At 66.6% G+C, this 56320-nt stretch carries 51 protein-coding genes and 5 pseudogenes (2 of these 56 running past the window's edge); 23 read left to right on the top strand and 33 right to left on the bottom strand.

Going from position 1 to position 56320, the window contains the following annotated elements; all coding sequences use genetic code 11:
- Window positions 1-678 carry the 3' portion of a YeiH family protein gene (locus tag RM25_RS07755; RefSeq protein WP_013161518.1) on the top strand. The gene continues 405 nt to the left of window position 1, outside the view, so the window shows 678 of its 1083 coding nt (coding positions 406-1083); its start codon lies beyond the left edge, outside the window; the stop codon is at window positions 676-678.
- A 67-nt stretch (window positions 679-745) separates the two neighbouring features.
- On the opposite strand, the gene moeB is transcribed toward RM25_RS07755, so the two are convergent.
- From moeB to RM25_RS07775, 4 genes are read right to left on the bottom strand one after another with little or no spacing between them, the layout of a single operon-like run.
- Window positions 746-1969, bottom strand: coding sequence for a molybdopterin-synthase adenylyltransferase MoeB (gene moeB, locus RM25_RS07760; RefSeq protein ID WP_036942818.1), 1224 nt, complete (start codon window positions 1967-1969; stop codon window positions 746-748).
- Window positions 1966-2796: a thiazole synthase gene (locus RM25_RS07765; RefSeq protein ID WP_044636273.1), complete on the bottom strand. Its 831-nt coding sequence runs from the start codon at window positions 2794-2796 to the stop codon at window positions 1966-1968. The genes moeB and RM25_RS07765 overlap by 4 nt, the downstream gene beginning before the upstream one ends.
- Before the next feature lie 2 nt (window positions 2797-2798).
- Window positions 2799-3032, bottom strand: a complete 234-nt coding sequence (gene thiS, locus RM25_RS07770; protein WP_013161521.1) for a sulfur carrier protein ThiS — start codon at window positions 3030-3032, stop codon at window positions 2799-2801.
- Complete coding sequence (locus RM25_RS07775) at window positions 3029-4282, bottom strand: FAD-dependent oxidoreductase (protein WP_044636274.1); 1254 nt, start codon at window positions 4280-4282, stop codon at window positions 3029-3031. The genes thiS and RM25_RS07775 overlap by 4 nt, the downstream gene beginning before the upstream one ends.
- A gap of 175 nt (window positions 4283-4457) precedes the next feature.
- Between RM25_RS07775 and thiE the strand changes: the two genes are divergently transcribed.
- The 3 genes from thiE to RM25_RS07785 all read left to right on the top strand — a co-directional run bounded on the left by thiE (window position 4458) and on the right by RM25_RS07785 (window position 6951).
- Window positions 4458-5105: a thiamine phosphate synthase gene (gene thiE / locus RM25_RS07780; RefSeq protein WP_013161523.1), complete on the top strand. Its 648-nt coding sequence runs from the start codon at window positions 4458-4460 to the stop codon at window positions 5103-5105.
- Window positions 5106-5617: 512 nt separating this feature from the next.
- A complete protein-coding gene (locus RM25_RS12765; protein WP_013161524.1) occupies window positions 5618-5791 on the top strand; it encodes a hypothetical protein in 174 nt (57 codons plus the stop codon).
- On the top strand, window positions 5788-6951 hold the full coding sequence (locus tag RM25_RS07785; protein ID WP_052809154.1) for a YeiH family protein: 1164 nt from the start codon (window positions 5788-5790) through the stop codon (window positions 6949-6951). The genes RM25_RS12765 and RM25_RS07785 overlap by 4 nt, the downstream gene beginning before the upstream one ends.
- Window positions 6952-7016: 65 nt before the next feature.
- Here the strand turns inward: RM25_RS07785 and RM25_RS07790 are convergent, their stop codons facing one another.
- Entirely contained in the window at window positions 7017-7742 is a 726-nt protein-coding gene (locus RM25_RS07790; protein WP_080774515.1) for a hypothetical protein, read from the bottom strand.
- A gap of 139 nt (window positions 7743-7881) precedes the next feature.
- On the opposite strand from RM25_RS07790, the gene RM25_RS07795 reads away from it, so the two are divergent.
- The 3 genes from RM25_RS07795 (at window position 7882) to RM25_RS07805 (ending at window position 11844) form a co-directional block, all read left to right on the top strand.
- Window positions 7882-9567: a glycerol-3-phosphate dehydrogenase/oxidase gene (locus RM25_RS07795; protein ID WP_036942833.1), complete on the top strand. Its 1686-nt coding sequence runs from the start codon at window positions 7882-7884 to the stop codon at window positions 9565-9567.
- Window positions 9564-11096, top strand: coding sequence for an FAD-binding oxidoreductase (locus RM25_RS07800; protein WP_013161528.1), 1533 nt, complete (start codon window positions 9564-9566; stop codon window positions 11094-11096). Before RM25_RS07795 ends, RM25_RS07800 begins: the two co-directional genes overlap by 4 nt.
- A gap of 88 nt (window positions 11097-11184) precedes the next feature.
- Window positions 11185-11844, top strand: a complete 660-nt coding sequence (locus RM25_RS07805; protein ID WP_013161529.1) for a glycerol-3-phosphate responsive antiterminator — start codon at window positions 11185-11187, stop codon at window positions 11842-11844.
- Here RM25_RS07805 and RM25_RS07810 read toward each other — a convergent pair.
- The 5 genes from RM25_RS07810 to RM25_RS07820 form a co-directional block, all read right to left on the bottom strand.
- On the bottom strand, window positions 11823-12089 hold the full coding sequence (locus tag RM25_RS07810) for a helix-turn-helix domain-containing protein (protein ID WP_044636275.1): 267 nt from the start codon (window positions 12087-12089) through the stop codon (window positions 11823-11825). The genes RM25_RS07805 and RM25_RS07810 overlap by 22 nt on opposite strands.
- Window positions 12090-12167: 78 nt before the next feature.
- Entirely contained in the window at window positions 12168-12806 is a 639-nt protein-coding gene (locus tag RM25_RS12315) for a pentapeptide repeat-containing protein (protein WP_196482648.1), read from the bottom strand.
- 806 nt (window positions 12807-13612) lie between these two features.
- A complete protein-coding gene (locus RM25_RS07815; protein ID WP_013161544.1) occupies window positions 13613-14308 on the bottom strand; it encodes a DsbA family oxidoreductase in 696 nt (231 codons plus the stop codon).
- Complete coding sequence (locus RM25_RS12610) at window positions 14308-14511, bottom strand: hypothetical protein (RefSeq protein ID WP_013161545.1); 204 nt, start codon at window positions 14509-14511, stop codon at window positions 14308-14310. The genes RM25_RS07815 and RM25_RS12610 overlap by 1 nt, the downstream gene beginning before the upstream one ends.
- Window positions 14512-14714: 203 nt before the next feature.
- Window positions 14715-15953, bottom strand: a complete 1239-nt coding sequence (locus RM25_RS07820) for an MFS transporter (protein ID WP_044636276.1) — start codon at window positions 15951-15953, stop codon at window positions 14715-14717.
- A 70-nt stretch (window positions 15954-16023) separates the two neighbouring features.
- Between RM25_RS07820 and RM25_RS07825 the strand changes: the two genes are divergently transcribed.
- Window positions 16024-16989, top strand: coding sequence for a LysR family transcriptional regulator (locus tag RM25_RS07825; RefSeq protein WP_044636277.1), 966 nt, complete (start codon window positions 16024-16026; stop codon window positions 16987-16989).
- Here the strand turns inward: RM25_RS07825 and RM25_RS07830 are convergent.
- From RM25_RS07830 to RM25_RS07845, 5 genes and pseudogenes are all read right to left on the bottom strand, one after another.
- The gene (locus RM25_RS07830) at window positions 16953-17723 is read right to left on the bottom strand and encodes a hypothetical protein (protein WP_013161548.1); all 771 of its coding nucleotides are present in this window, start codon (window positions 17721-17723) and stop codon (window positions 16953-16955) included. The two genes, RM25_RS07825 and RM25_RS07830, sit on opposite strands and share 37 nt — an antisense overlap.
- Before the next feature lie 93 nt (window positions 17724-17816).
- Window positions 17817-18926: a hypothetical protein gene (locus tag RM25_RS07835; protein WP_013161551.1), complete on the bottom strand. Its 1110-nt coding sequence runs from the start codon at window positions 18924-18926 to the stop codon at window positions 17817-17819.
- Window positions 18926-19150, bottom strand: a complete 225-nt coding sequence (locus RM25_RS07840; RefSeq protein ID WP_013161552.1) for a hypothetical protein — start codon at window positions 19148-19150, stop codon at window positions 18926-18928. Before RM25_RS07840 ends, RM25_RS07835 begins: the two co-directional genes overlap by 1 nt.
- A gap of 30 nt (window positions 19151-19180) precedes the next feature.
- A pseudogene (locus RM25_RS13540) lies at window positions 19181-19252 on the bottom strand (zinc-ribbon domain-containing protein); the annotation flags it as partial.
- Window positions 19253-20818: 1566 nt separating this feature from the next.
- Window positions 20819-22765 carry a hypothetical protein gene (locus tag RM25_RS07845; protein ID WP_230954665.1) on the bottom strand — a complete coding sequence of 649 codons (1947 nt, stop codon included), beginning with the start codon at window positions 22763-22765 and terminating at the stop codon, window positions 20819-20821.
- 431 nt (window positions 22766-23196) lie between these two features.
- Here RM25_RS07845 and RM25_RS07855 point away from each other — a divergent pair.
- The 4 genes and pseudogenes from RM25_RS07855 to RM25_RS07870 form a co-directional block, all read left to right on the top strand.
- Window positions 23197-24120 (top strand): annotated as a pseudogene (locus tag RM25_RS07855) (IS3-like element ISPfr11 family transposase); the annotation flags it as partial.
- A 140-nt stretch (window positions 24121-24260) separates the two neighbouring features.
- Window positions 24261-25610: an IS30 family transposase gene (locus tag RM25_RS07860; protein ID WP_421957925.1), complete on the top strand. Its 1350-nt coding sequence runs from the start codon at window positions 24261-24263 to the stop codon at window positions 25608-25610.
- 4 nt (window positions 25611-25614) lie between these two features.
- Window positions 25615-25908 (top strand): annotated as a pseudogene (locus RM25_RS07865) (transposase); the annotation flags it as partial.
- A 37-nt stretch (window positions 25909-25945) separates the two neighbouring features.
- A pseudogene (locus RM25_RS07870) lies at window positions 25946-26497 on the top strand (ISL3 family transposase); the annotation flags it as partial.
- Between the two features lie 97 nt (window positions 26498-26594).
- On the opposite strand, the gene RM25_RS07875 reads toward RM25_RS07870, so the two are convergent.
- The 8 genes and pseudogenes from RM25_RS07875 to RM25_RS07910 all read right to left on the bottom strand — a co-directional run bounded on the left by RM25_RS07875 (window position 26595) and on the right by RM25_RS07910 (window position 37407).
- Window positions 26595-29570 carry a type III restriction-modification system endonuclease gene (locus RM25_RS07875; RefSeq protein WP_044636280.1) on the bottom strand — a complete coding sequence of 992 codons (2976 nt, stop codon included), beginning with the start codon at window positions 29568-29570 and terminating at the stop codon, window positions 26595-26597.
- Between the two features lie 3 nt (window positions 29571-29573).
- Window positions 29574-30506, bottom strand: a complete 933-nt coding sequence (locus tag RM25_RS07880) for a DNA methyltransferase (protein ID WP_052809157.1) — start codon at window positions 30504-30506, stop codon at window positions 29574-29576.
- Between the two features lie 9 nt (window positions 30507-30515).
- Window positions 30516-31824 (bottom strand): annotated as a pseudogene (locus RM25_RS07885) (ISL3-like element ISPfr8 family transposase).
- 57 nt (window positions 31825-31881) lie between these two features.
- The gene (locus RM25_RS12980; RefSeq protein WP_257009016.1) at window positions 31882-32973 is read right to left on the bottom strand and encodes a site-specific DNA-methyltransferase; all 1092 of its coding nucleotides are present in this window, start codon (window positions 32971-32973) and stop codon (window positions 31882-31884) included.
- A gap of 52 nt (window positions 32974-33025) precedes the next feature.
- The gene (locus RM25_RS07895) at window positions 33026-33964 is read right to left on the bottom strand and encodes a hypothetical protein (protein WP_044636281.1); all 939 of its coding nucleotides are present in this window, start codon (window positions 33962-33964) and stop codon (window positions 33026-33028) included.
- A 42-nt stretch (window positions 33965-34006) separates the two neighbouring features.
- A complete protein-coding gene (locus tag RM25_RS07900) occupies window positions 34007-34708 on the bottom strand; it encodes a hypothetical protein (RefSeq protein ID WP_044636282.1) in 702 nt (233 codons plus the stop codon).
- Between the two features lie 173 nt (window positions 34709-34881).
- Window positions 34882-35973 (bottom strand): redox-regulated ATPase YchF, encoded by a 1092-nt coding sequence (gene ychF, locus RM25_RS07905; protein WP_044636283.1) that lies wholly within the window; start codon window positions 35971-35973, stop codon window positions 34882-34884.
- A gap of 162 nt (window positions 35974-36135) precedes the next feature.
- A complete protein-coding gene (locus RM25_RS07910; RefSeq protein WP_044636284.1) occupies window positions 36136-37407 on the bottom strand; it encodes a M18 family aminopeptidase in 1272 nt (423 codons plus the stop codon).
- Between the two features lie 149 nt (window positions 37408-37556).
- Here RM25_RS07910 and RM25_RS07915 point away from each other — a divergent pair, with 149 nt between their 5' ends.
- Window positions 37557-38906 (top strand): DNA recombination protein RmuC, encoded by a 1350-nt coding sequence (locus tag RM25_RS07915; protein WP_013161563.1) that lies wholly within the window; start codon window positions 37557-37559, stop codon window positions 38904-38906.
- Here RM25_RS07915 and RM25_RS07920 read toward each other — a convergent pair.
- Window positions 38838-39827: a 4-hydroxy-3-methylbut-2-enyl diphosphate reductase gene (locus RM25_RS07920; protein ID WP_013161565.1), complete on the bottom strand. Its 990-nt coding sequence runs from the start codon at window positions 39825-39827 to the stop codon at window positions 38838-38840. The genes RM25_RS07915 and RM25_RS07920 overlap by 69 nt on opposite strands.
- A gap of 43 nt (window positions 39828-39870) precedes the next feature.
- On the opposite strand from RM25_RS07920, the gene xseA reads away from it, so the two are divergent.
- Window positions 39871-41244, top strand: coding sequence for an exodeoxyribonuclease VII large subunit (gene xseA, locus RM25_RS07925; RefSeq protein ID WP_013161566.1), 1374 nt, complete (start codon window positions 39871-39873; stop codon window positions 41242-41244).
- A gap of 47 nt (window positions 41245-41291) precedes the next feature.
- A complete protein-coding gene (locus RM25_RS07930; protein WP_013161567.1) occupies window positions 41292-41534 on the top strand; it encodes an exodeoxyribonuclease VII small subunit in 243 nt (80 codons plus the stop codon).
- Window positions 41535-41578: 44 nt separating this feature from the next.
- On the opposite strand, the gene trhA is transcribed toward RM25_RS07930, so the two are convergent.
- A complete protein-coding gene (gene trhA / locus RM25_RS07935; RefSeq protein ID WP_044636809.1) occupies window positions 41579-42190 on the bottom strand; it encodes a PAQR family membrane homeostasis protein TrhA in 612 nt (203 codons plus the stop codon).
- 324 nt (window positions 42191-42514) lie between these two features.
- On the opposite strand from trhA, the gene uppS reads away from it, so the two are divergent.
- Window positions 42515-43324 (top strand): polyprenyl diphosphate synthase, encoded by an 810-nt coding sequence (gene uppS / locus RM25_RS07940; RefSeq protein ID WP_044636285.1) that lies wholly within the window; start codon window positions 42515-42517, stop codon window positions 43322-43324.
- 12 nt (window positions 43325-43336) lie between these two features.
- Here the strand turns inward: uppS and RM25_RS07945 are convergent, their stop codons facing one another.
- From RM25_RS07945 to mca, 3 genes are all read right to left on the bottom strand, one after another.
- A complete protein-coding gene (locus RM25_RS07945) occupies window positions 43337-43855 on the bottom strand; it encodes an ASCH domain-containing protein (RefSeq protein ID WP_013161570.1) in 519 nt (172 codons plus the stop codon).
- Window positions 43856-43892: 37 nt separating this feature from the next.
- A complete protein-coding gene (locus RM25_RS07950; protein WP_080774519.1) occupies window positions 43893-46577 on the bottom strand; it encodes a DUF255 domain-containing protein in 2685 nt (894 codons plus the stop codon).
- 108 nt (window positions 46578-46685) lie between these two features.
- On the bottom strand, window positions 46686-47612 hold the full coding sequence (gene mca / locus RM25_RS07955) for a mycothiol conjugate amidase Mca (RefSeq protein WP_013161572.1): 927 nt from the start codon (window positions 47610-47612) through the stop codon (window positions 46686-46688).
- A gap of 94 nt (window positions 47613-47706) precedes the next feature.
- Between mca and greA the strand changes: the two genes are divergently transcribed.
- Both greA and RM25_RS07965 read left to right on the top strand, forming a co-directional pair.
- On the top strand, window positions 47707-48210 hold the full coding sequence (greA, locus tag RM25_RS07960; RefSeq protein ID WP_013161573.1) for a transcription elongation factor GreA: 504 nt from the start codon (window positions 47707-47709) through the stop codon (window positions 48208-48210).
- Window positions 48211-48296: 86 nt separating this feature from the next.
- Complete coding sequence (locus RM25_RS07965) at window positions 48297-48731, top strand: DoxX family protein (RefSeq protein ID WP_044636286.1); 435 nt, start codon at window positions 48297-48299, stop codon at window positions 48729-48731.
- 115 nt (window positions 48732-48846) lie between these two features.
- Here RM25_RS07965 and RM25_RS07970 read toward each other — a convergent pair whose 3' ends face one another.
- Window positions 48847-49809: a hypothetical protein gene (locus RM25_RS07970; protein ID WP_052809158.1), complete on the bottom strand. Its 963-nt coding sequence runs from the start codon at window positions 49807-49809 to the stop codon at window positions 48847-48849.
- Between the two features lie 85 nt (window positions 49810-49894).
- On the bottom strand, window positions 49895-51325 hold the full coding sequence (locus tag RM25_RS07975) for an AI-2E family transporter (protein ID WP_052809159.1): 1431 nt from the start codon (window positions 51323-51325) through the stop codon (window positions 49895-49897).
- Window positions 51326-51505: 180 nt separating this feature from the next.
- Between RM25_RS07975 and RM25_RS07980 the strand changes: the two genes are divergently transcribed.
- From RM25_RS07980 to RM25_RS07990, 3 genes are all read left to right on the top strand, one after another.
- The gene (locus RM25_RS07980; RefSeq protein WP_080774520.1) at window positions 51506-52195 is read left to right on the top strand and encodes a uracil-DNA glycosylase; all 690 of its coding nucleotides are present in this window, start codon (window positions 51506-51508) and stop codon (window positions 52193-52195) included.
- Window positions 52196-52381: 186 nt separating this feature from the next.
- Window positions 52382-52942, top strand: coding sequence for a peptide-methionine (S)-S-oxide reductase MsrA (gene msrA / locus RM25_RS07985; protein WP_216847334.1), 561 nt, complete (start codon window positions 52382-52384; stop codon window positions 52940-52942).
- 126 nt (window positions 52943-53068) lie between these two features.
- The gene (locus tag RM25_RS07990) at window positions 53069-53599 is read left to right on the top strand and encodes a hypothetical protein (protein ID WP_144406056.1); all 531 of its coding nucleotides are present in this window, start codon (window positions 53069-53071) and stop codon (window positions 53597-53599) included.
- 89 nt (window positions 53600-53688) lie between these two features.
- Here RM25_RS07990 and RM25_RS07995 read toward each other — a convergent pair whose 3' ends face one another.
- Window positions 53689-54336 carry a pyridoxamine 5'-phosphate oxidase family protein gene (locus RM25_RS07995; RefSeq protein ID WP_044636288.1) on the bottom strand — a complete coding sequence of 216 codons (648 nt, stop codon included), beginning with the start codon at window positions 54334-54336 and terminating at the stop codon, window positions 53689-53691.
- Between the two features lie 177 nt (window positions 54337-54513).
- Between RM25_RS07995 and RM25_RS08000 the strand changes: the two genes are divergently transcribed.
- Together RM25_RS08000 and RM25_RS08005 are read left to right on the top strand one after the other, a co-directional pair.
- The gene (locus tag RM25_RS08000) at window positions 54514-55128 is read left to right on the top strand and encodes an HAD-IA family hydrolase (protein WP_013161581.1); all 615 of its coding nucleotides are present in this window, start codon (window positions 54514-54516) and stop codon (window positions 55126-55128) included.
- Window positions 55125-55631: a mycothiol transferase gene (locus tag RM25_RS08005; RefSeq protein ID WP_013161582.1), complete on the top strand. Its 507-nt coding sequence runs from the start codon at window positions 55125-55127 to the stop codon at window positions 55629-55631. The genes RM25_RS08000 and RM25_RS08005 overlap by 4 nt, the downstream gene beginning before the upstream one ends.
- A 25-nt stretch (window positions 55632-55656) precedes the next feature.
- On the opposite strand, the gene RM25_RS08010 is transcribed toward RM25_RS08005, so the two are convergent.
- Together RM25_RS08010 and RM25_RS08015 are read right to left on the bottom strand one after the other, a co-directional pair.
- Window positions 55657-56112, bottom strand: a complete 456-nt coding sequence (locus RM25_RS08010) for a hypothetical protein (RefSeq protein ID WP_044636289.1) — start codon at window positions 56110-56112, stop codon at window positions 55657-55659.
- A 133-nt stretch (window positions 56113-56245) separates the two neighbouring features.
- On the bottom strand, window positions 56246-56320 hold the 3' portion of the coding sequence (locus tag RM25_RS08015) for an SRPBCC family protein (protein ID WP_044636290.1). 330 nt of this gene lie beyond the right edge of the window; the window shows 75 of its 405 coding nt (coding positions 331-405); its start codon lies off the right edge, out of view; it ends in the stop codon at window positions 56246-56248.

The raw sequence follows: 56320 nt of genomic DNA on the forward strand, positions 1-56320 counted from the left end.
GGCAGGCTGCTCAGGATGGACCGCGACATGTACACCCTGATTGCCGCCGGCTTCTCCATCTGCGGAGCCGCTGCCGTGGCCGGGATGCAGGGCACGATCCGGGCCAGCGAAGAGAAGGTGGCCGCTGCCGTGGCCCTGGTGGTGCTCTACGGCACGCTCATGATCCCGGCCACCGCGGGGCTGGCCGCGCTGCTGGGCTTCGGGCCGGGGGACGCCGGCACGCTGATCGGCGCATCCACCCACGAAGTGGCCCAGGTGGTCGCGGCTGCCGGGATCGCCGGCGGCGGGCCCTTGTTGGCCGTGGCCGTCACGGTGAAGCTTGCCAGGGTGTCCCTGATGGCGCCGGTGGTGGCCGGAGTGTCACTGTTGCGCAACCACTGTGCCACGCGCGTGCCGGGTCAGAAGCGTCCGGCCCTCATGCCGCTGTTCGTGGTCGGATTCATCGTCATGATCCTGGTGGCCTCCATCGGCATCGTGCCGGCGCCGGTGCTGGGCGGCGTCAAGCTCGTACAGCAGTTCCTGTTGGCCACGGCGATGTTCGCCCTCGGCCTGGGCGTGCATGTTAAGTCGCTGATGAAGCTGGGTGCACGTCCGGTGCTGCTCGGCCTGTTCGCCACGGTGGTGATCATGGCGGTGGTCTTCGCGGGCATCTTCCTGGGGCTGGGGGCAAACATCTGACGACCCACCCCCCGATACCGGGTGTGAGCTGCACCATGCCGGTGCGGCTCACACCCCCATGCTGGGGTCACACCCCCATGCTGGGGTCCACCTCGCGCTGCCAGGCGATCACGCCCCCGTCCAGCTGCTTGACGCGGCCATAGCCGGCGGCCACCAGCCGGTCGAGCAGCCTGCCGCTGCGGGCCCCCGAGCGGCAGGTGATGACGATGTCGCGATCCCGGGGCAGGGCGACCTGATCCGGGACGCCCGGGTCCGTGGGCGCGGGGTCCGGGGGCGCAGGGTCCACCGAGATCGTGCCCATGGGCACGAGGCGCGAGCCCTCGATGTGGCCCACCGAGTATTCCTCGGGTTGGCGGATGTCGACCAGGTCGAAGTCCAGGTCCCCGCGGGCGCGGGCCTGCAACATCTCCTGCAGCTGCGGGGCGCTGACGGCCAATGCGGGATCGTCATGGGCTGCTCCGGCAACGGCGATCGGCATCAGGCACGACACCGCCTCGAGGCTGAGCCCGCTCACCGGCACCCGATCGGGATCGGGCGCGATGCGCAGCTCCCGCCATGAGCCCCGGGCGGCGTCCAGGATCGCGAGCCGACCCAGCAAGGGTTCGCCCACGCCGGTGATCAGCTTGATCGCCTCATTGGCCATGGCCATGCCGATCTGCCCGGGCAGCACTCCCAGCACCCCGCCCTCGGCGCACGACGGCACCGATCCGGCCTCGGGTGGTTCAGGGAACAGATCGCGCAGGGCGGGCCCGTGACCCGACCAGAACACCGCCACCTGTCCCTCGTAGCGCAGCACTGAGCCCCACACCTCGGGCAGGCCCAGGATTTCGCAGGCATCGGCGATGAGATAGCGGGTCTCGAAGTTGTCGACCCCGTCGATCACCAGGTCGTGCCCGTCAAGCAGTTCGAGCACATTGTCGATGTCCAGCCGTTCCGCCCGCGCTTCCACCCGCACATGCGGATTGAGGCGGGCGATCGCCTCGGCAGCCGACTCGACCTTGGGCCGGCCCACCGATGCGGTGGAGTGGATCACCTGTCGGTGGAGGTTCGACACGTCGACGGTGTCGTTGTCGATCAGCGTCAACTCCCCCACCCCGGCGGCGGCCAAGTAGATCAGTAGGGGTGAACCCAGGCCACCTGCGCCCACCACTGCCACCCGGGCGTTCGCCAACCGACGCTGCGCCGTCATGCCGAATCCGGGCAGGATCATCTGCCGCGAATACCGGTCGAGTTCCTCGCGGGTGAGTTCCCGTTCGGTCGGTTCGACCGGCAGTGTCACCGCGCTGCTCACAGGTCGGGCCGCCCCTCCATGGGTGAGGAGGCCAGGGCTTCCTCACGGCGCGGGATGCGTCCGCCCAGATGGGCCAGCCGACCCGCCTCGACGGCCAGCCGGAAGGAACGCGCCATGACGGCGGGATGGTCGGCGCGGGTCACCGCGCTGGCCAGCAGCACGCCGTCGCAGCCGAGTTCCATCGCCAGGGCGGCGTCCGAGGCAGTGCCGATGCCGGCGTCCAGCATCACCGGCACCGACAGGCTCTCGCAGATGGTGCGGATGTTGTAGGGGTTGAGGATGCCCATGCCGGTGCCGATCGGCGAACCCAGCGGCATCACGGCCGAGGCCCCCGCGTCCTCGAGTCGGCGGGCCGCCACCGGATCGTCGCTGGTGTAGACAAGCACCGTGAAGCCGTCTGCCACGAGTTGCTCGGTGGCGTGCAGGCACTCGGTGGCATCGGGCAGCAGCGTCTGGTCGTCGGCGATGATCTCCAGCTTCACCAGGGTGGTGTCCAGTGCCTCGCGGGCCAGTTGGGCCACCATGACGGCCTCGCGCACGGTCTGGCACCCTGCGGTGTTGGGCAGCACGGCAATGCCGTGGCCGGTGATGGTGTCGAAGATGTTGGGTCCGGCGGTTGGCTTGTGACGGCGCATGGCGACGGTGGTCAGTTCCGTGCCGGAGGCCACCAGGGCCTCGTCGAGCGACTCAAGGCTGCGCATGCCACCGGTGCCCATGATCAGCCGTGAACCGAATTCACGCCCGGCGATCACCAGGGGCCGGTCGGCCTGTTCGGTGGATTGCGTGGTTGATGATTGCGTGGTTGATGACAGTGTGCTGGCACTCATTCCTAGCCCCCCTGGGTTGCGGTGACGATCTCGATGGTGGCGCCCTCGGTCAGCGCCGTGGCCTGCCAGTTGCGGCGGGGAACCACCTCGTCGTTCACGGCGACGGCCAGCCCCAGGCGTCCGCCGTCGGCGGGCGTGCCGTCCGGGGAAAGTGCGCGACCGGTGCGCTGGGTCACCAGTGCGGCGACGGTATCGGCGTCGACCTGCGTGGCCTCGCCATTGATGGTCACCCTCATGCCCGGGCCTCCTGCTTCGACCAGCGCCATGGATCAAAGGCGGCCCATTCGTCCTGGCCGGCCGTGCCGTCGACGAAGTCAGCGACCACCACGGCGGTCTGCGCGCTGAGCAGGATGCCGTGGCGATAGGTGCCGGTATCGGCGATGAGCCCGGGGGCGATCGGCCCCAGGATCGGCGCGTTGTCGGGGGTGCCGGGGCGGGGACGTGCCGTGGCCTCCACGAGTTCGAGCTCCGCGACCGCGGGCACCAGGTCCTGGGCGTCGCGCAGCAGTTGCAGCACTCCGCCCCCCAGCACGGCGTCGCGGCCGTCCTCACGTTCGGTGGCACCGATCACGATCGTGCCGTCCTCACGCGGCACGATGTACACGCTGCGCCCATGCACCAGTCCCCGCACGGTGCGGGTGAGCAGCGGACGCAGATGCTCGGGGGTACGCAGCCTGATCACGTCCCCGTAGACCGGCCTGATGGGCCATTCCAGTCCTTCGGGCAGGCCGGCGAGGGTGGGGCTCAGCAGGCCATTGGCAACCACCACGAGATCGGCAGCGATATCGATGCTGTCACCGGCCGGGAGGTCCTCCGACGACCACGACGGCGCGTCGCCGGTCATCTCGTCGGTGTCGACAGCCCGCTCATCGAAGCGGTGGGTGAACACCTCGGCACCGGGCACCGCGGCCGCGCGGACCCCCACGACGGCGCCGTCGCGCCACAGCAGCTCGGTAGCGGCCAGCGGGCGCACGTCGCAGCCCTCGTCGGCCTCCAGGTCGGACAGGTAGGCGCCGGCGAGCACCCGCGGGTTCACCTGGCGGTCATCCTCGGCCAGGAAGGCGCCGGAGATGCGCGGCGAGAAGAACGACTCCATCTCGCGGGCCTTCGACGGGGTGAGCGCGGTGACGGTCAGGCCAATGCTGCGCTGCTGGTCACCAAGGTGCTCCAGGCGCTCACGATCGGCCGAATCGGCGGTGGCGACGATCGTGGGAATGTCACGGAAGCCCGTGGGGCCGCCGGTGCGTCGGGCCAGCTCGGCGATGATCTGCGGGTAAAGGCGCGAAGCGGGCAGCGACAGCGCCAGCAGCGATTCCTCCTCGAAGTAGTACTCGCTGACGGCAGCCAGCATGCCGGCCGCGGCATGGCTTGCGCCGGAGGCCGGGGAGGGGTCGAGCAGGGTGACGCGATGGCCGCGACGCCTCAGCCTCCAGGCGCAGGCGAGACCCACCACGCCGGCTCCGATGACAATCACGTGCTTGGCCATATTCCTGACCGCCCCATTTCGATGTGGATGAACAGTGCTCGTCGGGGCCCAACCACCATGGTTGCGCGGGCGCGACGAGGAGCTGCTGGCTTGCAACGGCAAAACCGTACCCCGGTTCGGGCCGCGTGGGGACGCTGCTCGCGGTAACGGAAGGCCGGTTCGTACACTCGTCACCATGACTTCACGCAACCGTCAATGGCGGCTCGGGCGCCTGGGGCGTTCACGGCTGTACCTGTGCACCGATTCCAGGGGGTCCCTGGACGATTTCGCCGCCTTCGTCGAAGCCGCCTACGCCGGTGGGGTCGACATCATCCAGCTGCGTGACAAGCACATCGACGCCCTGTCGGAGCTGCGCTTCCTGAGCGTGCTGCGCGACGCGGCGCTGCGCCACGATGCCCTGTTCGCCGTGAACGACCGGGCCGACATTGCCGCCGTCAGCGATGCCGACATCGTGCATGTGGGCCAGGACGACCTTCCGGTGGCTGAAACCCGGCAGGTGGTGGGGCGCGAGGTGCTCATCGGACGCTCGACCCATTCTGTGGACCAGGCACGTGAGGCACGGCTTGCCGACACCGACTACTACTGCATCGGACCCGTATGGGCCACCCCCACCAAGCAGGGACGCCCCGGAGTCGGCGTGGATGCAGTACGCGCGGTGGCCCAACAGGCCGACGACAAGCCCTGGTTCGGCATCGGTGGGGTCAATGCCCAGAACCTGGCGCAGGTGACCGACGCCGGAGCGACCCGGATCGTGGTGGTGCGTGCACTCACCGGCGCCGATGACCCGGCGGCCGCAGCACGCGAACTCTTGGCACGTCTCTAGCTGCTGGCGCGTCTCTAGCTGCTGGCGTTCCGGCGGCACTGCCTTCCGCACGACGGTCGACCAATATGATCACGAATTCGGCGCCTGAATCGTGGACATTTGACGCGCCCCGCTATTTCCTGCTTATATTTCATTCATGAACTCGCCTGCCCGCCGCGGTCTCGCCGTCTGCGCGACGCCGCTTGAGCGCTGTTGTTGCGCCCCGAGCACCGTTTCCTGCTGTTGATCTGCTGAACCGCTGATCCGGCGGAAGACCTGCTCGTCGTGCGCCTGCGGGCACGCATATCCCCGCGTGAACCACCTTCGGCGACGCCTTCACGGGAACCACGCCCGGGGGCCCGGCTCCGGGCGTGGCACTGCGACGCATCGACCATCACGCTGGTGAGGGCCAGCACGTCGGTGAAATCCGGAATTCCTTCGCGAGGGTAATCAGGAAGTTCCCTCGGAATTGACCGCGCCCGCGCACGCACTCCGCTCATGATTCAATCCACCCCACATTCATGGAGATTCCCATGTCATTTTCACCCACCCCCGCACAACCTGCGGAAACCACCCACCGCTCACCCGACGATCCCGACGGCGCCGGCAAGTTCTCGGTCAGCGAGGACTGGTTGGCCGTGGTCGTCGGCCTCGTGTTGCTCGCCCTCGCCCTCACCGGCGTGATCCCGGCGGGACTCATCCCATGAGCCGCGTCGAACCGGACGTCGGGGCAATCGAGCTGCCGGCCCGCGACGCCGCCCTGCTCGGGCCATCGGATGATGAATCCGTCGTGGGCCGACTCGGCTGGGCCATTGGCGGCTTCGCCATCGTCATCGCGCTCGGCGTGCTGGTCGGCGTCCTGAGCGAAGGGGTGCCCACCTGGACGAAGGGCACCGGCTTCGGGAAGGTCGCCGGATCCATCGAGTTCCCTGTGTACGCAATCATCGTCGGGCTCGCCGGCAACGGCCTGCTCAGCGCCCTGCATGTGCGCGAGCGCCCCTCGGGAGGCTTCCGCACGGAGTTCCTCATCAAGACCGGACTGGTGTTGCTGGGCGCCTCGATCAACTTCTCGGTGATCGTGCGGGCCGCTGGTCCCGCCGTGGCCCAGGCCGTGCTGTTGATCAGCTCGGTCTTCTTCGCCACCTGGTGGATCGGTGGCAAGTTCGGCCTGGATGACCGACTCCGGGCGCTCCTGTCGACCGCCGCCTCCATTTGCGGTGTCTCGGCAGCCATCGCGGCCGCCGGCGCGGTGAAGGCCAAGAAGGAACACCTGGCCTATACGGCCAGCCTGGTGATCCTGTTCGCCCTGCCCTCGATCTTCCTGCTGCCCTGGCTGGCCGGGGTGCTGGGGCTCAGCCCGGCCGTGACCGGTGCATGGATCGGCGGGAACATCGACACGACGGCGGCGGTGACCGCGGCCGGCACCCTGGCCGGCGAGGGTCCGCTGCAGATCGCGGCGATCGTCAAGTCAACGCAGAATGCGTTGTTGGGCGTGGCAGCCATCGCACTCACCGTGTATTCCACCTTCAAGGTGGAGCGCACCGAGGACAGCCCCCGGCCGACGGCGAGGGTGTTCTGGAATCGCTTCCCCAAGTTCATCCTGGGGTTCCTGGCCGCCTCGGTGGCTGCGACGATCTATGCCGGTGCGGTTCCCGCTGAGGTCTCGAAGGCCGCCATCGGGGTGGCCAACAACCTGCGCACCTGGTTCCTGATCTTCGCCTTCGTCAGCATCGGACTGGAGTTCAACATCTCCTCGATCAAGCAGGCCGGTTGGCGGCCGGTGGCCGTGTTCGGCTCGGCCTTCACGGTGAACCTGGTGGTCGGCCTGGTGCTGGCCCTGCTGCTATGGAGCGGCTTCACGATCTGAGCGTCCCCGCCATCAGACCAGCCCCACCGATTGGTTCATCCAGCTTGGTTCACCCAGCGATCGGTTCACCCACCGATTGCCCGCACGTCCTGGCCCGGAGCACCCCGCCCCGGGCCAGGACGTTGCCGGATGAGCCGCGGGATCACGCGGACGAAGGTGACCATGCCGAGCAGTTCTACCAGCGTCTGGGTGACCACCACCGACGCGGCCAGGGCCATCTCCGGCGGCAGTGCGAGCGCCAGGGGCAGGACGACCAGCGAGTTGCGGGTCGACCCGGTGAATGCCAACGTGCGACGGATCACCACGGGCTGGCCGCCGAGGCGTCCGATCAGGTTGGCAAGCACGGGCATCACCACCAGGAAACCCACGAACAGCGGAACCACCCGCACCAGCAGCCCGAACTGGGCGGCCACATGGCCGAACTGGGAGGCCACGACCACCATCAGGGTGCCCATCATCAGGGGCACCATGGCTGACTCCATCGCCCGCATCACCACCCGGGCAGCCCCCTGACGCCGGGCCAGTTGCTGGGTGAGCACCGACAACACCAGCGGCACCACGATGAGCAAGAGGAAGGCCCGCGCGAAGGGCGCCCAATGGATCGCAGCCACCACCGCCCCGCCCGCGAACAACCACAGGAACAACGGCAACAGCAGCATCTGCACGGGCGAGGCTGCCACCGGGCGACTCAGGGCGAACACGACGAGCGGCACGACCACGAAGTTGGGCACCACCGCACACGCCATGAACCTGACATCGGCAAAGGCCGCCCGGGCCGATAGCGCCGCCATCCTGCGAACCCTTGACAGCGCGCACCGCGGCCTGCACAGTGGAGGAAGACAAGCACAACTCAGACCTCTTGTCGAGGTCCTGACTTGTGCTTTTTCGCTTCCCAGGGCCCCGGCAGAGACCTCAACCCCGGGGGGCACCATGATCAGGGTCGCGAGCAGCGACGTGAAGGCGGCACTCAGGCAGCAGGCCGGCGCAGGGCCCCTGCGGCTGGAGCGCAGCGAGGCGTTGGCCCGGCTCGGGTCAGAACGCTTCGACATCCTCATCATCGGAGGGGGCATCACCGGCGCCTACGCGGCCTTCGACGCCGCCCTGCGCGGGCACAAGGTGGCGCTGGTCGAGAAGGGCGACTTCGCGTCGGGCACCTCGTCCAAGTCGTCGAAGATGATCCACGGCGGCCTGCGCTACCTGCAGCAGGCCAATGTGCGCCTTGTGGCCCATTCCCTGCTGGAACGCCAGCGTCTGCGCAACAACGCGAGCTTCCTGGTGCAGCGCCTTCCGTTCATCTTCCCGGTGATGATGCGCCACGGGGTCTTCGACCGCCGGCTGTCCCTGGGGTTCTCCGCCGCCCTGAGCGCCTACGACGTGCTGGGCGGCTACCGCGAGGGCGTGCTGCACCGCAAGCTCAGCCGCGACGAGCTGTTGGTGCACGCGCCCACCCTGAAGCCCGAGCAGTTGATCAACGGCTTCCTGTTCTACGACGCACGCGCCGACGACGCCCGGCTGTCCCTGGCGGTCGCCCGCTCGGCTGCCGCCCTGGGCGCGGCGATCGCGAACTACACCCGCGCCACGCGCATCACCCGCGACACCGGACGGGTGAGCGGGGCGGTCGTCGAGGCGGACGGCCAGGAGATCGTCGTGCGCGCCTCGGTGGTGGTGATGGCCACCGGCTCGTGGCTGCGCGACTGGGACGGCACCGCACCGGGCACCGACGCCCCCACGATCCGCCCGGCCAAGGGCGTCCATATCGCCCTGCCCTGGCTGAAGATCCGCAACACCTCGTCGCTGACCTTCCAGGTGCCCGGGCAGAAGACACCGGCCACCATCACCCGGTGGGGTGACTCGGTGCTGGTGGGCACCACCGACACCGAGTACACCGGCGACCTCGACCACGTCGGCTGCACCGCCGACGACGCCGACGTGCTGCTGCATGCGGTCACCTCATCGTTCGACACCGACGTGAGTGCCGCCGACATCCAGGGCTCGATCGCGGGCACCCGGCCGCTGGTGGCCAGGAGCAACGCCAAGAACACCGCCGAGATCCCCCGCAGCTCGGAGGTGCGCACCGATCCCGATGGGCTGGTGTCGATCCTGGGTGGCAAGCTCACGATCGGACGCCACATGGGCATGCAGGGCATCGACGCGGCCGAGAAGGTGCTGGGCGTGCAACGCCGCTGCCGCACCGCCGATACCCCGATTCTGGGGGCTGCCGGCTATGACGAGGCATCCTTCACCGCCAGCGGTGGGTGGGAGGACCACCTCGCCGAGCGCTACGGCACCGAGTCGCGCTTCGTGTCGCAGATCATGGCCGACGATCCGGCGATGCGCGAGCCGATCGTGGCCGGCCAGCCCTATCTGGCCGCCGAAGTCGTCTACGCCGCGCGCCACGAGATGGCCCACACCGTGGATGACGTGCTCGCCCGCCGCACCCGACTGCGCCTGTTCGCCCGCGACGCCTCGGATGGGGCGGCCCGGCGCGTCGCCGGGCTGATGGCCCCGGAACTGGGCTGGACCCCACAGCAGGTGGATCACCAGGTGGCGGCCTACCACGAGGCCATCCAGACCGAACGTCAACTGCTCACCACGAACACGGAGGCACAGGCATGATCAGCAAGCAGTTCCAGGTCACCGGCTACAGCGAGGGCTACTACAAGGTGGGCGAATTCACCCCGCCGCGCTGGGTGGACGACGGACTGGCCAAGCCCATCACCGGCGCCACGCCACGCTACGGCGATGGGCGGGTGGTGGCCGTGCCCGAGGGGATCGTCGAGCAGCTGCGCGGGATCGGCGATGCCGTGTACACCGGCACCGACGAGACGGCCGAACGCACCCGCGACTGGTGGCCGGGCACCATGCTGGCCCACACCGACGGCGACCCCGCCACGCCCGATGCCGTGATCGTGGAGGCCTCGGGCGTCAAGCAGGTGCAGGCAGTGCTGCGACTCGCGGCAGCCAACGGCATCCCGGTGACCGTCGCCGCCGGCCGCTCCAATGTCACCGGGTCGACGCTGCCGCTGGAGGGCGGCATCGTGCTCGACATCCACACGATGAACTCGATCCTCGGCTTCAACCCCACCGACCTGACCGCGGAGTGCGAGCCGGGGGTGTTCGGCGATGTGCTCGAGGAACGCCTCCAGACCGCATGGGGCGTCACCACCGGGCACTGGCCACAATCGTTGGGACTGTCCACCGTCGGGGGCTGGGTTGCCTGCCGCGGCGCGGGGCAGTTGTCTACGCGCTACGGCAAGGTCGAGGACATGGTCACCGAGCTGGACGTGGTGCTGCCCTCCGGTGAGCTGGTGACCCTGGGCGGACGCCAGCGCGCTGCGGTGGGCCCCGACCTGAAGCAGCTGTTCATCGGCTCGGAGGGAATGCTCGGCGTGATCACGCGCGTCGTCCTGCGCACCCACGCGCTGCCCGACTACGCCAGATATGCCGCCTACGAATATGACACCTTCGAGGCCGGGCTCGATGCCTGCCGGCGGATCATGCAGAGGGGCGTCACGCCCGCGGCACTGCGGCTGTGGGACAACATGGAGGGCGACTACTACTTCGGCAACGGTGGCAACACCCTGCTGCTGATCCTCGACGAGGGCGATCCGCGGCTGGTCGACGTCACGGTGGACATTGCCTCCGACGAGGCGGCAACGACCGGCACCGCCGTGGATGCGGAGCCGATCTTCCAGAAGTGGTTGGCGACGCGCTTCGAGGTGCCGGCGCAGAACGCCTTCGAGGACGACGGCGCGTGGATGGCCGACACCCTGGAGATGACCGCCGGCTGGAGCCAGCTGCCGCGCATCTACCAGCGGGTGCAGAGCGAGGTCGGCGCACTGGAGGGCACCTTCGTGGTCTCGGCGCACCAGTCGCATGCCTATACCGACGCGGCCTGCGTCTACTTCACGATCCAGGGCACCCTACCGATCAAGGACCGCGCCGCCTGGTACCGCGCGGTGTGGGACGTCGCCGACAAGGTGATCATCGAGGAACACGGCCAGCTGTCGCACCATCACGGTGTCGGCGTGGTGCGCACTCCCTATGTCGCCGAATCGCTGGGCGGGGGCATGGAGGTGTTGCGTGCGGTGAAGCAGGCGCTCGACCCGGGCAGGATGCTCAATCCGGGCAAGTACGGACTCTAGGAGCCGCCTGGCCCCGATCGTTCCCGAAGCCCCTGCGTTGGTAGCATCACGGCCAGGACGGGGAAATCCACGAGCGATCGGGGCGACCATGAGCGACCGGGAAGCACCCCATGACGAGCGTTCGGCAACGTTGCCGAACGCGCTGATCCACCGGCTCATGGCAGTGCCCGCAGGCCGGTCCCTCATGACGCGACTCGCCCACTCACCGGTGATCCCCGCCGTGAGTGGCGTCGACGCGCTCGAGGGCTTCCTCGACTCCCCCACGGAGAGTTGTCTGCTCGGCGGGTTGTCGGTGATCGCATTGCAGCGTGCCCTCACACAGTTGATCGCCGCTGACATCCATCCGTTGGTCAACCTCGATTCCCTGTCGGGCCTCAGCCGCGACCGGGCCGGCCTCGACTGGCTGCAGGCGATGGGGGTGACGGGACTCGTCACCACGCGTCTCTCCCTGCTGCAAAGTGCACCCCACTACGGGTTCCTTGCGATCCAGACGCTCGTGCTGGGCGGCGCGAGCCTGGTCGACTCGGCGCTGTCGGCACTGGAATCGGCCCACGCCGGCCTGGCCCTGGTGGCCCCGGCCCCGGTGCTCGGACGCCTCGACCCGGCCGCCCTGCCGAAGCTCCAGCCATTCCTGGCGTCGGGATTCGTCAGGAACGTCGACGATGTGGACGATGCCCTGGCCCACGGCGCGATCGGGGTCACCAGCTCGGCGCGCGGGCTGTGGGGCTACGAGCGAGAACGCAGCTGAACGCGACGCGCCTGAATGCGGCGCGCCGCCGCGGGACCCACCAGCAACTGCAGCGGGTCGATATCGAGCTGCTCGGCCAGGGCCTCGATGCTGTCGAGGGTGAGATTGCGCTCGCCGCGCTCCAACCCGCCCAGGTATCGCGGCGTGACGCCCAGGAACTCCGCGAGGCTCTCCTGTGTGAGCCGCCGACGCTGACGCTCGGCACGAAGGTTCGCACCGAACCGCTCTTTTAGGGAATCGCTCATGACTGCATGGTCTCACGCGAGGTACATCTGCCCCACTGTTGTGAACTACCCGCCAACTCTCGTTGGCAGGACTGCCGCCTACTCGACCCGAATCATCCCCACACTCTCTGGATCAAACCCTTCAGGGAAGCGCGTCTCTGGGAGCGTCCGGCCCGACCTACTCCGCTTCCCCGAGTAGGTCACACCGGTCAAGTCAGCTCCCGTGAGTGTGGCATTTGACAGGTCAGACTCCTCCAATTTCGCCCCTGCGAGCTTCACGCCGCTCAAATTAATATCACCGAGAAACTGTCCACGCAGATCAATGCAAGAAAAATCCAAGTATGGAAGTAGGCTCCGAGCCCCTCGATGACTCCACCCCGCCTTAACAGGAGTTGCCTGAAATCTCTTCACCACCAACTGAAGCCGCTCAGCTCGAACGTGCCGGACAAGTTCAGATCCGCCATCACCAGGCGAGACTCGAATAATGACATTGTCCCGATGCTGCCATGTCGTATCGATATCAAAGAATGCCAATCTGGTCAGCTCTCTAATTCGATCCCACTCAGGATAATCCACGATATCCCGCTGCCCTTGCTTTCCTTCCACTGTCTTCCAAGATGCCTCCCTGGCAAGAGACCAATCAATGATCAGCTGAGAGAGCTCAATCACCGCCACAGCTTGAGATCGCTCATCGGAATTCGCAAGGAGAGCTACGGCAGCCATTTCTCGTTGAGCCAAGCTATCATGGTGCTGCCGAGCGGATCCCCTTTTCGTGTTCAGCCAAGCAGACACAGCTCCGATAGCAGCCATAACCACCGCCATGAATGTAGCCCACCCCCATAGCTGAGAGAAGGTTGACATAATTGCCAAAACAACGATTATAGAGGCTACGATCATAACCAGGGTCAATATTACCGGTAGAATTCCCTTTACGGCGTGCCACAACCGATTCAGCCTAGATATCCCGCTCATGTCAACATCTCCTCGAGAATAAAACATCGCGCAGCGATAAGAGGGCACCGCCCGAGAAGACCTGTCGCTTGCCTCCATACCAAGCCGTCTCCCTTCGAATTGTAGTCGCTTCCGAGTGCCCCTGATGCCATTGACTGCTGCTTCCTTCTGCTCAGTTAGCAGCTCGCACTAGTTCCAGGGGAAGGCCGATGCTTGTCGACCAACACTTGGCGGTCGAATTGAGCAAAGCCTGCGCGAAGCGCCCGGCCTCACGCTCCTTCCCCACCAGGGTGGTCACCGATCATTTCGACCAATCGGATCTTGCGGAGGTTCGTGGGGACGTACTCACTGCGGAACATGCCTTTCTCCCCACCAGCCGGCACCTCACTGGCACGATAAACTGCTACCCGAGGCGCCCCAACTGGGTAACCCATCCATATCCCGTGGTTGCTGCAACTTGAGCCAGTTGCCGACCACTGCGAAGAAGAAGCCCCGAGAATGATCCTCTCGGGGCTTCTTCCTATGTCGGGACTGTTCTGTTTCCGGACCATCCCTGCGTCACGGCGTTGCCGCACGCCTTCGGTGACCGGACATCATTCACCTGCCGGTGCTGCTTCGGTCGATTCCTTCCAGACCGTATTGAGCACCTGACTGAAGGCCTCCGCCGGCTGGGCCCCCGACACCGCATACTTGCCGTTGAACACGAAGAACGGCACCCCGGAGATGCCCAGCTGCTGGGCCTGCGCGATATCGGTCTCCACGTCGTCGGCATAGGTTCCCGCCTGCAACGCAGCCACGGCCGCATCCCGGTCGAGGCCGACGTCACCGGCCAGATCGGCGAGCACGTCCACGTCGCCCAGGTCCAGCCCCTCGGTGAAATAGGCCCGGAACAAGCGCTGCACCATGGCGTGCTGCTTTCCCGCGTCCTTGGCGAAGTGGGACAGCTCGTGGGCCCGCCGCATGTTCGTGGCCAGGGCGTCGTCGAAGTGATAATCCAGGCCGATTCCGGCGCCCTGCTCGGTGATACGGGCGTTCATCGCCTCGGTCTGCTCACGGGGATATCCGCGCTCGTTCTCCAGCACATCGGAAAGGTCCCTCGTGACGCCCTCGGGAAGGTCGGGCATCAGCAGGAAGCTGTGATAGCGAATGTCCACCTGATCGGCCTGCGGGAAATCCTCCAGCGCCTTGCCCAGCAGGCCATCACCCAGATAGCAGAACGGGCACATGACGTCGCTCCAGACGTCCACGGCAATGCGGTCGTCGGCATGGTCAAACAATTGCGTGGTCATCAGTGGCAGGTCCCGTCGATATCGCAGACGCCACCGGCGTCCTGGCTTGGAAGCATGGTGAAGGCCGCCAGCCCCGTGGGCGCCGCCAGTGTCGTGGGGAGCGCTCGGGTCGCATCGCCGTCGACTGCCGTATCCGGGACCTTCGGGTCCTCCGCTGCCCGGCTGCCCACGTCGGGCGTCGAACGCGTGGTTCTTGACTCCATGTGGTGAGCGTAGGAGCGGCTGACGGCACGAACAAGGAGCCGCGGCGCCCACTTGTTCCGCCCACAGCGTTGCCCACCGCGACGCGATCCACGCTCGCGGCACTGGCCATGGATCCGGTCCAGCCCCGGTGATGTGACGCTGTGAAATAGGGCGGCAACATGACGCATCGTGGTCCGACCCGATGCCCTCTGGGCCCAGCGGATCAGCCGACGGTCTCGGCTCCGCGCAGGGTGGACACTGCCAGGCCTGCGGCCGCGGCGGCGAGCACGGCGACGAGTCCGACCAGGCCCACCCATCCCATGCCGACGAACACGATGCCCCCGAACCAGCCCATCACGCTGGAACCGGCGTAGTAGGCCACGTTGTACAGCGCGGGCGCCTGTGCCCCGCCGGCTGGCGCACGCACCCCGGCCCACCCCGAGGCGATGGCATGGGCCGCGAAGAACCCGGCGGTCAGCACCACCAGTCCCACGACGATCACCGGCAGCGCGGGAACCAGCGTGAGGCCGACTCCGAGGATGAAGACCGCGATCGCACCCAGCAGCACGCCCAGGCGGCCACGGCGTCCGGCCAGTCGCCCGGCCCGCTGGGACGACACCGTGCCGGCCAGATATGCCAGGAACAGCAGCGAGGTCACCGTGGTCGGCAGGCCGAAGGGTGCGGCGCGCAGCCTGAAGGCCAGGTAGTTGTAGACGGCCACGAAGCCGCCCATGAGCAGGAAGCCGACTGCATAGAGCGCAAGGAGTCCCGGCTCGAGCAGGGCGCGCAGCGCGGCCCGTCGGGTGCCGTGCCCCTTCCCTTCGGGCCTCCCGGGGGTGCGGACTGCAGGGACGATCACCATGAACACGGCGGTGGCCACGGCGGCGAACCCCAACACCGAGGCCATGCCGATCCGCCAGCCGAACCACTCCGCGATCGGGGCGGCCACCAGGCGTCCGGCAAGTCCACCGATCGAGGTGCCCGAGACATAGACGGCCGCGGCCCGGGCGGTGAACGCCGGACTCACCTGATCACCCAGGTACGCGATGGCCAGCACCGGAACCCCACCCAGCGCGAATCCCTCGGCCACGCGCAGCACCAGCACCGCGCCGAAGCCCGGCATGAGCAACCCGAGTGCCCCGCACAGGGTGGCGGCGGCCATGGCCGACTTCATCGCGGTCAGCCTGCCGATCCGGTCACCCAGCCAGGCCCAGGGCAGGGCGCCGGCGGCCAGTCCGATGGTTGCCGCCGAGATCAGCAGCGCGGAGTGGGCGGCGGTCACGTGCAGTCGCGCGCTGATCAGCGGCAGGATCCCCTGGGGCGAGTAGAGCTGGGCGAAGGTGGCCAGCCCGGCGCAGGTCAGTGCCACCACCACACGTCGGTATTCGCGCGATCCCGGCGCGTAGCCGGCCTGCGCCGAATCGGCTGTTGCTGCCTGTCGTGTCCTGGTCCTCACGCTCACAGGACGACGCTACGGCGCAGATCCACATAGCACCAATGCATAGCGTGGAGCCCTCCCATATCATTTCCGTATGGATGAGCCCCTGGACACCACAACCCTGCGCGAGGTGCTGGCCGACCTGCCCTTTCTGGTGGCGGTGGCAGATGAGGGCGGCATCACCGCCGCTGCGGAGGTGATGGGAGTGCCGCAGCCCAGCGTGAGCCGCGCCATGGCCAGGCTGTCCGACCGCATCGGTGCCCCGTTGCTGCGTCGCGACCGACGGGGCGTGGCCCTCACCGATGCCGGCACGACACTGCTCGACTACGCACGCAGCACCCGGACGGCGGCGCTGGCCGGGGTCACTGCCGTGCATCGCGAGCTCGAGCGCGCCGGGGCGAGCGTCACGATCGCCTTCCAGCACACCTTCGGACGCCGCGTGGTGCCGGCGCTGCTGCGGGCCCTGCTTGCCGACCGGCCGGACGCCCACGTTGACCTGCGCCAGGGCGCCCGGGAGAGCTGCATTGACCTGTTCGAGAAAGGTGTTGCCGACGCCATCCTCGTCTCACCGCCGCTGCCGCCCACCAAGCATGCCCATACCCTGCGCCTGTATGCCGAACCGTTGGTGCTGACGGTGGCTCCCGAGCACCGTCTCGCCGGGCGCGATCGCGTCCAGCTCTCGGAGCTGGCGGACGAGAGGTTGTTGGCCATGACTCCGGGCTATGGACTGCGCACGATCGTCGACGAGCTCCTGCGCGACGCCGGGATCAGCCGCACCTTCGCCTTCGAGGGTGAGGACATCCAGACGTTGCGCGGCCTGGCCTCGGCGGGCCTGGGCGTGGCCATCCTGCCGCCCGCCATCCAGCCCTCGGACGATGTGGTGGAGGTTCCGATCGACCATCCTGCGGCGCGTCGGGAGATCGGCGTTTCCTGGCATGGCGACGCCGCCCCCGCGGGGTCAGCAGCGGCGGCCCTGCAGGACTTGTTGGCGCGCGACCATCGCTGGGTCGACACACCGGGAGGTCACGGGAAGATCCCCAGTCCACGCACGAAGGCCTGAAGGTCGGCCGGGATGCCCGCGGCCGTCATCCTGGCCACCGAGAAGTTGTCGCTTGCGTCGCTGCCATACATGAGAACTGGGCGGGGCACGCAGTCGACCGTGTGGAAAATGTGCCACGACCCACTCCCGTAATACCTGTCTGGAAGCTTCAGCATCGTCCAACCGCCCTTGTCATACATGATTTCCTGATGCGCCGGCCCGCGTTCCGCGATCGGCTGTCGCCCGACGATCTGCCCCAGCTCAGCTCCGCTGTAGACCCGGCAGGCGGGTGTTGGCGTTGATACCGGGGCTGACGGGGCGGCTTCCGGGTGGCTCGTGACCTCCTGGGGCGTGGTCGTCAGGGTGGGTCGTGCCAGGGGGTTCAGCGACTGCTCGAGGGTGAAGGTGGGTCGATCGGGGGCAATCAGTTTGTATCCCCTGCCCACCGACCGCACCACCTCGGCCCGCCATGACTGCTGGGTGACCTGATTAACGATGTCGGCCGACGACGATCCTTCCCGGGTGTGGATCACCGCCTCATAGGTGAGCGATGAACCTGCCGGCGGGCCAGCGACGCTGTCGGCCGCCGGCGTCGCTGTGGCCGCGGCAACCGATTGGTCGGCTGCGGGCACCACGAGGGAGAACCGATAGCTGGCACCGTCAGCCAGCATCGTGTGCTGCCGCAGGAGGTTGCCGCCGGCAAAGCCGGCCACCGCGATGAGCACGATCAGCAGTCCGGCAAGTAACTTCTTCATGGTTCTCCCGTTTTGTCATGCGCGTCGAACGCTGTCGCCGGCCCTGTGAGCCGCGCCGCCTGCCTCACCGGGGTCCCCCTCGGTTTGGCCCGGTCAAGCCCCGCTGGTGACCCACGCCTTGGTGACGGCCTCGCTGCGCTTCACTGCGGGCGCTTCGGAGGTGACAGTGCCGACCAGCACGCGCCAGGTCCCCTGACTCGTGTCGATGTGTGGCGACGCGTCCGTTGGGCTCCAGAGCACGTTGTCACCACTTTGCCGGCACGGCCCGGCCGCGCAGAGAAATATAGGGGAGTAGTTATCAGAACTGATATCAAGCGCGCCGTCCGCCTTCGCCCGGTACTGAGATCCGTCATCGGTTTCAATCCAGATGGGCTCTGAACCCGAAGCCGATCCACCGGTCGCGACTGCAACATTCTTGTACCGGATAAAGGTCCGGGGTTGCGCGTCGACACACAGGATGTTCACGCTGCCGGCGCCCGTGGAGGGCTCGAGCCAGCAGGCCTCCGCGCCCGTGACAAGGGCGGGCGAGCAGTCGAACGACTCAAGGATTGAGCCACTGGTCGTGCACTCGAGGGCGCTGGCCGCTGACGGGTCACCGCTGCGAACAGTGACTCCCGGATCGAGCTGCCCGTTTGCAAGGAGTGGGGAAGCCGAGAGGATCTGGGTGCGCGCCACGGACGATGGAGACGGCGCGGCGGTGGGGCCCTGACTCGGCGAAGCGGGGGCGCTCGGGGCCGATGTCGCCGGATGTTGCGCCTGCAGGCTCTTGTCCTTGGCGGCGATCTCGTCGGCCGATGTGCTGAGGGACGCCGAACCGAAGGGGTTGGCGCTCTGCTTGATCGTGAAGCTTGGCATGTCGGGGGCGGTGAGCGTATAGCCGCTACCGGAGCTGCGCGCGATGTGCGCTTGCCAGCCCTGTCCGGTGGTCTGGTTGGTGACCTGGGCCACGGTCGACTTGTCCACGTGGGCGATCACGGCCTCGTAGCTGACATCAATGGTCGCTGAGTTGCCGGCGCCGGTCGACGCACTGGGCGACGAGCCGCCTGCAGGCGTGGCCGAGGCTGAGGCCGCCGGGTTCACGGTTGTGCTGAACCTGTACGACGCACCCTCTGCGAGCATGCGTGCATTGCGAAAGGCGTTGCCGGCTAGGCCTCCGGCGATGATCAGGAGCAGCGCCAACACGACGATGAGGACTCGTTTCATCACACCCACCCCCACAGGTATCCCGCGAAGAAGCTGACGGAGAAGAGGAGCACTGCACCCACCACCAGCAGGACGACTGCCCACGGCGTGACGGCCGCGGAACCGGCGGTTGCTTGCGGCGCACTGCCGGGAGCGGTGACCACGGCGGGCGCCTCCGCCCCATAGCCCTGGGCGGGCTGCCACAGGGGTTGGTTCCCCGGGGGCGTCGGCGAGGTGGGAGGCATGGTCGCCTCCGATGTCAGCGGGGCCACCGGCGTCCCACATTGCTGGCAGACGGTGGCGCCGGTGGGAAGAGGAGCACCGCAATTTCCGCAATAGAGCTGCATGACATGTTCCCTATCTGGTGCGCCGAGCAGGCAGAAACAGATGCTGGGCAGCAAGGGCAGGAACTCGCCTTGAATCGCTCATCTGCATTCGTCGCGCGGTCAGCGGTCCGCGCGTTCCTCTCGGGTGGGGGTGAGGAAGATCGAGAGAATAATATCGGAACTCATGGGTTCCTGTGGTCGGGGTCGGGACTCGTCCTTCCCCGTCGGCCCCACCGAGCCGACGGTACGTCTCCGCGCCATGTGAACGACTCGAGCCAATGGCATGCCCGTCTGCGGCGAACGCGGGGCCCGCAGAGTCTTCTGTCCCGTCTAGGCGACCAAGTGACGTTTGATTCCGACAACCTCGTCACGCAACGTCTGTAGCTCTGGTCGGTCACCGGTCACTCGAAGGATCTGCCGTCACAGGCCTTGGACGGACAGCCACACCCAAGCCCCGAGGTCACGCCAACCCGACAGCAACGAGTTCCCTCAGCCGCCAAATGACCCTCCCAGTTGACTCGCATTCCGCTAGGGCGGCTCAGCCGTGACGGATATCAGGGCACCAACTCCATCGGATGAGCAGTCGGCGGGACCACACAAGCATCCCGCCCGGACAGGGACGGACTGTCGTCGGCAGGTGACGTCTTATAGGACTGATGGCAGGCCAGCCCGTCGATTCGACCACGAATTGCCCTCACGCTTCGTCTCATGCTCCGGAGAGCCTTGCGTTCACGTCATCTCCCGACCATCCCATGGGGGGACTAGGAACATGCCAAAATGGCTTGGAATACATGTGCTTTCCATTGGTCAACTCCACGTCAGCACGAAACATGTAGCCCACCATGGTGGAGTAGTCGAACGGTGGGACGCTCAGTGAAACCGCCCACGCTTCGCTAGTTCCCGACGCAAGGTTCACGGGATCCCCGAAGCCGGTTGGTGGCAAACCAGCTCTAGACAGTGTCGGAATGTCATTCACCGAACCCATGGCGGGTTCTTGAGTTGATTCGGAGGACTCCCCCACGAGCTCAAAGCCGAGCCGGGCGATCGCGATGGGAGCACCCTCGGTGGTTACGGTGACTGTCACGTAGGACCGAGTCGAAACGCTCTTCCCATCCCCCGCCGGAATCCCAACTGACTGTGACTGACAAGTGACATATTTCCGACGGCGATTCGTCCACCACTCCGCCAACCTCACCACAGCAAGAACGATCGAAATGATTAAGACCGCGAGCCCTATCCAGTTCACGGCGAGCGACGCACCCACTAGCTTTCCCCCTCACCCCAGGTTCCCGAACCAGATGTTGTTCCAGCCACCGGGGCCCGCGTCCCAGTAGCCATAGCTCAGACGTTGAACCGGAACTCCACCGCGTTCCGGCACATAGGTACATCTGAACACGGGGTTCACGTGCGCCCTCTCCCCACGGTCAGTGCTCGCTACTGATCAGGGGACACAGGCTCACCCTCGACGTGGGTCAGCCTGCTGGACGCCACGAAGGCGGTAGCGCGCCATCACGGCGGCAGGGAACCCGGCTGAGACGCCACATACTAGGGATCTGAAGAGGGCTCGACCATGCCAGCGGTCGGCCCCTATTCCTTCGCGAGCACGGCGTTATCCGTCAGGCAGAAGTCATCGTTGATCTTGATGACCAGCGCAACGAGTAGGCGGAGCGCTGTTAGATACGTGTGGCGGTGAACGCGGTCGTCGTCACCGTCTGCCTGTGATCCATGGAGGTAGCGGTTGCGCAGGCTAGGTCCGTTGCTGAACTCCTTATCGTTAAGGAAGTAGTTGAAGTAGCTGACCTCCGCGGCGCTGAGCAGCGTTGATCGATGCGCCAGCCATCCGGCGCTCACCATCTCGTCAATGGCTTTCTGGCCGGCCGCCGAGTGATGGAGACAGCTCGTCACCTCGCACTCCCAGAGTTCCTTGAGCACATGCAATTGTGGCGCGCTTGCAAACGCAATTCGGTCACGATCTCCGGTCAGGATGCCCTTCTCGACCAGGAAGTCGATGTTGCGCTGTTGGTACTCGTGGAACTGGTCGTAGGCGATGTCATTGGCGATGACCAAGTGGAGGAAGCTCTCTGCCTCCAGATCGCTGCTGATGTGCACCAATCCGGATTGGTCCGAGAAGAGCAGGTGCTGAATTCCTTGGATGTCTGCGTTGTTGGCAACGTAGGCGTACTTATCCACAACCTGACTCGGGATGTCGCCGTAGGAAAGCTGCCCCGATGTGATTGTCAGCAGCTCCGGGTCAACCTCGCCGTAGTCGACATGCAGCGTGAACTGCTTGAGGACGCTCTCCATCTCTGAGAACAGATGGCGGCTCTTCTCAAGGTAGGTAGCGGTCGGGCTGGAGGCGCGGTACTTCAGCCCCTTGGCACCGAACTCCTGCTCAAGGTAGTCCGTGAAGAACCAAGCGATGACCAACTCGAGCTCTATACCTTCGGAGCTGAGGAAGCGCTCGTACATCAAGGTCTGGAGCAAGGACGCCTGGTCCTGGAGCCTGAACGCCGCCCCCGTCCGGTAGTCGCCCTTGCCCGGCGTACCCATGAACCGCTCGAAGACGCCAAGTTGCGCTCCGTAGGAAGGGAGTTCCAGGAGCATGTGGTCGTTGGCGAACTGGAACAGGTGAACGAAGTTATTCAGGATAGTCGGGTAGTCGAGGTTCTCCGTGAGCCAGGTTCGACTGTAGGAGTACTTGCCAACCATGCCGTCCAAAGACTTGACGACCTCTTCGACCTGATCGGCCGAGATGCCCACTTCGCAGCCGGTCTTGATCCCCTCCGTGGACTCGAACATCTTCTTCGTGAGCGCATCTGCCTTGCGACGAGCCTTTAGCTTCAGTCGTGCATCGACGCCGGTGTTCTTGTCAGCTCGTGCGGATGCGATCAGCTTGACGAAGTTGAGGTTGGGCTCTTCCTCATCGAGGTAGCGGTCAAACAGGCCACGCTGATCCGCGGGAGTGAAGCTCTTCGGAAGATGGATTGGATCCCGCCCCTCGGACTGGAGGAACTTCCGCGCAAGCAGCTCAGCATTGCGCGGCCCAGCGAGTAGCAGGGCCCGAATCTCCTGGTCGTAGGCACGCACGAGTGCCTGGCATGAGAGCAGATCGTGCGGGTGGAAACTCTGCTCTTGAAGTGCAGCAAGCACGATCGAGTCAGTGCAGCGCTCGAAGACCTTGTTCTTTCCGAGGAGGTCGAGGACGTCTGTGCGGTACTGAAAGTCAACGTCCTGAACGAGCGTTGAGAAGGTGGCGTCAGTCACTTTGCCGAAAAACCTGCCGATGACTTTCCGGATCTCGGGGCCGTGCGCCAGAGGCGCGTCTCGCTCTGCTTCGGCCAGGTCCTTCGGGAGAACTTTGTGTTCTAGGAACAACGCGAGATGATGCAACTCAACGATGTCGTTTATGCCTTGATCGCCACGAGTAGCATCGAATTCACGGACGAGCTCTAGGAGGCGGTCGGCCTGCCAGAAGGTTCCGTAGTCGCTGAGGCCGAAGAACTTCAGTCTCTTCTCTGGTCCGCTTTCCGACACTCGAATCTCCCTCCCGGTAGGCGTCACTCTATACAGTTCGGGGGCGCCTAGTGGCACGAATTTGAAGTTGTTGCCTGATCGTGCAGCAGTCCCCTTGGGCGGAGCCGTCGTCCACGTCGATCGTTGCGCCGGCTCCTCGTTCTGTCGTGGAAGCGAGCCGAACTAGCGGCGCATCACCCCGAGGCGGACACGACCTACGTCTCCATGGGCATAATCCCGCGCCCCATCGGGCTCCTCCCCACCGCGGAGCGGCGCACGACGGACGATGCACAACTACGCGGGTAGGTCCCTTGCAAAAGCGCCGGGCACTAGTCCTGACTCAACACTCGACAAGAATCATCAACGAATCTCACTAGTTATTGATGGGCCTACCCTGGTTTTTCGGACACTTGATGTGGCGGGGCCTGGTGGCCCTGGGGGAAGGTGTTGTCATGAGCACGGGGAACGAGAAGACGCGGAGGCAGCGTCGCAAGTTCACGGCACAGTACCGCCATGAGGCGGCGAGGATGGTGATCGACTCGGGTCGCACGATCGCCGAGGTCGCCCAGGAACTGGGGCTGGGTCCCCAACTGTTGGGCAGGTGGGTGAAGGCAGAGAAGGAGACCATGACGCCGAGCACGTTGAGTCCGGATGAACGCGAGGAGTTGAAGCGGCTCCGCAAGGAGAACGCGGACCTGCGGATGGACAACGAGTTCTTGGGAAAAGCAGCGGCCTTCTTCGCTGCGAAGCATCAGTGAGTGAGAAGTACACGCTGATGCAGGCGGAGAAGGCTCGGTACCCGATTGCCCGGATGGCCCGCCTGTTGAAAGTGTCCACTTCCGGGTACTACGCGTGGGTTGCGGCCCAGCAGCGGGATGGGGATCATCTTCTCCCCAGCCTCCGGGCGCGTCGGCGCCTGGATGAGGCGGTGCGCCGCATATGGGTGGACTCCCGAAGCACGTACGGGTACCTGCGTGTGTGCGCCCAGCTTCGCCGTGAGGGGGTGGTGGTGGATCGTAAGACGGTGGCGGCCTTGATGCGCCGTCAGGGCCTTGCGGGCATCAGCCCGCGCCGGTTCCGTCCGGTGACGACGATACCGGGGACGCGCACGCATTCGATCCCTGACCGGGTCAAGCGACACTGGGACACGGGGCAGGTGGATCGCGTGTGGGTCACCGGCATCACCTACCTGAGGACGCGGGCCGGGTGGGTGTACCTGTGCGCCATCAAGGACGCTTGCTCCCGGAAGGTCATCGCAACCGCCATGTCGACGACCATGACGACGGACCTCGTGGAGGAGGCGTTGCGTTCGGGCTCGCATTCTTCGCCCGAACGCGCCCAGGAAAGTGATCATCCATTCCGACCGTGGCACGCAAGGTGAATTCAACTGGTCGTCGCAACACCTTGACCGTGGAGGTGTTCAGCTGTGGCGACGAGGGACTGGGCCGCGAAGACGAGCGATGTGCCCGAGGGTGCGCGTCGGCAATGGCGTGCGGATCGGGCGTTGCGTCCGCCGATGCGTTCGCCCGGGCGGCCTGAGCCCTCGCGGGCGGTGCAGCGGCAGTTCTGGCGTCTGATCGCGACGGGCATCACCTCAGCCGAAGCGGCTCTGAAGGTGGGCGTGTCTGTGCCGGTCGGGTCCCGTTGGTTTCGCCACGCTGGCGGCATGCCACCGATCTCACTTGCCGAGCCCAGCGGCCGTTACCTGTCCTTCGAGGAGCGTGAGGAGATCGCGCTCCTGCGCGCCAAGCAGGTCGGCGTGCGTGAGATCGCGCGCAGGATCGGCCGCGACCCGGGAACGATCTCCCGCGAACTGCGCCGCAACGCGGCCACGCGCAGCGGGAAGCAGGAGTACCGGGCGTTGGTAGCGCAATGGAAGGCTCAGCAGACAGCGAAGCGCCCGAAGACGGCGAAGCTCGCGACCAACGACCGGTTGCGTGAGTACGTTCAGGAGCGCCTCGCCGGAAACGTCTGTCGGCCTGACGGCAGCATCGTCGTGGGGCCGGAACCGCCGGCATGGAAGGGGCTGAACAAACCTCACCGGCAGGACCGGCGGTGGGCGACCGCGTGGAGCCCGGAGCAGATCTCGCACCGGCTGAAGGTCGACTTCCCGGATGATGAATCCATGCGCATCAGCCACGAGGCGATCTACCAGTCGCTGTTCATTGAGGGCCGTGGTGCGCTCAAACGCGAGCTCGTCACGTGCCTGCGCACCGGCCGCGCCCTCCGGCAGCCGCGGGCTCGAGCACAGAACCGCCCGCAAGGTCACGTCACCGCCGATGTCGTGTTCTCCGAACGGCCCGCAGCAGCCGCGGACCGCGCCGTGCCCGGGCATTGGGAGGGCGACTTGATCATCGGCACGGGCCGGTCCGCGATCGGCACTCTCGTCGAACGCAAGAGCCGGTCGACCCTGCTGGTGCACCTGCCGAGGCTGGACGGGTGGGGCGAGGCGCCGCCGATCAAGAACGGGCCCGCGTTGGGCGGCTACGGCGCAGTCGCGATGAACGCCGCGCTCATCGCGTCGATGATGAAGCTCCCCGAACAGCTCCGCAAGACGCTCACCTGGGACCGCGGCAAAGAACTCTCCGCGCACGCCCAGTTCGCGCTCGAGACGGGCACGAAGGTGTTCTTCGCCGACCCCCACTCGCCCTGGCAGAGGCCGACGAACGAGAACACCAACGGGTTGCTGCGGCAATACTTCCCGAAGGGCACCGACCTCTCACGATGGTCCGCTGAAGACCTCGAAGCAGTCGCCCTCGCACTGAACAACCGACCCCGCAAGAGCCTCGACTGGAAGACCCCCGCCGAAGTATTCCAGGAGCAGTTACACTCGCTCCAACAACCCGGTGTTGCAACGACCGGTTGAACCCAGGCAATTCACCTCCGAGCAGATGTATGAGTGCTGCCGGGAACTCCACCTCGACCAGTCAATGGGACGCACCGGGGTGTGCTGGGACAATGCGATGATCGAATCCCAGTGGTCCGTGTTGAAGGCTGAGTTCTACGACCGCTACGAGTGGGACACCCCCCAGCAGGCCATTCAGGGCGTGGAGGAGTGGATCTACGACTTCTACAACACGAAGCGCCTCAACTCAGCGATCGGCTACCAGACCCCAGTCGAGTTCGAAGCCCAACACGCGGCAGCCCTGACACGGGCCGCCTGAACCAATCCAACCGTCCGAAACTTGCGGGTAACCCCAGGACCCGTTCCATGTGGTGGCGTTGGCCGGGGACAAGATGAACCAGACCCGGCAACGAGTGCAGCGGGAACTCACCGGCGGCCGGGGCCGCCGCGACGACCCGCTCTACAAGGCCCGCCGCCTCCTCCACACCGGTATCGGTCTGCTCACCGAAAGGCAGAACACTCATCTGGATGCGCTGTTCGCCACCGATGACCACGCCGAGGTCGAGATCACCTGGAGCGTCTACCAGAACATCATCGCCGCCTACCGCAACCCCGACCGGACCGCAGGGAGGACGGCGTTGTCGAGGCTGATCGACGCGATCAAGACCGGCGTCCCGAAAGGGCTGGAGGAACTGGCCCAGCTGGGGCGGACCCTCCACAAGCGCCGCTCAGACATCCTGGCGTTCTTCGACCATCCGGGCACCTCGAACGGTCCAACGGAAGCGATCAACGGCCGTCTCGAGCACCTCCGCGGCATCGCGCTCGGGTTCCGGAACCTGGCCAACTACCGACTCAGGTCACTCCTCGAAGCCGGCGGCTTCAGACCCCTGCTCCACTCATTTCTGTGAAGAGCCCGATTCAATATCGCGATTGCGAGAGCCAGCGACCCGGCGGCGGCCCCGACGCGCAGCTTCCTTACCCGCGGGACCACGCCAGCCAAACCAATCAGTTAGACAGGACCTGTTTGATCAGCGAAGCGATATCATCGCGGTGCACCTGATCGCGGAACGTCACATCGATATCTTCCGAGCTCATCGCCTCGAAGAACCGTTGCGCCGCCGTCATCCTGAGCTTCTCGCTCTCGCGGAGGTCGGAGCGCTTCTTGACGTCCTTCGTCTCGATGATGAAGTTTAGGGACAGACCGCCGTCCTCGCGTTTGAGCACGTACATGAAGTCCGGGCTCGTGGTTCCGCCGAAGTACATGGGGACCTTGATCGATCGGCGCGGGATCTTCCCGAAGACGATGACCGCGTCGAGCTTGGAGTCGCGGATCGTGTCATGCTCCTTCGGTGAGTCATACACAAACGCGTCGTACAGGAACTTGTCCGGAACGATAGCCTTTTCGTCGCGGAAGACGCCGATGTTGCCCTGCGTGATGCTCTCGAGCGGGGCACCATCTGCATCGGTGAGTTCCGTGCCGAGTACGAGCCCCTCGATCTTCGAGTACGTGAACCGCTCGAGGTAGTTACGCTCCATCCACTCCGTGAACCCAGCAACAAACTCATGCAGGGTCGCCTTGTTGAAGAAGTCGGCGGGGAGGCTCTTCTTCGCGTCGAGGCGGACGAGCCCCGCGTGGACACGATCGATCGGCAGTCCCGTCTGAGCACGGACACGCTTCAGCCAGTCGCCGTACGGCATCGTCTCGGTTGCGTTGAAGACCTTCTTCGTCTCCGTCCGAACCTCCAGGGACGAGCCCTCGTCAGCCTGCACGACGACATCTTGCGCGAATCGACCGAACTCCTGCCGGTAGATATCAGCGCCCAGCACCTCGTCGATGCACTCATCGATCTCGCCGGCCGCGAGCTCGTCGAGGCGGAGGTAGTACTTGGCGTTCAGCGTCTCCCAGAGGTCCTTGAGCGCGGAGTACCGCTCGGAGCGAATGCCGACCTTAACCTTCTGATTTCCCTTCACCACCTTGTCAGGCTTCAGGCCCGTCTTGTTGAACGCGGGGTAGGCAGCGAACAGGTCATCTTCGCGCCCCGGTACGACGTTCTTGTCGGGATCGACGAGCCCCTGCTGCAGGAGCTCGATGAAGAGTTCCGTCTCCGTCTTGCCGAGCTCGTCGGCGACCTTGGGCAGTAGCTCCTTCACCTTGGCTGGGCCCACGGCGACGTCGGAGTTGATCTCGTCGACGAGAGACTCGGCGAACTTTTGCTCCGTGTAGTCGATGAGGTAGGTGAGGTAGAACTGCTCGCCCGCGAGACGAGTGCCCTTCGCGTCCACGGGCAACCGGAGGCCACGGCCCACCTCCTGGAGCTTCGAGATCTCCGACCCGGACGACCGGAGCTTGACGATCTGGAACACGTTCGGGTTGTCCCAGCCCTCACGGAGCGTCCACTTCGAGAACAGGAATCGACGAGTGTTCGGCGCACCGTTCGCCGTCTCGAAGGACAGCATCGCCTCCTTGTTGCGGAGGATGTCGTCGACCTCTCGCTGGATGGCCTCGTCGGTTGTGGAGTTGTCCGCGGAGAAGTATCCACCGTTCGCCGCCTCGACGTCAGCGAGCGACGCCCGCAGGTAGGCGACATACTCCTTCGCGACGGGCGAGGAGTCGCCCTCGCGCTTCTCGATCTCCGCGGTGAGCCGTGCAGCGAGGAGCTCCTCGAAGCGCTGCCTGAGGTGCCCTTTCGAACCGTCGCTGCCGCGATAGGACTCGATCGAGTCGATGAAGAACAGGGTGAGCGTCTTGACCCTGGACGAGCGGCGGAAGTTCTCCCACTCGGTCTCGAAGTGGTTGTCGAGTGCCTGCCGCATCATCAGGCTCTGATAGGTGTCGGAGTAGACCCGGGCCGAGAGGATGTCCCCTGTCCCCAGCGCCTGACCGTTGGACAGCGTGACGCCGGACTTGATCGTCGGGTTGTCGGTCCTACCGATCCCCTCGATTGTGATGCCCGCGAATGCGCGGTCCGCAATGCCGAGGGACTCCCCCATATCGAAGGTGAGGGACTTCCCCGTGCCGATGTTCTGGAACGTCGCCTGCTTCGGCTTGCGCGCAGAGACGCTCGTGAGTTTCAGGCGCGTCGTATCGCTGCTGCTGTCCTGTGGGTACTGGACCTGGACGCCCTTGACCAACTGCTCGTTAAACGACTCGACGGCACCGAGGTTGAACACGAGGTTGTTGTAGTCGGTCTTCCCCGTCTTGCCGAGCTCCGGGAACGTCGCGCCGAAGCGGAAGACCGCCAAGGGCCGGATCTCGTCGATGAGCGTCTGATACGCCTTGTTGTCGCGTCGGAAGCGATGCGGCTCATCCATAATGACGATGGGGCGAGTCCCACGAAGCGCCTCGTAGGGGACACTGGTCGTGCCGAGCACCGTCTGGTCGTAGTCGAACGCCATCGTCTTCTTCGACTGCAGCATGCCGTCGGTCATGAGGAGAGCGGAGATCCGACCAGGCGAGAGCCGCGAGCCGTGCACGAAGTTGACAACCGAGTTCGGCATCATCTTCCGCCCCTTCGATCGCTTCTGCGGATCGAGGACATCGAGGCGCAGCTCCATCTGCGGGCCGTACGCATCAGCGAAGTACTGGCGTGCGTAGTCCGACCGGATGAACGCCTTCGCGCCTTCCTTGATCGGTGTCGAGGGCACGAGAAGGATAAACTTCGTGAAGCCGTAGAGGCGGTTCAGTTCGTACATGAGCTGCGTGTAGACCAGCGTTTTGCCGGTGCCGGTCTCCATCTTGGCGTCGACCCCGAGAACACCGTCATCTACGTGTCCCCGCCATGGACGAGGGATCGCAGCAATCCCGTCCACAACACCCGACTGGATCGCGTTGATGTTCTCGCGAAGCTGAGGATCCGCCGGGTCAAAGGCGATGTTCGCCGCGGGCGGGGTACTGGTGTCGAACTCCACGTCCCTGAAGACGCGGGTCAGCGCATTCAGCGCACGCTGCTGATGTTCCAGAGTCTGAAGTCGGATCTGCATGGGTCAGTACCGCTCGATCACCGAGACGGTCTGCCCCGACCGAAGCGACGTGAGATTCTGCTTCAGCTCGTGCATGACCGAGAACGGCACCGAGTACCCGAAGACGACGAGACGCTTCAGATCGAGCTCACCGGCCTCGAGCTTGGCCACGAGCGCCATCACGTCGTCGCTGTCGAGTCCCGACTCGATGACGTAAGCGGAGTCCTCGCAAACCTTCAGCTTGTAGTCATCGAGCCCCACGTCGTTCACCTCAGGCGTCAGGCCGAAACCGTCCTGAACGAGCCAAGTAGAAAGCGCGACCTGGTCTCCCGGCGTCCCGTGGGACGCAAACTTCGACACGAAATCGCCAGCAAACATCACGCCGTCCTCATTAGGATCGAAGGCCTGAAGCTGATCGAGCGTCTTCTCACTCGGCTTCTCGAGACGGAATAGACGGAAGCCGTAGTCGATCGTAGCGTTCGACTGATTCTGAATCTGTTCCGCTGAAGCCTGGATCCGCATCCGGCCAAGCTGGTCGATGGTATCGAATCCTGCCGTCGCCGCTTTCGTGCCGGGCGCTACCTTCTCCGGCCACTGGACTGCAATGTGGCGACGTGTCCCCGCGTCCTCAGCATTCAACTGCATCACCGCATGAGCGGTCGTTGCCGACCCTGAGAAAAAGTCGAGAACCAGCGCGTCGTCGGGCGCGAACGAAACCAAGTACTTAATCAACGGGACAGGCTTCGGATATGGGAAGGGGCAACCCATCTCGGCAAGCGCGTTTCCCGCTGTCTCGACCGTCCCCAGATTCATGAGCACGGTCAGAATGTGCTGTTGGTCCGCACGCCGGATCTTGACGTTGTCGATGGCTCCCGTGTTCGTGAGTTCGAAGACCGTGTCCTGCCCCTTGGAATCAACAACCGGGGCATACTCGCCAGCAATGAAGCTCCGCAGCAAAGCGGCTCTTCACGATTGAGGGTGTAGTTGGGGTCTGAATCCTCCGGCCTCGAGGAGACTGCGGGCAATGTAGTTCGTCAGGTTTCGGAAGCCCAAGGCTGAGCCGCGCAGGTGTTCCAGTCGGCCATTGAGGGCTTCTGTCGGGCCGTTGGAGGTGTGGGGGCGCTCGAAGTAGGCCAGGACGTCTGTGGCGCGCCGCTTGAGGGTGCGCCCCAGGGTGATGATCTCAGCGAGGGCGGCGGGAACGCCGCGGCTGATGACCTCGATGACGTGGGCCAGCTGGGCTCGCCCGGCCTTGGGGTCGGGATCGCGGTAGGCGGCCACGATCTTCTGGTAGATGCCCCAGGTGGCTTCCACCCCGACGTGAGCGTCCTGGGCGAAGACGCCCTCCAGGCGGGTGCGTTGCTTGTCTGTGAGGAGATCCATCCCGGTGTGCAGGGTCTTGCGCACCCCGTACAGGGGATCCCCGGACCGGCCTCGATGTCCGGTGGTGTCTTGCTGGACGCGCTGGCGGCAGTGGTCCAGGGCATCGCCGGCGAGCTGGACGACGTGGAAGGGATCCATGACCTCCACCGCGTCGGGGAGTTCTTCCTTCGCTGCGGTCTTGAACCCGGTGAAGCCGTCCATGGCGACCACCTCAATCCGGTCGCGCCACGCAGGGTCTTGCTGGCTGAGCCACTCCTTGAAGGCCTTCTTGGAGCGGCCCTCCACCATGTCCAACAACCTGGCAGGACCCCTTCCCTCGCGCAGCGGGGTGAGGTCGATGATCACGGTGACGAACTTGTCGCCCCTGCGCGTGTGCCGCCACACGTGCTCGTCCACCCCGATCGTGGTCACACCCTCGAAGCGATGCTCATCGTTGATGAGGACCCTGCGTCCCTCCTCCAGGACGGAGGTGTTGGCGCAGTCCCAGGACACGCCCAGACCCTCAGCGACCCGGGCGACGGTGAGGTGTTGGACGACGATGCCCGCCACGGGCCCAACGCAGTCCGCCCCGGGACAGTTTCGAGCGCGGCTGGGCCGCCCCAGTGGTGTCCTGCCTCCACACACGCCCACACCCCGAACAGCGGTAGCGACGCACTCGCACCACCAGTGTCACCGGTCTCCAGCCCGAGGGCTCGTGGGCGAGGCGACGGACCACGGTGTCGCGGGGGATCCCTTCGCACCCACACTCGCGACACCACCGGTCATCGTCCACCACCCGGCAGGCCACCTCGCAGCGATCCGGGAGGACTCTCTGGCCCACCACCACGAGGCCGAGGTCATCCAGGCGGGCGAACGTGGTCAGATCGGGGGCAGCAAAGGTAGCGTGGGACACGTCGGGGTCTTTCAGATGGGCAGCGTAGGAACTCCCATCATCGGAAGACCCCGACCCTCACACCCACCCCGACACGCCAGCCAGACTCAACCCCCCGCTACACCCCGGATCGCGAAGAGCCAGCAAAGCACCGTTGGCCCAGCCGGTCCGTGCCGTCACTCGGTTGATGAGCTTTCCTCCCGCGATAACCAAGTCCACGTCGTAGTTGGGAAACTTGTCGGTTCTCGCGGGGATAATCCCTTCGTCGAAGCCAGCTGGAAACCCGGGTTCCAGGACGATCTCGGAGACAGGGTTCTTGGGACCATTCTTGACGACCGAGTTGCGGATCTCGTCGTTGAACAGCTTGCTCTCGTCGGACAGGTTCGGGTCCTTGACTCCGGCGATGAACATGTCTGGCACACGCTTCGCATACATGTGCACGTACTCGTGATTGATCTTGACTGTCGCCTGGTTGTCAAGATTCCCATCGGTCCGCCACGCGAAACTCGCGACGAAATTCTGTTCGCCGAACACCTCATCGCACAGCGCCTTGAGATTCGCCTGCTCGTTGTCATCGATGCTGATGAAGATGATGCCGTCGTCAGCGAGCAATTCTTTCGCAAGCTCGAGTCGGGGATACATGAAGGTAAGCCACGCCGAATGCGACGACTTGCCTTGGAGCGCCATCACCCGCTCGGCCTCGTCCTCGTCAAGACCCACCTTTTCGACCAGGTCCTTCGCCGTGAAGCCGAAGTCGTCGACGTAGACGAACCCATCGGAACCCGTGTTGTACGGCGGATCGATGTAGATGCACTTGACCTGGCCCGCGTACGACCCCAGTAGGTGCTTGAGCGCATCCAAGTTGTCACCGACGATGTACAGATTTTCCGACTCAGCGTTCGCCGCCTCAGCGTTGTGCTCGAGGTCAGGGACCATGACCGTCTCGGTCCGCGTCGAGGTCAGGTACTTGGCGTAGGACTTCCCGAGGAACTTGAGCTCGTAGCCTTCCCTCGTCATCGAAACGTCCGCGGAACTCAGCGCCTCCTGAAGGCGGTCGAGCCTGAAGCCGCCATCCTTGTCGAAGTACTCCGGCAAGACCGAGCGGAGGCGTGCCAGCTCAAAGTCGTTCGGCTTCGTGGTCTCGTTCGCTTCGTGCGCGTCCCTGATCACTTCTTACCCCCAGACGTAATTCCCGTACGGAACTCCACCACGATTCGATCGCTCATAGTCCGAAATACTCCTTAAATCTCTGCCACAAGCTGCGATCTTCAGCACCTTCGCCGTGAGGCGCTGCCTGAACGAACTGCACGAAATAGGGCGTGCCGAGTATCACTCGACTCACGAAAGCTTCGCGGTTGGTCGACGCCGGCCCCCAGTTGAGGTAACTAACTTCAGCACCATCACCGGAGGTCGGGCAGTCGTGTACATCCAGACACATGAACGCAATTTCAACGTTCTGCTCACGAGAGTCGCTTAGAAGGTTTCTCGCCGCCAGGGCATAGTAGGGATCTCGCAACCAGCGTTCGTCACTATCCTCGCGCTCCTCCCCCAGCATCTTCGCTCTGAGGAGTTCGAACAGGTGCTCCGTTTGCGATCCACCCCGCCAGTCGGAAACGCTCCCGCCAAGCACCGTCTTAAGCTGACCTTCTGCCGTGCCGCTGAGCACCACCCAAGTTACGGATTGCGCTTCGTGCACGGGAAGGGTGTCTGGGATCTCAATCAGCCAAAGCCCAAGCCTGGGCGCATCCTCGAGCTCGTGCGGTTCTCTGAAATCATCATGGGTTCGGATGGCGAAACGGGTTGCTCCTCGGAAGTGATAATCGCGCCCCGGCTCGAACGCGGCACCGCGTTGAGCCGCAAGTGAGTGCGCTGTCACGTCGGCGAGAACCTCGGGCGCGACCGCGAGGAGCTGACTACGATCGGTGCGGTCGGATACTACGTTCGACTTCACTCCAGCTTCAAGAGCCCCGCTCACGATGAGACCACCCACGACACCAGCTGGAGAGACAGCGCCGACCCCTTTGGTCTTCGTGCTCGCGCTGTACGAGTGATCGGCGATCGTGTGCCTACCAGCGATTAGCGCATCGGCAACCTTGTTTAGCCCTACGTAAAAAGCTCGCGACTGATCAAAGGACGGAGCACCCTCCATGTCGAGTCTCATTTCTTCCCCCCAGAGGGTATTCCGCTACAGAACTCCACCGCTTCACGCTTCGTCATCAGGATTACTCAGCCCCCCGGCCTCGGTTCCGATGGACCGGTCCGAGTGCGCAAGCCTAAGTTGTCCGTCGACGAACTGAGCGATTCGTCGATCGAATCGCTCACCGTGCTTGACCTCACGTCCACCAAAATAGTCTCCGGACTTGTCTCGCCAGACGAAGGCTTCTGAGAGTCCGTTCTGATAGATCTTCAACAACTGCGGGACGCCGCCGACTGTGCGGACATCGGCGTTATCAATCAGCCGCTGAAGCACCTGGAGGGGTTCCCAGTCGAGATTCGCCCTCCGCGCCTGCTCGGCTGCCTCCGGATGACCACTGAGCGGACGCGGTGCATTCTTCTCGTTGAGAATCTGGTAAAGATTCGCCCTAGCTTCCTGGCTAGCGTCACCTGCGAAATAAACCCCGTATGCAGTCGATTCATTCAAGTCACTAATAGACTTCATCACCAACTCACCGCGACTGTCGTAACTATACGAGTACGCTTCAAACCGGAGGCGACGCCAAGACCACCCGAATAGCACGACATCGAGGTCCGGAACATTAGCCGTCATTTGGCCCCAGGGAAGATCTCCGACGTCTTGACGGCTATCCGCATACAGGTCTCGCAGCTTGTTGGCGAGATATCGAATGTCAGTGCGCCCGATTTCATTGCCATCAAGTAGCAAGCACGCGTTCATCGCCTGAAGCACGAATGCATACGCCGTTGTTGCGTGTCCTGACATCGCTATTGCAGTCGCCGGACGGGGAAGCGGGACAAGCTTGGGGCAACGGTCCCAGCTCTCACCACCGCTCAGTCGAGAGTCACTCACCGCGACCAATTCGCCGAGGGTCGCGTTCCTACGAACCCACAACGCAACGAGTGTCACTTCTTGCCGCCAGACGTTAGTCCACTACGGAACTCCACCACGTCCCCGTCCTGCATCACGTATTCCTTGCCCTCAAGGCGCACGCGACCGGCCGCCTGGGCCTCCTTCATGCCGCCGTACTCGACCAGCTCGTTGAAGCTGACCACCTCGGCCTTGATGAAGCCCTTCTCGAAGTCGGTGTGGATCACGCCGGCCGCCTGCGGGGCGGTCCAACCCTTGTGGATGGTCCAGGCGCGCGATTCCTTCTCGCCGGCGGTCAGGAAGCTCTGTAGGCCCAGCGTGTCGTAACCCACCCGCGCCAACTGGTTCAGGCCGGGCTCCTCCACGCCGGTATCGGCGAGGAACTCCGCGGCCTCCTCGTCGCTCATCTCCACCAGTTCGGACTCGAACTTCGCGTCGAGGAAGATCGCCTCGGCGGGCGCCACGAGCTTGCGGGTGCGGTCCAACAGGTCGGCGTCGGCCAGCTGGTCCTGATCGCAGTTGAACACATAGATGTAGGGCTTGGCGGTGAGCAGCCACAGGTCGTGCAACGGCTCGGGATCCAGCCCGGCCTGGAAGATGCCGGTGCCGGCGGCGAGCGTCTCATAGGCCTTGCGGTAGACCTCCGCCTTGGGTCGCGTCTCCTTGCGGATCGCGGCCTCCTTCTCCACCTTGGGCAGCACCTTCTCCAGGGTCTGCAGGTCAGCCAGCACCAGCTCGGTGGTGATGGTGTCAAGGTCGGAACCGGGATTCACCTGCCCGTCCACATGGGTCACGTCCACATCGGTGAACATCCGGGTGACCTGGCAGATCGCATCGGCCTCGCGGATATTGGCGAGGAAGGCGTTGCCCATCCCCTCACCCTGCGAGGCGCCCTTCACGATGCCGGCGATGTCCACGAAGGTCACCGTGGCCGGCACGAGCTTGGCCGAGTCGAACATCTTGCCCAGCACGTCCAGGCGTCCGTCGGGCACGCCGACCACGCCCACATTCGGCTCGATCGTCGCGAACGGGTAGTTCGCGGCAAGGGCGTCGTTGCGGGTCAGCGCGTTGAACAGGGTCGATTTGCCGGCGTTGGGGAGGCCGACGATTCCAATGGTGAGTGCCACAACTGGCTAGGTTACCGTCGACCCGTTCCAACCGCCCGCAGCCACCGGCCGTCGACCCGTTCCAACCGCCCGCAGCCACCGGCCGTCGACCCGTTCCAACCGCCCGCAGCCACCGGCCGCCGAGCGCGTCCACCCCTGCCCCGAACGCCGCCAATCGCAGGCTCAGGCCCCCATCCAGTAGGCCTCCAGTGCCCTGCTCAGCAACTGCGGATCCTGGCTGCCACACATCTCGCGAGTCGAGTGCATCGACAGGATCGGCACGCCGACGTCCACGGTGGGGATGCCCAACCGGGTGGCGGTGATCGGCCCGATCGTCGTGCCGCAGGGCACGTCGTTGTTCGACACGAACGACTGGTGCACCACTCCGGCCGCCTCACACGCCCGCAGCCACAACGAGGCGGTCACCGAGTCGGTGGCATAGCGCTGCTTGGCGTTCACCTTCAGCGCCGGGCCCTGGTTCATCAGCGGACGCACCACGGGGTCGTACTTGGACACATGGTTGGGGTTGACGCTGTGGGCTGCGTCGGCCGAGATGCACGAGCTGCGCGCCAACATCGCCTGATAGGCATCACCGCCCACCTCGAGTCCGGCCGCGATCCTGGTGAGCGCGTCGGACAGCAGCGGCCCGGCCGCACCGCTGGTGGTGGACGACCCCACCTCCTCGTGGTCGAAGGCCGAGAAGACGACGACGTCATGGGGTGACTTCACCCGCAGCAGCGCCAACAGCCCGGGGAACACCGACGAGAGGTTGTCCAGCCTGCTGGACGCGAAGAACTCGCTCTGGTTGCCGAACAGTGCCGGCTCCTGGGTCGGATATGCGTACACATCGGCAAACCCGAATTCGGTGGGCAGAATGCCGGCCTGCCCACACAACAGCTCGATCACATCGGGCTCGCTGCCCAGGCCATAGGAGGGCATCAGCTCATACTGCTGATCCACGGTGAGCGCCTGGTTCACCGAGCGGTCCAGGTGGGGCGCCAGCTGGCTGACGCGCATGATCGGCGCGGTGCGCACCAGGTGGTTCTCACCGGTTCGGGTGGTGATGCGTCCGGCCAGCCCGAGCTCACGGTCGAGCCAGCTGTTGATCAACGGACCGCCGTAGACCTCCATGTTGAGCTGCTGCCACCCGGCATTGTCGTAGACCGGCTCGGGCTTGAGCTTCAGCGCCGGCGAATCCGTGTGCACGCCCACGATGCGGAACCCGGTGGTGGGCTCGACGCGTTCGGGGGCGATCCAGGCCACGACGGCGCCGCCACGCACGAAATAGCGGCGTCCCGCGACACCGGTCCAGGGCAATTTCTCGTCCATCGCCTCGAAACCGGCCCGATCGAGCAGCGCCGACATGGTCTCGGCGGCGTGATAGCTGGTGGGGCTGCTGGAGATGAACTGGGCAAAGGCGGTCATGAATTCGCTGGGGTCGGCCATGGTTGCCATTGAACCAGCGCACCCGGTCACGAACCAGTTCGCGTGACACGTCGTACACGCGGAGTCGGCGACGGCTCCCCCGCTCCCGGCAAAGGTCCAGCGCCCGGACGAAGGACGGCGTGCCCGGAAATGTCACAGGGCTGGGCAAGGATGGGCCCATGAGTATCTCCACCGTGGTGATCGCCGTGCTGCTGCTGGCCGTGGGCCTGGCCATCGGCTTCTTCGTCGGTGCCCTGCACACGCGGGCCCGGGACATCGGACGCTCCGGCGAATTGGCCGGTGCCGTGGCCCAACGCGATGCCCTGCAGGCGCAGTTGGAGCGCACGCAGGCCGATCGCGAGGCGATGTCGCGGGAATTCCAGCGGCTGTCGGGCGAGGCGATGCAGCGGCAGACCCTGGCGGTGAACCAGACCGCCGGGGAGCGCCTGGCCGAGACGAAGCTGCTCATGGAGCCGGTGGCCAAGAGCCTCCACGAGATGAATGACCGCCTGCTGCAGGTGGAGCGGGCCCGTGCCCAGGGCGCCGCCGACCTGGCCCAGCAGGTGGCCAGCGTGCGCCACAGCAATGAGACGCTGCGCCGCGAGACCGAGGCGCTCGTGACGGCCCTGCGCAAGCCCCAGGTGCGGGGTGCCTGGGGCGAGACCCAGCTCAAGCGCACCGTGGAGATCGCCGGACTGGTGGACCGGGTGGACTTCGACACCCAGGTGGCCACCGAGACCGCAGACGGCGGACTCCGCCCGGACATGAGGGTGAACCTGGCCGATGGCAAGGTGATCTTCGTCGATTCGAAGGCGCCGCTGGGCAACTTCATCGACGCCTTCCAGACCGACGACCCCGATCAGCGCACCCGCCTGCTCGACGCGTATGTGGCCAATGTGATCACCCACATCAACCAACTCGGCGCCAAGAACTACTGGCGCCTGGACGCGGGCAGCCCCGAGATGGTGATCCTCTTCCTGCCCAGTGACGCCCTGCTCCAGGTGGCGCTGGACCAGCGTCCCGACCTGCACGAGTACGCGGCCCGCCACGGCATCTTCCTGTCATCGCCGTCGATCCTGATTCCGATGCTGAGGGCCGTGCAGCACGGGTGGAAGCAGGCAGCCTTCGCCGAATCCGCCCAGCAGGTGGCAACGCTGGGTCGCGAGCTCTATGAGCGCCTGTCCACCATGGGCTCCCACATGGACAAGCTGGGTCGTTCGCTGGGCGGTGCCGTGAAGGCCTACAACGAAACCGTCGGGTCCCTGGAGCAGCGCGTGTTCGTGACGGCCCGCAAGTTCGGTGAACTGCAGCTTGCCGACGACGAGCTGTCCTCACCACGGGCCGCCGAGACGAGTCCGCGGGTGCTCACCGCTCCCGAGTTGGTGGACGACACGGCCGCACTCGAAGCCGCCCCACCCGACCCGGCCACGGCTGGCCCGGGGTCGCCCGCTACGCCCGCCTCAGCTGCGTCGCACGGCGTGGCCGGCCCGGCGCTCACGCAACTCGGGCGGCAGGGCGAAGCTCAGTGATTCCTCCACGAGGCGCTCCTCGTCGGCGCGGGGATATCCCAACTGCGCCAGCCGGGCGATCACCCCGTCCACCAGTTCCTCGGGCACCGAGGCGCCGCTGGTGACGCCCACCGTGTTGACGCCGTCGAACCAGTCCGGATCGATCTCGTCGGCATTGTCCACGCGTCGGGCCTGCTTGGCGCCGGCCTCACGGGCCACCTCCACCAGGCGCACCGAATTGGACGAGTTCTGCGAGCCCACCACGATCACCAGGTCGGAGTGCTTGGCAATGAGCTTCACCGCCGATTGCCGGTTCTGGGTGGCGTAGCAGATGTCATCGCTCGGCGGGTCGAGCAGATTCGGGAAGCGCTCACGCAGCCGCTCAACGGTGGCCCGCGTCTCATCGACGCTCAGCGTGGTCTGGGTGAGCCACGCCAGCGGCTGGTTGCGATCCAGCTCGAGCGCATCGACGTCCTCGGGGGTCTGCAGCAGCGTGATGTCGTCGGGCGCCTCGCCGGTGGTGCCCTCGACCTCCTCGTGCCCCTCATGGCCGATCAGCACGATCGGCACCCCATCCTTCGCGAAGCGCTTCGCCTCGTGGTGCACCTTGGTGACCAACGGGCAGGTGGCGTCGATGGTGCGCAGCCCGCGGCGCGCCGCCTCCTCGCGCACCGCCGGGGAGACCCCGTGCGCCGAGAAGATCACCAGCGCACCGGCCGGCACCTCATCGAGCTCATCCACGAAGATCGCGCCCTGCTGTTCCAGGGTCTCCACCACATGGCGGTTGTGCACGATCTGCTTGCGCACATAGACCGGCGCCCCGTACACGGCCAGCGCCCGCTGCACCGTGACCACGGCACGATCGACGCCGGCGCAATAACCTCGCGGAGCCGCCACCACCACGTGCTTGGCGGGACGATCGGTGCTGCCCTCTTGCGTCATGGCGTCCAGTGTATGGGCGCACCCAGCGACTAGCGTGGTGGTCATGTCGCAGCCCGCCAGCCCCACGCCGCACTCGGGGCCCCCGTCGCCGCAGGGCGCCCGCACCTCCGGTCCTGCCCAACCGGCGTCGGCAGCCGCGTCGGCTTCCGCTGCGCCGGCGACGAAGCCGGGCCAGACCCCCCAGACCGCCGAGCGGTTGAGCACCGTCGTCGGGTGGGTCAAGGGTTGGGTGGAGCGCATGAACACCATCTGGGTGGAGGCCCAGGTGATCGAATTGCGACGCCGCGCCGGCGCCTATATGCACTTCCTCACCCTGCGTGACACGAGCTCCGAGGTGTCGGCCCAGGTCACTGCCACGACGGCGGTGCTCGACCAGGCCGGGCCCCTGACCGAGGGCACCACCGTGCTGGCCAAGGTGCGGCCCCGCGTGTGGAACAAGACCGCCCGCCTCAGCTTCGAATGCTTCGAGCTGCGCATTGCCGGCGAGGGCCAGCTGCTTGCCGAGCTCGAGAAACTCAAGCGCAAGCTCCAGGCCGAGGGCCTGTTCAGCCCCGCCCGCAAGAAGCCGCTCCCGATGATCCCGCGGCTCATCGGACTGATCACCGGCGCCGATTCAGCCGCCGAACGCGATGTGCTCACCAACACCCAACGACGCTGGCCCTCGGCACGATTCCGCGTGCGCCACGCCCTGGTGCAGGGCCCCAGCTCGGTGGCCGATGTCACGGCCGCGCTGGCCGAGCTCGACGCCGACCCGCAGGTTGACCTGATCGTCATTGCCCGCGGTGGTGGTTCCCTGGAGAACCTGCTGCCGTTCAGCGACGAGGGGCTCGTGCGTGCGGTCGCCGCCGCCTCGACGCCCGTGGTGAGCGCCATCGGTCACGAACCGGACACGCCGATCCTCGACCTGGTGGCCGACCTACGGGCGTCGACCCCCACCGACGCCGCCAAGCGCATCGTGCCCGATGCCGCCGAGGAGCGTCACGCCGTGGCCCAGCTGGTGGCCCGGGCGCGCACGGCGATCATCGCCCGCGTCAGCAACGCCCAGGCAGAACTCAACCAGCTGGTCTCGCGTCCCGTGCTCTCCGATCCGTCCGCTGCCCTGTCGGGCCACACCGAGCAGCTCGAGATGATGCGCTTCCGCCTCGACACCGCCATCGATCGGCTGCTCGACCACGAACGCACCGATGTGGCCCATGCCGTGCAGCGCATCCGGGCCATGTCGCCCAAGGCGACCCTGGAGCGCGGCTACGCCATCGTGGCCGATGCGGACAATGCCTCGGTCACCTCAGTGACCCAGACCGAGCCGGGTGACCAGCTGATGGTCTTCCTGTCGGACGGACGCCTGGTGGTGGAGGTTGACGACACACTTCCGGGTGGTTCGGGGCCCGCAGGTGCCGACGACCCGCCCGCACGATGACCCCATTGCCCCACCCACGACCCGACACTTCCAAGGAAAGGACTGCCATGGCAGCCGACGAACAGCCCGAACTGAGCTACGAGCAGGCCCGCGCCGAGTTGGCCGATGTGGTGACAAAGCTGGAGTCCGGCGGGGTTCCGCTGGCCGATTCCATGCAGCTGTGGCAGCGCGGCGAGAAGCTCGCACGCATCTGCCAGGGCTGGTTGGACGCGGCCAGGGCGACGATCGACAAGGCGCGCCAAGCTGACCAGGCGGCCTCCGATGCCGGCGAAATCGCCGACGACGAATAGCGGCGCCCGGGGTCAAGCCCACCCGACGGGTGCCGCGCGGCGGCTCAGCCGGCCGCCAGCCAGATGGAGACAAGGTGGCAGGCTGCCCCCACGACGGTGCCGGCATGGAAGATCTCGTGGAAGCCGAACCAGCGCGGTGACGGATTGGGCCACTTGAACGCGTACACCACCGCCCCCACGGTGTAACACAATCCGCCGGCGATCAGCCAGATGACGACGCCCGGGCCGCCGGCGCGCCAGAACTGCGGGATCCAGAACACGGCGGCCCACCCCATCGCGATGTACAGGCCCGTGTACAGGATGCGAGGCGCCCCCATCCACAGGTTGCGGCAGGCCACCTCGACGGCGGCGCAGGCCCACACGATGCACAGCAGCGTCACCCGCGATGCGCCGTGGAGCATCAGCACCGCCAGCGGCGTATAGGTGCCCGCGATGAAGATCGCGATGTTCGAGTGGTCGAAGCGGCGCAGCATCCCCGAGATCCGGGGGCTCCAGTGGCCGCGGTGGTAGATCGCCGAGTTGCCGAACAGCATCAGGGCCGTGACCAGGTAGATCGCCTCGGCGAGGCGTCCCGACCAGCTGGCGGTGTGCACTATCAGCGCCAGGATCGCCAGGAAGATCAGTGGGGTCATCCCGGCGTGCAGCCAGCCGCGCATCTTCGGCTTGGCCGGTGTGGCCGCTGCGGTGTCCGAACGCTCGGCACCGGCGGGGTGACCCGCGCCATCGGTGGACGGACGCGCGGTCCGGCGCCGCGTGGCTGAACCCTGACGCTGCGACCCCATCACGTAACCTACGCTACCGTAGGTTTTGCGTCGGCGAGTCCGCGATCGCGGTATTCCGCGCGGGATCCGTGGTGGGGACGCCCCTCCATCAGACGAGGGTCGTAGCGCCCGCCCGACATCGGGAACCCTGGTCGTGGCCACCGGCCCGTCGGCCGCTTCTGCCGGTGGGCGACTGGTGCGGGCGGATAGGCTGCCACCATGGTGCACCACGAAGGGGCGAGCGAAACGTGGGACCGCCTCTCACCTACCCGCCTGATCTATTCCACCTATGAAACACGTCTGCGTGCCGGGCTCGATCCGCGCGAGATGCCACGCCATGTGGCGGTGCTCGCCGACGGGAACCGACGCTGGGCGCGCACCAATGCGCCCGGCCAGCCGCTTGAGGTGGGCTACAAGGCCGGCGCCGACAAGTTGCGCGAATTCGTGGGCTGGTGCGACGAGGTGGGCATCGGCGTGGTCACGCTGTGGGTGTTGTCCACCGAGAACCTGCAACGCTCCGGGCCCGACGAACTACTGCCCCTCATGGGCGTGATCGATCGGCTCACCCGCGACCTGGCCGCCGTGCCCGACTACCGCGTGCAGCCGATGGGCGACCTCGACCTGTTGCCCGAATCGCTGGCGACCACCCTGCGCGAGGCCGCGCTGGAGACCATCGACAACACGGGTATCCACATCAACATCGCCGTCGCCTATGGCGGACGCCACGAACTGCGCGATGCGGTGCGCTCCCTGCTGGCCGCCGAAGCCGCGAAGGGAACCACCCTCGAGGAACTGTCCCGCACCCTGGACCCGAACCAGATCGCCGACCACCTGTACACCAAGGGCCAGCCCGACCCGGACCTACTGATCCGCACCTCGGGCGAGCAGCGGCTCAGCGGCTTCCTGCCCTGGCAGAGCGCCCATTCCGAGCTGTACTTCTGCGAGGCCCTGTGGCCCGATTTCCGCAAGATCGACTTCTATCGCGCGCTGCGCTCCTACCAGCAGCGCGAACGACGCTTCGGGAAGTAGCGTCCGGGCCGCTCAGGCGTCGAAGTCGATGACATGTCCGGCGACGATGTCGCCGGGGCGGTAGGCGCGGAACCTGGTGAGCACCACGGCGGTGTCGCCGTCGAGCATGATCGGTGGCTCGCCGAGCAGGTCGAGGAAGACCCGGCTGGTCCACAGGGCCAGGTGGGCGTCGCGCCACTGCTCGATCGTGGGGAATCCCTCGGTTTCGGCGTGCGCCACGTCGACCTGCGCGAAGGGCAATACCTGCACCCGCGCAATGCGCATGATTGCGACGGGCGCCTCGTCGGAGTCGACCACCAGCTCGTAGCCGCCGCGCTCTGCCAGCGGATCGCGTCCCTCGCGTTCGAACTCGGCCAGCAGGCTGCTGGTGCCGGTCTTGGTGCCGGCCATCAGCGCGGTGAGCAGGATGTCACGCAGCTCTCCGGGCAGGCCGAATTCGGCCCTTGGCAGCTCGCGCCACGCGAAGGGCGGCTTGTCCTGGGCAACCGGGGCAGCATCCTCGCCGGTCGGGGCGCGATGGGGAAGATCCATGGGATTCCTTTCGATGGACGAAGGCGTCGGCGAGCCCTCAGGCCCCGGGGACGTCGGAGAAGTCGACCACATGCCCGGCCACGACGTCGCCGGGGCGGTAGGTGCGGAATCCGAGCAGCACGATGGGGGTGTCATCGCCCAGCTCCAGGGTGGGCTCACCGAGCTTGGCGCGGAAGTCGTCGCTGTTCCAGAACTCCTCGTGTGCAGTGCGCCACTGGGCGGCGGTGGTGAAGCCGCGCCCATCGCGTGCCGCATGGGCCTGGTCGACGTCGGCGAGCGGCACGGTCGCCACGCTGTTGATGCGGATCAGGGCGACGGGCTGGTTGAGCGAGTCGACGACCACCTCATAGTTGCCGAGCTCGTCGCCCGGGTCGAGGTCATGGCGCCGGTAGCCGTCGAGCGGCTCCGACGTGGCGGTCTTGGTGCCGTCGAGGACGGCGGCCACCAGGGCATCGCGCTGGTCTCCGGGGAACCCGAATTCCGCAGTCCGCAGGGTGCGCCATTCGAAGCGCGGCTTGTCGGTGGCGACGTGCGACATCACGCGCATCCCGTCGGTGGCGGGCCCGTGGTCATGGCCCGGCGCGCCGTGGGCTCGATCGCCGGGTCCGTGGTCGTGGGCGGGGCGTGTGCCCTTCCGGCGGCCGTCGGCCGGCAGGCTTGCCCGCACGACGCGTCGCCACAGGGGGTCGCGCAGGCGGGTGAAGTCGGTCACCGGGTCGAAGCAGGTCTCGTCGCGGCAGATGTAGGCGGTGGGGGCGCCGTCGATGTCGTGACGCTGCGCGAAGAGTTCCCCGAAGCCGGGCGCGTCGGGAGTGCCGAGGGCCGCGACGGTGCCCTCGGGCGCCAACCGCCACACCGCGCGGGCCAGCAGGCCCATGGGCCGCGACTCGGGGTCGACGATCGCCACCTGGGCGCGTCCCATGCCGGCGGTCGCCTGCGCGTCGATGGCCAATTGCGTCAGCCCCCAGCCCGACGCCAGGGGCGTCTGCTCGAGCACCTGCCACAGGCCGGGTTCGGCACGGCGGGCGCGGTCGGCCCAGTCCCGATTGCCGGTGAGGCCGGCCACCACCTGCAGGGCGGTGACCATGATGCTCGTGGCCGAGGGACCGCCCTCGTCGGCCAGTTGCCGGGCCCGGGTGAACAGTGCCTCGTCGTGTTGGGCGTCGAAGAATCCGCCGTCGTCGGCGCCGAACAGCTCGACGCCACGGCCGAGCACGGTCACGGCACGGTCCAGCAGCTCGGTGTCACCGGTGGCACCGGCAAGGCGAGCGGCACCCAGCGCGAAGCCGGCGTAGTCCTCCAGCACAGCGGGTGCGGGACCCGCCACGCCGGCCAGGGAGCTGCGCGCCGCGTGGTCGGTGTCGAAGTGGTGCACGCTCCACAGGTAGTCGAGCACGGAGCGTGCCATGGTGAGCCACTCGGGTTCACCGAAGACCATCGCCGCCGAGGTGAGCGAGTCGGCCAGCAGCCCGTTCCAGCCGGCCACCACCTTGTCGTCGCGGGCGGGGGCGGGACGCTCGGCGCGCACCTCGCGCAGCTCGCCAAGGATCCGCTTGAGCCGGTCGGGGTCCGGGTCGCCGTGCAGGCGCAGCGTCGAGCTGTGGTCAGGCATCGTGCCCTTGGGCGTCAGGTGGAAGACCGCCTGGGCGAACAGTGCGTCCCGCCGGTTGAACACGGCCTCCACCTGGTGGGGCGTCCACAGGTAGAAGGCCCCCTCGACCCGCTGGCCGTCGGCGTCCAGGGAATCGGCGTCCTGGCCGGAGGCGAAGGCCGTGCCGGCATCGGTGGTGATCGCCATCTCGCGCGAGAGCCATCCGACGATGCCGCGGATCGCCAGTTCGAAGTGTTCGCGCAGGTCGCCGGTCTCGGGCCCGGTACGTCGCCAGGCCCGGGTGAGCGTGCCCAGCAGCAGGGCGTTGTCGTCGAGCATCTTCTCGAAGTGCGGGACGGCCCATGCCGCGTCGACCGCATAGCGGTGGAAGCCGCCACCGACGATGTCGTGGATGCCGCCGCGCACGATGTGCTCCAGGCTCAGCTGCACGGCCCCGATCTGGTGCGGTTCACCGGTGACCATGAGGGCATCCAGGCTGGCCGGCTGCGGGAACTTGGGGGCGGTGCCGAAGCCGCCGTTGTCGGGGTCGACGAGCGCCAGCGCGCCGGCCAGCAGTTCATCGGCGGCCGGGGGCTCGCCGGTCTGGTCCCCCGCCGGGTCGGCGACGGACGCCTGGTCGGCGAGTTGGGAGGCGATATGGGCACCGGATTCGACGACCTCGTCGCGCCGTTCGGCCCATGCCCGGGCAAGCGTCTGGCAGACCTGCAGGAAGCTTGGTTGGCCGTCGCGGGCCTGCGAAGGGAAATAGGTGCCGGCGAAGAAGGGCTCTCCATCGGGCGTGCAGAACACCGTCATCGGCCAGCCGCCCTGGCCGGTCAATGCCTGGGTGGCGTTCATGAACACCTGGTCGACGTCGGGACGCTCCTCGCGGTCGACCGCGATCGCCACGAAATTGTCGTTGACGAACTGGGCCACCTGCGGATCACGGAAGCTCTCCTGGGCCATCACATGGCACCAGTGGCAGGAGGCGTATCCGACGGACAGCAGCACGGGCAGTTGTCGACGGCGGGCCTCTGCGAGCGCCCGGGGCCCCCAGGGCCACCAGTCGATCAGATCATCGGCATGCCCTCGGAGATAGGGCGAGCTCTCAGCGACGAGACGGTTGGCCATACGCCAATCCTATTGGCGGTCTGGATGATGGGGCACCAATCCCCCCGGCGCCCCATCATCGGTCAGTCCACTTCCGCAGGACGTCGGATGATCCACTCCCGCAGGGAGTCAGATGATCCACGTATCGGACGGGTCCGGTGCCTTGGTGCCGGGGCGCAACCCGTCGAACAGGTCGTTCTCAGGCACGAAGGTGGGCACGCGGCTGTAGACCAGCTGGAAGTCCTCGGTGGGCCAGACCTTGCGCTGGATGTCCAGCGGCACGGCGAACCAGAAGCCGTGCGGGTCGATCTGGGACTCGTGGGCACGCAGGGCGTCGTCGCGCCGGGCGAAGAAGTCCCCACAGGGCACCCGCGTGGTGATGCGCTGCTCGTAGTCGCGGTTCTCCCACTCGGCGAGGCGCTCCGAATAGGGGGAATCCATTCCCCGTTCGTGCATTGCGGCGTCGAGGGCCGCATAGCGCAACCGGTGGAAGCTCATCTGGTAGTACAGCTTGCTCACCTGCCAGGGCTCGCCGTACTCGGGCAGCACCTCGGGATCGGCCGCCTGGCGGAACGCCGCCACCGACACGCGGTGGCACTGGATGTGGTCGGGGTGGGGATAGCCGCCGTTCTCGTCATAGGTGGTCATCACCTGCGGCTTGAATTCGCGGATGATCTTCACCAACGGCGCGGCTGCCACCTCCGGGTCGAGCGTGGCGAAGGAGCCCGGCGGCAGCGGGTCGGGCGGGTCGCCCTCGGGCAACCCCGAGTCGATGTATCCCAGGCTGCGCTGCTCCACACCGAGGATCTCGCGGGCGTGCGCCATCTCCGAACGCCTGATCTCGGGCATGTGGTCCCACACCTCGGGGCGGTCCATCGCCGGGTTGAGCACACTGCCGCGCTCGCCACCAGTACATGTGGCCACCATCACCCGCACGCCCTCATGGACGTACTTCAGGGTGGTGGCCGCGCCCTTGCTCGACTCGTCGTCGGGATGGGCATGCACATGGAGAAGTCGCAGACCCGCGTTGGACGGGTCGCTGGTGGGCACTGACATGCCCCTAGTCTGCACAGCCCCTCAACACCGGCAGCACCCACCTCGCCACGCGACGGCGTCAGCCATGGCCGCCCCGCCTCGATAGGATGGAGCAATGAGTGACAAGCAGACGATCTGGATGACGCAGGATGCGTATACCAAGCTCCAGGAGGAGCTTGACTACCTCAAGGGCGAGGGACGCAGTCTGATCGCCAAGAAGATCGGGGCCGCCAAGGCTGAGGGCGATCTGTCCGAGAACGGCGGCTACCACGCGGCCCGCGAGGAACAGGGCCAGCAGGAACTGCGGATCCGCCAGCTCGAACAGATGCTGCAGCATGCCGAGGTCGGCGAGCCACAGGGCGCTCCCGACGAGGTGACCGCCGGCAGCACCGTGACCGTCGCCTACGACGGCGACCCCGATGACACCGACGTCTTCCTGCTCGGCAGCCGCGAGATGATGGGCGTGGACAAGTCGGTGGACACCCAGGTGTTCAGCCCGCAGTCGCCCCTCGGCGCGGCCGTGCTGGGCAGGAGCGCCGGCGACACCGTCGAATACCAGGCACCGAACGGCCGCGAGGTGTCGGTGAAGATCATGAAGGTCGAATCGTTCGCAAAGTGATCTGACCTCCGTGGCCCGGTGCTTGCCATAGGCTCACACCGACACGGTTATTTCACGCTTCAATCATCCGAACAAGGAGTTTTGTCATGGGAATTGCCCACTTTGCAGCGCGTTCGCTGTTCGCCACCGTCTTCGTGCGTCGCGGCTGTGCCGTGTTCCAGAATGCCGATCAGATGGCCGGCGTCACGGACGACCTGCTCGACAAGGTGCCCGCGCCGGTGCGCGACATCCTGCCCGATGTGTCCGCAGTGACCCTCACCAAGCTGCAGGGCGGCACGATGACCGCCGCCGGCGTCGCACTGGCCCTGGGCATCGCTCCCCGGCTGGCATCCCTGGTGCTGGCCGCGCAGATGGTGCCCACCACCTACATGGGCCACCCCTTCTGGAAGTACGAGGGCGGCGACAAGGTGAACCAGCAGATCCACTTCGAGAAGAACCTCTCGCTCACCGGCGGACTGCTCGTCACCGCGCTGGGTGGCGCGAAGAAGGCCAAGAAGGCGAAGAAGGCCAAGAAGGCCTGAGCCCTCGCTGAACCACGCGATCGATGATGAGGGGCCCCGGACACCATGGTGTCCGGGGCCCCTCATCATCCTGTCACGTCATCATCTGCCACGCGCCACATCGGGATCCAGTGGCTCAGTCCTTCCAGACCTCCCACCACTGCTTCCCCGCGCCGGAGTCCCGGGTGGCCCCCGCGTCGGGGCTGGTTGCCGAACCATCGTCGCGGCGCACCGAGATGCGTCCGACGAAGGCATTGAGGTCGAGGCGCCCCGCGCCATTGCCGGCCACGAATTCGTCGAGCCCGGCACCGTCGTCGGGCCAGCTCACGCCACCCAGGCGCGCCGAGGCGGTGATGGTCACATTGGCGGTGGGGGTGAGGGCCACGTTCAGGTTCCCGGTCTCCACCTTCACCCTGCTGCGGCCGCCGCGGAAATCGCCATGGATGCTGGCACCGCCGGCCTGCACGAGCATGTCGGACACGCGCGTGACATCGCGCAGCTCGGTGAGCCCGCCGGTCACCCGCACGGTGTCGAGATAGGGCACGCCGGCGGTGTTGAGGCTGCCTCCGGTGAGTTCGACGCTGACCTCGATCTGGGTGTTCACCCGCACGATGAGCGGCTCCCCCAGCCCGATCCGACGCAGGTCCTCACGGCTGCGCGGGATCCTGCCGAGCCCGAACCCCCTGGACGACGACTTCGGCTCGTCCTCGCTGATCACTTCGAGCAGGTCGCCGCGACGGCGCAGCGAGTGGGGCCCCTCGACGGCCACGGTGGCGATGGTCTGGTCGCCGAGCACCCGCACGCGGCGTCCGGTGACCCGCACCTGCACGGCCGTGACGCCGTGGCTGCCCGACGGCTCACGTGGCCCCTGCGCCGGCTCGCTGCGGTTGCCCGCCTGTTCGGCGTGGGCCTCCTGGTGCGAGCCGGCGTCGGGCGTCCCATCGACGGCTTCGGTGTGGTCGTAGGCGGCCTCCTCCGGAGGCTGGCTCGGCGACGGGGCCGGTGCCAGGGCCTTGATGCGGCGGGCCGCCTCAGCGGTGCCGATGGCGCCGGTCACCAGATCGGTCAGGATCGCGTCCAGCTCGGTGGATTCACTCATGGCGTCAATATATTGGCCGCCTGCCGCCCACCACAGGGACCGCCCGCGAATTGGTGGCCCGTTCAGGGCTGGATCGGTCCGTCCGTCACGGCTGGGCGACCCCGCCCTCGCCTGCGGTGGATGGGGGATCCGTCCCTGCGACGGTTGGTGGCGCGTCCATGCCACTGGCAGCCGGGGAGGTGGTCCCCGAGGAGCTTGCACCGCGGGCCGTGGCAAGGGGATCGGCGGTGGGGCCCGCTCCCCCGTCGACTCCCTGGTCGGCCAGCCGGGAGGGTCCGCCCGTCTCCGGCGGGTCGTCTCCGGAACTGCCGGGCGCCAGTTCCGCGAGGTCCTCACCCTGATGGCGGATGCCACGAATGATGCCGGTGGCGAAGGCGACGATGGGAATGGCGAAGATGCCGCCCACCACGCCCGACAGGGTCATGCCGACGGCGATGCCGACCAGCACCACCAGGGGCGGGATCTGCACGGCGCGGCCCAACAGCAGGGGCTGCAGGATGTGGGCCTCCAGCTGCAGGACGGCCACGAACACCGCCAGCATGATGACGGCCTTCCAGAAGCCGAGCGTCACCAGCGTCACGGCAACCGCGACGGCGCCGGAGAACAAGGCGCCGATCAGCGGCACGAAGGCGCAGACGAAGGTCAGGGCCATGATGGCCATCCACAGGTTCGACCCCAGGATGAGTGCGCCGACGCCCGCGCCGACACCATCCACTGCCGCCACGACGACGGCGGCACGCACGTAGTTGACCAACGCATGCCAGCCGCTCTTCAGCGGGCCCTGGGCCGCGATCCTGTTGGCGCGCGGCAGGGTCCCGATGATGCTGCGGGCATAGTGTCCGCCGTTCTTGAGGAAGAAGAAGGTCGCGAACAGGGCCATCGCCAGGCCGGCGAAGAACTTGCCGACGCCCGACCCGGCGGCCGTGGCTACCGACACGATCTGGTTCTGCTGGGCCTCGAGGTGGGTGCGGGCCTGCGACAGCCAGTTGTTCATCTGCTCCTGGCTGATGTGCAGCGGCCCGGTGCCCAGCCACGTGATGAACGCCTGCACGCCCTTGCCGGCCTGCTCGCCGAGCTGCCTCCACTGGGTGCCGATCTGGGCGCCGACCAGGGTCAGCAGGCCGCCGATGATCACCACCAGCAGCAGCAGGCAGGTGAGCGCGGCCAGCCAGTGCGGCCAGCGGTGCTTGCGCAGGAACAGGTTGAGGGGCATGAGCGCAGCGGTGAGCAACAGGGCCGTGGCAAGGGGCGTCACGATCTCGGACAGGGTGCCGCCCAGCCACCACATGAGGCCGATCAGGGCGGCGATGATCAACAGCCGCCAGCCCCAGGCCGCCGCGGTACGCAGGGGGCGCGGCACCAGCGATTCGACGCTTGCGGCGCGCAGGTCCTCAAGTTCCCTGAGCTGCTCGCCGGTCAGCGGCTCGGGACCCGACGAGGGGTGCGGGGCCTCGTCAGGATGCTGCGGTCGGGTGGGGCGCCGGATCATGCGCCGTCCCAGCGAGAATGCCGGCATGGGGCCTCCTTCAAGCTGCCTGTGCACGCCCTTGCCCCGGTCGTGCACGTAATTGCCAGTGTGCCGCATCGCGGGCAGTGTCCGGACGCGGCACGCGGCGTGGTGGATGAGGGGCCCGCAGGCACCGGCGGTGGCTAATGTGTTGCGCGCCGACCAAGCCCACCAACTGCGGGAGAACGCGTGAACGCCCAGCCCATCGCCCAGCTCATGGCGCCCGATTGGGCTGCCGCGCTTGCTCCCCAGGAACCCCAGATCCACGCCATGGGGAAATTCCTGCGCGGCGAGATCGCCGCCGGGCGGGGATACCTTCCCGATGGCGACAAGGTGCTGCGGGCCTTCAGCCGTCCGATGGCCGACGTGCGGGTGCTCATCGTCGGCCAGGACCCCTATCCGACGCCGGGGCATCCGATCGGCCTGAGCTTCGCGGTGAATCGCGACGTCCGCCCGCTGCCGCGCAGCCTGGTGAACATCTACCAGGAACTGAGCTCCGACCTGGGGATCCCGCCGGCACCACACGGCGACCTGACCGGCTGGTTCGATCAGGGCGTACTGCTGCTCAACAGGTGCCTCACGGTGCGGCCGGGCCATCCCGCGTCGCACCGGGGCAAGGGTTGGGAGCCGGTCACCCAGGCCGCGATCGAGGCGCTCGTCGCGCGGGGCGGGCCGCTGGTCGCCATCCTGTGGGGACGCGATGCCCAGTCGTTGACGCCGATGCTGCAGGCCGGCGGCGTGCCGATCATCGCCTCACCGCACCCCAGCCCGCTGTCGGCCCGTTCCGGGTTCTTCGGGTCCAGGCCCTTCAGCCGCGCCAACGCGGCACTCGTCGGGGCCGGCGCCCAGCCCATCGACTGGGACCTGAACGAGCGCTGACACAGCGGCCCTTCTGCCGACCGGGCCGGGGGCCAACCGGCGGGCTCCACACCCGATTGCGCCCACAGCGTGCAGCGGTCCGGAACCCCGGCTGCCACGTAAAATGGCGGGGTGTTCCGCTTCGATGAGCCTGTGACGTTGACCGCCGAGAACGCCCTTCCCGGCCGTGACCAGCCCGTGCTGGGGATGCCCTTCTTCCACCGCGTCTTCGGTGACCCGCTCGATCGCGCCTTCCCCGGTGCACAGACCGCCTACTTGGCGGCCGGGTGCTTCTGGGGCGTCGAGAAGCTGTTCTGGCAGCAGCCCGGCGTGTTGTCCACTGCGGCGGGCTACATGGGTGGCTTCACCAGGAATCCCACCTACGAAGAGACCTGCAGCGGGCTGACCGGCCACGCCGAGACGGTGCGCGTGGTGTTCGATCCCACGCAGACGAGCTACGAGCAGTTGGTGCGCGTCTTCTTCGAGAACCACGACCCCACCCAGCTCGACCGCCAGGGAAACGACGTCGGCACGCAGTACCGCTCGGCGTTGTTCACCACCGACGACGAGCAGCAGGCCATCGCCGAGCGCGTGCGCGACAGCTATCAGCGCGATATGTCGGCGGCGGGCTACGGCCAGCTGACCACCGAGATCGGCAATGGTGGGCCCTGGTACTTCGCCGAGGACTACCACCAGCAGTACCTGGACGCGAATCCCCACGGATACTGCCCGGTGCACGCCACCGGCATTCCGTGCACGGCCGCCTGATCTCACTGCCGTCCGGCCGTGCTGGCCGGACAACCCCCTACCCAACGCAACGCAACCGTGACGCTCTCCTGCTGAGCGCAGGTAAGCCAGCGGATCGGGCACCGGGCGACTTGGGATACTGGCACCATGCGTCACTTCTCAGCACCCCGACCCCGCACGCTGCGATGGACCGCTGCCGTGCTTGCCTTCGCCACGGTGCTCACCGTGCTCGCGTGGACGTCCGGATCCAACCCGATGCTGCTCACCCTGGCGATCCTGCTCGCACTGCTCACCGTTGTGGCACTGGGTGTGGCGCGGGCCACGGCCCACCCGACGAGCCATCCCGATCTCGATGATGCCGAGGCCGGGGACACGGAACTCATCCATCTCGACCGGTCAACCGTGCCCGGCGAGACCGAGGATGACCGCCGCCTTGACGTGGACCCCCACCAGGTGCACGACCTTGGTGGGCTGATCGACTGTATCGGCTCGAACAACTACTTGACCACTGCGGCCCCCGAGGGTGGCAGCTGGCTGGTGAGGCTGGGCCAGCAGAAGGCCGCCACCATCAATGCCGACGGGTCGGTGACCCATGTCCTGCCGGCCTCCACGCCGCTGGCCGCCGGGAACCACGTGACCGTGCAATGGCGGGCAGCCAGGGGCCTTCCCGGTCGCTGACGCCGACGCGCCCCGCAGTCCCCTAGCCCCGCAGCCTCCAGCTCCCAGCCCGCGGACCGACTGGCCTGCGGTGCAGCTCCCCGGCGGGGTCAGCGCCGGCGTTCCTGCGCCAGGCGCACCGATTCGGGCACTGCCCCCTGCGCCCAGGGTGCCGGCCGTGCCTCGTCGAGCACGGTACGCACCGGCACGATGCCGCCCCAGCCGCCCGCTCCCCCGCCGTCGGCGTCGACGACCATCTCGTCGGGACCCATCGCCCGCACCTTCATGATCCAGTTGTCGGCCGTGATCGGCAGGGCGAGCACCATGGTGGCGGCGAGCTGCTTGTGCGTGAGCCCGGGCACCTCCCCCATGCGTCCCGGCAGGAATGCCTCGGTGAGGGCCCCGAGCAGGGCGGCCTGTTCGTCGCCGGTGACGCGGGTCGCCACGCCGCGCAGCGACGCCGACCGGTAGTTCACCGAGGTGGAGAAGGCCGTGGCACCCACCACCAGGGCATCGACGGTGGCGATGGTCAACACGATCGGAGCCCCGGCAGCGGCGTGGCGCAACGCCCCCGCACCCGTGGATCCGTGCATGACGACGCGATCGCCGGCGCGGGCGACATTGATCGGAATCGCCCAGGGCTCGCCATCGGGACTCACCGTGGACAGCGTGGCCAGGCCGATCTCGTCGAGCAGCTGGTCGAGCCGGGCCCGATCGGTGATGGCCCGCTCGGGATGACGGTGGATCTGGTTGTCCATCACGGCTCCTGTCCGGCCGGCATGGCGTCGGCGCAACGTCAGACTAATCAATCGCGTCACCCGGCCGGCGCGAGGTCCACGACACATCCCGCGAGTAGCCGATCCGGGTGGTTCCCGCCCCTCCGGGCACGCGGGAGCGGACGTGCCGACGGCGGTGGAACCCGCGACAATGGGGCCATGACCGTGAAAGCCCTGCTCACCGACATGTTCGGCGTCATCGCCCAGATCCAGCCGGAGTCGGCCCGCACGCGGCTGGTGCGCATCGCCGGTGCCGAGCCCGATGCCTTCTGGGCCGCCTACTGGGCGCACCGCCCCGACTACGACCAGGGCATCTCGACGCCCCTGGACTACTGGAGCCGGGTGGCCTGCGACCTGCGGATGGACTTCGGCACGGAACAGCTGATGGAACTGCATGCCGCCGACATCGACAGCTGGTCGCTGCGTCACCAGGACATGATCGACGCGCTGCCCAGGGTCAGGGCAGCCGGATACCGGCTGGCGCTGCTGAGCAATATCCCCACCTCGCTGGCCGAGCATGTCTATGCGGTGGACGAGTTCATGGACGAATTCGAGGTGGTGGCCATGAGTTGCCACATCGACGCCGTCAAGCCCTCGCCCGCGGCCTACCAGTGGTGCATCGACCGGCTGGACCTGCCCGCCGATGAGATCCTGTTCATCGACGACAGCCAACGCAATGTGGACGCCGCCGCAGCGGTTGGGCTTCAGGCACGGCTCTATCGTGGAGTGGACGATCTCTTCGCCACCCTGTCGATCGAAAAGAGCCGGATATGAACGCCATTGACCTCATGCAGGACTGCTTCGTGCGCGTGAGCGACACCCTGCCCCATCTGCTCGACGGCTTGTCGGGCGATGACCTGCTGTGGCGTCCGGGCCCCAAGGCCAACCCGATGGCGTGGCTGGTGTGGCACATCTCACGCTGTGAGGACTCCGAGCTGGACGCGCTGACCGACATCCCGCAGGCGTGGGGGCAGGGCTGGCAGCAGAAGTTCGCCCTGCCCTATCCTCCCGAGGACGGCGGATACGGCCAGACCAATGAGCAGGTCGCCGCATTCAACGTGTCGGATCCCGACCTGCTGCTCGGCTATTTCTATGCCGCCTCCGCCCGGGCGGCCAAGGTGCTCGAGCAGGAACGCGCCAAGGACCTCGACCGCATCGTCGACACGAACTGGAATCCGCCGGTGAAGGCCGGCACCCGACTGGTCTCGGTGGCCAATGACATCACCCAGCACCTGGGCGCGCTGGGATATGTGCGCGGACTGGTCGAGACGCGCTGACCTGCGTCCCGAGCCCGCCGGACGTTCAGTGTGTCGTGGTCGGGCCGGGCGTACCGCCCTCGTCGGGGACGATGTCGCCCGCCTGCGGGGCGTTGCCGGTGTGGCCCCCGGATGCCTTGTCGGCCACCTGCCCGGCGCGACGCTTGGGCGCTGCCACCGGCTTCGGGGCGGCGGAGGCGCCGTGGATGCCGGACTTGTCGGCCTCCTCGCGCTTCTCCTCCTTGCGCGTGCGGGAGTAACGGGTGGCGAAGGTCGTCCTGGTGAGCGCCAACCCGATCCCGAACAGCAATCCGCCCAGCAGCAGGCCCACCGAGGTCACGATGAACCAAGGACGCGGATCGCTGTAGGCGATGCTCGTATTCGTGGCGGCCAGTGACCACAGGGCCTTGAGGTCGAAGAAATAGACCTTGATGAAAATGGCCACGGCGGCGACGAAGAACACTCCGCCCAGGATCATGAGGGTGCCCTTGACGTATTTCATGGTTCGAGCCTAGACGTCGGCGGAGCCGCGCGATGCGGCGCCCCACGGGCAGGCGCCCGACCCCCGGACGGCAAACGGACCCGCCCTCCATTAGGAGGACGGGCCCGTTGCGGGCCTGATCAGTGGTGCCGGATCAGAAGGCGTCGCTCTCGATGCGTTCCAGTGACGCCTCCCACCAGCCCTGCAGGTATGCCGGGTCCAGGTCGGG

The sequence above is a fragment of the Propionibacterium freudenreichii subsp. freudenreichii genome, from assembly GCF_000940845.1.
Lineage (GTDB): Bacteria > Actinomycetota > Actinomycetes > Propionibacteriales > Propionibacteriaceae > Propionibacterium > Propionibacterium freudenreichii.

Excerpts from the sequence above, each read along its gene's own strand:
- RM25_RS07795 (WP_036942833.1), top strand. The coding sequence starts at position 7,882 with ATGATCAGGGTCGCGAGCAGCGACGTGAAGGCGGCACTCAGGCAGCAG.
- RM25_RS07810 (WP_044636275.1), bottom strand. The coding sequence starts at position 12,089 with ATGAGCGATTCCCTAAAAGAGCGGTTCGGTGCGAACCTTCGTGCCGAG.
- RM25_RS07920 (WP_013161565.1), bottom strand. The coding sequence starts at position 39,827 with ATGACGCAAGAGGGCAGCACCGATCGTCCCGCCAAGCACGTGGTGGTG.
- RM25_RS07815 (WP_013161544.1), bottom strand. The coding sequence starts at position 14,308 with ATGACCACGCAATTGTTTGACCATGCCGACGACCGCATTGCCGTGGAC.
- RM25_RS07930 (WP_013161567.1), top strand. The coding sequence starts at position 41,292 with ATGGCAGCCGACGAACAGCCCGAACTGAGCTACGAGCAGGCCCGCGCC.
- RM25_RS07825 (WP_044636277.1), top strand. The coding sequence starts at position 16,024 with ATGGATGAGCCCCTGGACACCACAACCCTGCGCGAGGTGCTGGCCGAC.
- RM25_RS07915 (WP_013161563.1), top strand. The coding sequence starts at position 37,557 with ATGAGTATCTCCACCGTGGTGATCGCCGTGCTGCTGCTGGCCGTGGGC.
- RM25_RS07910 (WP_044636284.1), bottom strand. The coding sequence starts at position 37,407 with ATGGCAACCATGGCCGACCCCAGCGAATTCATGACCGCCTTTGCCCAG.
- RM25_RS07995 (WP_044636288.1), bottom strand. The coding sequence starts at position 54,336 with ATGGACAACCAGATCCACCGTCATCCCGAGCGGGCCATCACCGATCGG.
- RM25_RS07835 (WP_013161551.1), bottom strand. The coding sequence starts at position 18,926 with ATGAAACGAGTCCTCATCGTCGTGTTGGCGCTGCTCCTGATCATCGCC.
- RM25_RS07975 (WP_052809159.1), bottom strand. The coding sequence starts at position 51,325 with ATGCCGGCATTCTCGCTGGGACGGCGCATGATCCGGCGCCCCACCCGA.
- thiE (WP_013161523.1), top strand. The coding sequence starts at position 4,458 with ATGACTTCACGCAACCGTCAATGGCGGCTCGGGCGCCTGGGGCGTTCA.
- uppS (WP_044636285.1), top strand. The coding sequence starts at position 42,515 with ATGGTGCACCACGAAGGGGCGAGCGAAACGTGGGACCGCCTCTCACCT.
- RM25_RS07895 (WP_044636281.1), bottom strand. The coding sequence starts at position 33,964 with ATGAGACTCGACATGGAGGGTGCTCCGTCCTTTGATCAGTCGCGAGCT.
- RM25_RS07800 (WP_013161528.1), top strand. The coding sequence starts at position 9,564 with ATGATCAGCAAGCAGTTCCAGGTCACCGGCTACAGCGAGGGCTACTAC.
- RM25_RS07970 (WP_052809158.1), bottom strand. The coding sequence starts at position 49,809 with ATGAGTGAATCCACCGAGCTGGACGCGATCCTGACCGATCTGGTGACC.
- xseA (WP_013161566.1), top strand. The coding sequence starts at position 39,871 with ATGTCGCAGCCCGCCAGCCCCACGCCGCACTCGGGGCCCCCGTCGCCG.
- msrA (WP_216847334.1), top strand. The coding sequence starts at position 52,382 with ATGCCCTTCTTCCACCGCGTCTTCGGTGACCCGCTCGATCGCGCCTTC.
- RM25_RS07830 (WP_013161548.1), bottom strand. The coding sequence starts at position 17,723 with ATGAAGAAGTTACTTGCCGGACTGCTGATCGTGCTCATCGCGGTGGCC.
- RM25_RS07945 (WP_013161570.1), bottom strand. The coding sequence starts at position 43,855 with ATGGATCTTCCCCATCGCGCCCCGACCGGCGAGGATGCTGCCCCGGTT.
- RM25_RS08005 (WP_013161582.1), top strand. The coding sequence starts at position 55,125 with ATGAACGCCATTGACCTCATGCAGGACTGCTTCGTGCGCGTGAGCGAC.
- RM25_RS07875 (WP_044636280.1), bottom strand. The coding sequence starts at position 29,570 with ATGCAGATCCGACTTCAGACTCTGGAACATCAGCAGCGTGCGCTGAAT.
- RM25_RS12610 (WP_013161545.1), bottom strand. The coding sequence starts at position 14,511 with ATGGAGTCAAGAACCACGCGTTCGACGCCCGACGTGGGCAGCCGGGCA.
- thiS (WP_013161521.1), bottom strand. The coding sequence starts at position 3,032 with ATGAGGGTGACCATCAATGGCGAGGCCACGCAGGTCGACGCCGATACC.
- RM25_RS12765 (WP_013161524.1), top strand. The coding sequence starts at position 5,618 with ATGTCATTTTCACCCACCCCCGCACAACCTGCGGAAACCACCCACCGC.
- trhA (WP_044636809.1), bottom strand. The coding sequence starts at position 42,190 with ATGCGCGGCTGGCTGCACGCCGGGATGACCCCACTGATCTTCCTGGCG.
- RM25_RS07765 (WP_044636273.1), bottom strand. The coding sequence starts at position 2,796 with ATGAGTGCCAGCACACTGTCATCAACCACGCAATCATCAACCACGCAA.
- RM25_RS07860 (WP_421957925.1), top strand. The coding sequence starts at position 24,261 with ATGCGTTCGCCCGGGCGGCCTGAGCCCTCGCGGGCGGTGCAGCGGCAG.
- RM25_RS07790 (WP_080774515.1), bottom strand. The coding sequence starts at position 7,742 with ATGGCGGCGCTATCGGCCCGGGCGGCCTTTGCCGATGTCAGGTTCATG.
- mca (WP_013161572.1), bottom strand. The coding sequence starts at position 47,612 with ATGTCAGTGCCCACCAGCGACCCGTCCAACGCGGGTCTGCGACTTCTC.
- RM25_RS08000 (WP_013161581.1), top strand. The coding sequence starts at position 54,514 with ATGACCGTGAAAGCCCTGCTCACCGACATGTTCGGCGTCATCGCCCAG.
- RM25_RS07965 (WP_044636286.1), top strand. The coding sequence starts at position 48,297 with ATGGGAATTGCCCACTTTGCAGCGCGTTCGCTGTTCGCCACCGTCTTC.
- RM25_RS07805 (WP_013161529.1), top strand. The coding sequence starts at position 11,185 with ATGAGCGACCGGGAAGCACCCCATGACGAGCGTTCGGCAACGTTGCCG.
- RM25_RS08010 (WP_044636289.1), bottom strand. The coding sequence starts at position 56,112 with ATGAAATACGTCAAGGGCACCCTCATGATCCTGGGCGGAGTGTTCTTC.
- RM25_RS07775 (WP_044636274.1), bottom strand. The coding sequence starts at position 4,282 with ATGGCCAAGCACGTGATTGTCATCGGAGCCGGCGTGGTGGGTCTCGCC.
- RM25_RS07840 (WP_013161552.1), bottom strand. The coding sequence starts at position 19,150 with ATGCCTCCCACCTCGCCGACGCCCCCGGGGAACCAACCCCTGTGGCAG.
- RM25_RS07990 (WP_144406056.1), top strand. The coding sequence starts at position 53,069 with ATGCGTCACTTCTCAGCACCCCGACCCCGCACGCTGCGATGGACCGCT.
- RM25_RS07785 (WP_052809154.1), top strand. The coding sequence starts at position 5,788 with ATGAGCCGCGTCGAACCGGACGTCGGGGCAATCGAGCTGCCGGCCCGC.
- greA (WP_013161573.1), top strand. The coding sequence starts at position 47,707 with ATGAGTGACAAGCAGACGATCTGGATGACGCAGGATGCGTATACCAAG.
- RM25_RS07950 (WP_080774519.1), bottom strand. The coding sequence starts at position 46,577 with ATGGCCAACCGTCTCGTCGCTGAGAGCTCGCCCTATCTCCGAGGGCAT.